This is a genomic window from Micromonospora sp. NPDC007230 (assembly GCF_042869115.1).
Lineage (GTDB): Bacteria > Actinomycetota > Actinomycetes > Mycobacteriales > Micromonosporaceae > Micromonospora.
In genome coordinates this window covers 1-55,931 of sequence record NZ_JBIAFE010000005.1, presented here as the reverse complement: position 1 = coordinate 55,931, position 55,931 = coordinate 1, and the positions used below count along the sequence as shown (strand labels likewise).

At 74.3% G+C, this 55,931-nt stretch carries 51 protein-coding genes, 1 pseudogene and 1 riboswitch (1 of these 53 running past the window's edge); of the genes and pseudogenes, 33 read left to right on the top strand and 19 right to left on the bottom strand.

Annotated elements, in window-relative coordinates:
- A riboswitch (ZMP/ZTP riboswitch) is annotated at nt 1–59 on the bottom strand; it reaches 30 nt to the left of the window's first position.
- Nucleotides 60–265: 206 nt separating this feature from the next.
- The gene (locus ACFYML_RS09045) at nt 266–766 is read right to left on the bottom strand and encodes a hemerythrin domain-containing protein (protein WP_387420061.1); all 501 of its coding nucleotides are present in this window, start codon (nt 764–766) and stop codon (nt 266–268) included.
- 117 nt (nt 767–883) lie between these two features.
- Complete coding sequence (locus ACFYML_RS09040; RefSeq protein WP_387420060.1) at nt 884–2,410, bottom strand: S8 family serine peptidase; 1,527 nt, start codon at nt 2,408–2,410, stop codon at nt 884–886.
- Nucleotides 2,411–2,745: 335 nt separating this feature from the next.
- Between ACFYML_RS09040 and ACFYML_RS09035 the strand changes: the two are divergent.
- Nucleotides 2,746–3,456: pseudogene (locus tag ACFYML_RS09035) on the top strand (BTAD domain-containing putative transcriptional regulator); the annotation flags it as partial.
- Nucleotides 3,457–3,671: 215 nt separating this feature from the next.
- Here the strand turns inward: ACFYML_RS09035 and ACFYML_RS09030 are convergent.
- Together ACFYML_RS09030 and ACFYML_RS09025 are read right to left on the bottom strand one after the other, a co-directional pair.
- Nucleotides 3,672–5,324 carry a vanadium-dependent haloperoxidase gene (locus tag ACFYML_RS09030; protein WP_387420059.1) on the bottom strand — a complete coding sequence of 551 codons (1,653 nt, stop codon included), beginning with the start codon at nt 5,322–5,324 and terminating at the stop codon, nt 3,672–3,674.
- A 212-nt stretch (nt 5,325–5,536) separates the two neighbouring features.
- Entirely contained in the window at nt 5,537–6,292 is a 756-nt protein-coding gene (locus ACFYML_RS09025; protein ID WP_387420058.1) for a histidine phosphatase family protein, read from the bottom strand.
- 135 nt (nt 6,293–6,427) lie between these two features.
- Here ACFYML_RS09025 and ACFYML_RS09020 point away from each other — a divergent pair, with 135 nt between their 5' ends.
- The 3 genes from ACFYML_RS09020 to ACFYML_RS09010 all read left to right on the top strand — a co-directional run bounded on the left by ACFYML_RS09020 (nt 6,428) and on the right by ACFYML_RS09010 (nt 8,195).
- Entirely contained in the window at nt 6,428–6,670 is a 243-nt protein-coding gene (locus ACFYML_RS09020) for a hypothetical protein (RefSeq protein WP_241825085.1), read from the top strand.
- Between the two features lie 166 nt (nt 6,671–6,836).
- Entirely contained in the window at nt 6,837–7,163 is a 327-nt protein-coding gene (locus ACFYML_RS09015; RefSeq protein ID WP_387420057.1) for a hypothetical protein, read from the top strand.
- 57 nt (nt 7,164–7,220) lie between these two features.
- Complete coding sequence (locus ACFYML_RS09010) at nt 7,221–8,195, top strand: DNA primase small subunit domain-containing protein (protein WP_357435810.1); 975 nt, start codon at nt 7,221–7,223, stop codon at nt 8,193–8,195.
- Between the two features lie 3 nt (nt 8,196–8,198).
- On the opposite strand, the gene ACFYML_RS09005 is transcribed toward ACFYML_RS09010, so the two are convergent.
- The gene (locus ACFYML_RS09005; RefSeq protein ID WP_387420056.1) at nt 8,199–8,705 is read right to left on the bottom strand and encodes an Lrp/AsnC family transcriptional regulator; all 507 of its coding nucleotides are present in this window, start codon (nt 8,703–8,705) and stop codon (nt 8,199–8,201) included.
- 72 nt (nt 8,706–8,777) lie between these two features.
- Between ACFYML_RS09005 and pdhA the strand changes: the two genes are divergently transcribed.
- The 5 genes from pdhA (at nt 8,778) to ACFYML_RS08980 (ending at nt 15,608) form a co-directional block, all read left to right on the top strand.
- Nucleotides 8,778–9,980, top strand: a complete 1,203-nt coding sequence (pdhA, locus tag ACFYML_RS09000) for a pyruvate dehydrogenase (acetyl-transferring) E1 component subunit alpha (RefSeq protein WP_387420310.1) — start codon at nt 8,778–8,780, stop codon at nt 9,978–9,980.
- Nucleotides 9,980–10,984: an alpha-ketoacid dehydrogenase subunit beta gene (locus ACFYML_RS08995; protein WP_387420055.1), complete on the top strand. Its 1,005-nt coding sequence runs from the start codon at nt 9,980–9,982 to the stop codon at nt 10,982–10,984. The genes pdhA and ACFYML_RS08995 overlap by 1 nt, the downstream gene beginning before the upstream one ends.
- 73 nt (nt 10,985–11,057) lie before the next feature.
- The gene (locus tag ACFYML_RS08990) at nt 11,058–12,419 is read left to right on the top strand and encodes a dihydrolipoamide acetyltransferase family protein (RefSeq protein WP_387420054.1); all 1,362 of its coding nucleotides are present in this window, start codon (nt 11,058–11,060) and stop codon (nt 12,417–12,419) included.
- Between the two features lie 108 nt (nt 12,420–12,527).
- Entirely contained in the window at nt 12,528–14,207 is a 1,680-nt protein-coding gene (locus ACFYML_RS08985; protein ID WP_387420053.1) for a right-handed parallel beta-helix repeat-containing protein, read from the top strand.
- A gap of 138 nt (nt 14,208–14,345) precedes the next feature.
- The gene (locus ACFYML_RS08980) at nt 14,346–15,608 is read left to right on the top strand and encodes an Ig-like domain-containing protein (protein ID WP_387420052.1); all 1,263 of its coding nucleotides are present in this window, start codon (nt 14,346–14,348) and stop codon (nt 15,606–15,608) included.
- Nucleotides 15,609–15,714: 106 nt separating this feature from the next.
- Here the strand turns inward: ACFYML_RS08980 and ACFYML_RS08975 are convergent, their stop codons facing one another.
- Complete coding sequence (locus ACFYML_RS08975) at nt 15,715–16,731, bottom strand: SMP-30/gluconolactonase/LRE family protein (protein WP_387420051.1); 1,017 nt, start codon at nt 16,729–16,731, stop codon at nt 15,715–15,717.
- A gap of 231 nt (nt 16,732–16,962) precedes the next feature.
- On the opposite strand from ACFYML_RS08975, the gene ACFYML_RS08970 reads away from it, so the two are divergent.
- A complete protein-coding gene (locus tag ACFYML_RS08970) occupies nt 16,963–17,313 on the top strand; it encodes an STAS domain-containing protein (protein WP_357435799.1) in 351 nt (116 codons plus the stop codon).
- An 84-nt stretch (nt 17,314–17,397) separates the two neighbouring features.
- Here ACFYML_RS08970 and ACFYML_RS08965 read toward each other — a convergent pair whose 3' ends face one another.
- From ACFYML_RS08965 to ACFYML_RS08940, 6 genes are all read right to left on the bottom strand, one after another.
- Complete coding sequence (locus tag ACFYML_RS08965; RefSeq protein ID WP_387420049.1) at nt 17,398–17,766, bottom strand: FKBP-type peptidyl-prolyl cis-trans isomerase; 369 nt, start codon at nt 17,764–17,766, stop codon at nt 17,398–17,400.
- Nucleotides 17,767–17,913: 147 nt separating this feature from the next.
- The gene (locus tag ACFYML_RS08960; RefSeq protein WP_387420048.1) at nt 17,914–18,630 is read right to left on the bottom strand and encodes a helical backbone metal receptor; all 717 of its coding nucleotides are present in this window, start codon (nt 18,628–18,630) and stop codon (nt 17,914–17,916) included.
- Between the two features lie 161 nt (nt 18,631–18,791).
- Entirely contained in the window at nt 18,792–19,343 is a 552-nt protein-coding gene (locus tag ACFYML_RS08955) for a hypothetical protein (RefSeq protein WP_387420047.1), read from the bottom strand.
- Nucleotides 19,340–19,858, bottom strand: a complete 519-nt coding sequence (locus tag ACFYML_RS08950; protein WP_387420046.1) for a DUF6286 domain-containing protein — start codon at nt 19,856–19,858, stop codon at nt 19,340–19,342. Before ACFYML_RS08950 ends, ACFYML_RS08955 begins: the two co-directional genes overlap by 4 nt.
- A gap of 1 nt (nt 19,859) precedes the next feature.
- Nucleotides 19,860–20,243, bottom strand: a complete 384-nt coding sequence (locus ACFYML_RS08945) for an Asp23/Gls24 family envelope stress response protein (RefSeq protein WP_387420045.1) — start codon at nt 20,241–20,243, stop codon at nt 19,860–19,862.
- A 13-nt stretch (nt 20,244–20,256) separates the two neighbouring features.
- A complete protein-coding gene (locus ACFYML_RS08940; RefSeq protein ID WP_073833396.1) occupies nt 20,257–20,445 on the bottom strand; it encodes a hypothetical protein in 189 nt (62 codons plus the stop codon).
- 210 nt (nt 20,446–20,655) lie between these two features.
- Here ACFYML_RS08940 and ACFYML_RS08935 point away from each other — a divergent pair, with 210 nt between their 5' ends.
- Nucleotides 20,656–21,525, top strand: a complete 870-nt coding sequence (locus ACFYML_RS08935) for a hypothetical protein (RefSeq protein WP_387420044.1) — start codon at nt 20,656–20,658, stop codon at nt 21,523–21,525.
- Between the two features lie 283 nt (nt 21,526–21,808).
- Here the strand turns inward: ACFYML_RS08935 and ACFYML_RS08930 are convergent, their stop codons facing one another.
- Both ACFYML_RS08930 and ACFYML_RS08925 read right to left on the bottom strand, forming a co-directional pair.
- Nucleotides 21,809–23,056 (bottom strand): MDR family MFS transporter, encoded by a 1,248-nt coding sequence (locus tag ACFYML_RS08930; protein WP_387420043.1) that lies wholly within the window; start codon nt 23,054–23,056, stop codon nt 21,809–21,811.
- Between the two features lie 240 nt (nt 23,057–23,296).
- On the bottom strand, nt 23,297–23,644 hold the full coding sequence (locus ACFYML_RS08925; RefSeq protein WP_357435780.1) for an Lsr2 family protein: 348 nt from the start codon (nt 23,642–23,644) through the stop codon (nt 23,297–23,299).
- 246 nt (nt 23,645–23,890) lie between these two features.
- Between ACFYML_RS08925 and lon the strand changes: the two genes are divergently transcribed.
- A complete protein-coding gene (gene lon, locus ACFYML_RS08920; protein ID WP_387420042.1) occupies nt 23,891–26,227 on the top strand; it encodes an endopeptidase La in 2,337 nt (778 codons plus the stop codon).
- 57 nt (nt 26,228–26,284) lie between these two features.
- Here the strand turns inward: lon and ACFYML_RS08915 are convergent, their stop codons facing one another.
- Both ACFYML_RS08915 and ACFYML_RS08910 read right to left on the bottom strand, forming a co-directional pair.
- A complete protein-coding gene (locus tag ACFYML_RS08915) occupies nt 26,285–28,087 on the bottom strand; it encodes a DEAD/DEAH box helicase (protein ID WP_387420041.1) in 1,803 nt (600 codons plus the stop codon).
- A gap of 60 nt (nt 28,088–28,147) precedes the next feature.
- Nucleotides 28,148–28,981, bottom strand: a complete 834-nt coding sequence (locus ACFYML_RS08910) for a hypothetical protein (RefSeq protein ID WP_387420040.1) — start codon at nt 28,979–28,981, stop codon at nt 28,148–28,150.
- A gap of 133 nt (nt 28,982–29,114) precedes the next feature.
- Between ACFYML_RS08910 and ACFYML_RS08905 the strand changes: the two genes are divergently transcribed.
- Entirely contained in the window at nt 29,115–30,257 is a 1,143-nt protein-coding gene (locus ACFYML_RS08905; RefSeq protein WP_387420039.1) for a sensor histidine kinase, read from the top strand.
- Nucleotides 30,254–30,859, top strand: a complete 606-nt coding sequence (locus tag ACFYML_RS08900) for a DNA-binding response regulator (RefSeq protein ID WP_387420038.1) — start codon at nt 30,254–30,256, stop codon at nt 30,857–30,859. The genes ACFYML_RS08905 and ACFYML_RS08900 overlap by 4 nt, the downstream gene beginning before the upstream one ends.
- A 5-nt stretch (nt 30,860–30,864) precedes the next feature.
- Here the strand turns inward: ACFYML_RS08900 and ACFYML_RS08895 are convergent, their stop codons facing one another.
- Nucleotides 30,865–31,293: a nucleoside deaminase gene (locus ACFYML_RS08895; RefSeq protein ID WP_387420037.1), complete on the bottom strand. Its 429-nt coding sequence runs from the start codon at nt 31,291–31,293 to the stop codon at nt 30,865–30,867.
- A gap of 57 nt (nt 31,294–31,350) precedes the next feature.
- On the opposite strand from ACFYML_RS08895, the gene ACFYML_RS08890 reads away from it, so the two are divergent.
- The gene (locus ACFYML_RS08890; protein ID WP_387420036.1) at nt 31,351–31,884 is read left to right on the top strand and encodes a 2'-5' RNA ligase family protein; all 534 of its coding nucleotides are present in this window, start codon (nt 31,351–31,353) and stop codon (nt 31,882–31,884) included.
- A 45-nt stretch (nt 31,885–31,929) separates the two neighbouring features.
- Here ACFYML_RS08890 and ACFYML_RS08885 read toward each other — a convergent pair whose 3' ends face one another.
- Nucleotides 31,930–34,137: a family 43 glycosylhydrolase gene (locus ACFYML_RS08885; protein WP_387420035.1), complete on the bottom strand. Its 2,208-nt coding sequence runs from the start codon at nt 34,135–34,137 to the stop codon at nt 31,930–31,932.
- 128 nt (nt 34,138–34,265) lie between these two features.
- On the opposite strand from ACFYML_RS08885, the gene ACFYML_RS08880 reads away from it, so the two are divergent.
- From ACFYML_RS08880 to ACFYML_RS08830, 11 genes are all read left to right on the top strand, one after another.
- The gene (locus ACFYML_RS08880) at nt 34,266–35,012 is read left to right on the top strand and encodes a helix-turn-helix domain-containing protein (protein WP_357435761.1); all 747 of its coding nucleotides are present in this window, start codon (nt 34,266–34,268) and stop codon (nt 35,010–35,012) included.
- A 113-nt stretch (nt 35,013–35,125) separates the two neighbouring features.
- Nucleotides 35,126–35,911: an isocitrate lyase/phosphoenolpyruvate mutase family protein gene (locus ACFYML_RS08875; RefSeq protein WP_387420034.1), complete on the top strand. Its 786-nt coding sequence runs from the start codon at nt 35,126–35,128 to the stop codon at nt 35,909–35,911.
- A 129-nt stretch (nt 35,912–36,040) separates the two neighbouring features.
- A complete protein-coding gene (locus ACFYML_RS08870) occupies nt 36,041–37,087 on the top strand; it encodes a hypothetical protein (protein WP_387420033.1) in 1,047 nt (348 codons plus the stop codon).
- Between the two features lie 7 nt (nt 37,088–37,094).
- Nucleotides 37,095–38,708 carry an asparagine synthetase B family protein gene (locus tag ACFYML_RS08865; RefSeq protein WP_387420032.1) on the top strand — a complete coding sequence of 538 codons (1,614 nt, stop codon included), beginning with the start codon at nt 37,095–37,097 and terminating at the stop codon, nt 38,706–38,708.
- Nucleotides 38,709–38,807: 99 nt separating this feature from the next.
- Nucleotides 38,808–39,278, top strand: coding sequence for a DUF1203 domain-containing protein (locus ACFYML_RS08860; RefSeq protein WP_387420031.1), 471 nt, complete (start codon nt 38,808–38,810; stop codon nt 39,276–39,278).
- 40 nt (nt 39,279–39,318) lie between these two features.
- Entirely contained in the window at nt 39,319–40,251 is a 933-nt protein-coding gene (locus ACFYML_RS08855; RefSeq protein ID WP_387420030.1) for a PfkB family carbohydrate kinase, read from the top strand.
- 40 nt (nt 40,252–40,291) lie between these two features.
- Nucleotides 40,292–41,287, top strand: coding sequence for a carcinine hydrolase/isopenicillin-N N-acyltransferase family protein (locus tag ACFYML_RS08850; RefSeq protein ID WP_387420029.1), 996 nt, complete (start codon nt 40,292–40,294; stop codon nt 41,285–41,287).
- 118 nt (nt 41,288–41,405) lie between these two features.
- Complete coding sequence (locus ACFYML_RS08845) at nt 41,406–42,647, top strand: sensor histidine kinase (protein ID WP_387420028.1); 1,242 nt, start codon at nt 41,406–41,408, stop codon at nt 42,645–42,647.
- Complete coding sequence (locus ACFYML_RS08840) at nt 42,644–43,309, top strand: response regulator transcription factor (RefSeq protein ID WP_357435748.1); 666 nt, start codon at nt 42,644–42,646, stop codon at nt 43,307–43,309. Before ACFYML_RS08845 ends, ACFYML_RS08840 begins: the two co-directional genes overlap by 4 nt.
- Nucleotides 43,310–43,458: 149 nt before the next feature.
- Entirely contained in the window at nt 43,459–44,235 is a 777-nt protein-coding gene (locus ACFYML_RS08835; RefSeq protein ID WP_387420027.1) for an ABC transporter ATP-binding protein, read from the top strand.
- A gap of 5 nt (nt 44,236–44,240) precedes the next feature.
- Complete coding sequence (locus ACFYML_RS08830; RefSeq protein ID WP_387420025.1) at nt 44,241–46,724, top strand: ABC transporter permease; 2,484 nt, start codon at nt 44,241–44,243, stop codon at nt 46,722–46,724.
- A 94-nt stretch (nt 46,725–46,818) separates the two neighbouring features.
- Here ACFYML_RS08830 and ACFYML_RS08825 read toward each other — a convergent pair whose 3' ends face one another.
- On the bottom strand, nt 46,819–48,195 hold the full coding sequence (locus tag ACFYML_RS08825; protein WP_387420024.1) for a protein kinase: 1,377 nt from the start codon (nt 48,193–48,195) through the stop codon (nt 46,819–46,821).
- Nucleotides 48,196–48,746: 551 nt separating this feature from the next.
- On the opposite strand from ACFYML_RS08825, the gene ACFYML_RS08820 reads away from it, so the two are divergent.
- The 7 genes from ACFYML_RS08820 (at nt 48,747) to ACFYML_RS08790 (ending at nt 55,712) form a co-directional block, all read left to right on the top strand.
- Nucleotides 48,747–49,388 carry an RNA polymerase sigma factor gene (locus tag ACFYML_RS08820; RefSeq protein ID WP_387420023.1) on the top strand — a complete coding sequence of 214 codons (642 nt, stop codon included), beginning with the start codon at nt 48,747–48,749 and terminating at the stop codon, nt 49,386–49,388.
- Between the two features lie 16 nt (nt 49,389–49,404).
- Entirely contained in the window at nt 49,405–50,343 is a 939-nt protein-coding gene (locus ACFYML_RS08815) for a hypothetical protein (RefSeq protein WP_387420022.1), read from the top strand.
- A gap of 172 nt (nt 50,344–50,515) precedes the next feature.
- The gene (egtA, locus tag ACFYML_RS08810; protein ID WP_387420021.1) at nt 50,516–51,751 is read left to right on the top strand and encodes an ergothioneine biosynthesis glutamate--cysteine ligase EgtA; all 1,236 of its coding nucleotides are present in this window, start codon (nt 50,516–50,518) and stop codon (nt 51,749–51,751) included.
- Entirely contained in the window at nt 51,748–53,082 is a 1,335-nt protein-coding gene (egtB, locus tag ACFYML_RS08805) for an ergothioneine biosynthesis protein EgtB (protein WP_387420020.1), read from the top strand. Before egtA ends, egtB begins: the two co-directional genes overlap by 4 nt.
- A 39-nt stretch (nt 53,083–53,121) precedes the next feature.
- Complete coding sequence (gene egtC, locus ACFYML_RS08800; RefSeq protein WP_387420019.1) at nt 53,122–53,868, top strand: ergothioneine biosynthesis protein EgtC; 747 nt, start codon at nt 53,122–53,124, stop codon at nt 53,866–53,868.
- Between the two features lie 53 nt (nt 53,869–53,921).
- On the top strand, nt 53,922–54,887 hold the full coding sequence (egtD, locus tag ACFYML_RS08795) for an L-histidine N(alpha)-methyltransferase (RefSeq protein WP_387420018.1): 966 nt from the start codon (nt 53,922–53,924) through the stop codon (nt 54,885–54,887).
- Between the two features lie 237 nt (nt 54,888–55,124).
- Complete coding sequence (locus tag ACFYML_RS08790) at nt 55,125–55,712, top strand: TMEM165/GDT1 family protein (RefSeq protein ID WP_387420017.1); 588 nt, start codon at nt 55,125–55,127, stop codon at nt 55,710–55,712.
- The last annotated feature ends 219 nt before the right edge of the window (nt 55,713–55,931 follow it).

Here is a 55,931-nt window from a genome sequence, read left to right as displayed (position 1 = left end):
TCGTGACGGGACCGCTCCCCGATGGTGCTCCATCCCACGCGCCAGTCACGGCCCGCGCCGATCCTACCGGGTCCGCCCGGGCCGGCCCGGTCCACCTCCAGCCGCTCGGGCAGTTCGCGCCGGCCAGCACCGGCCGCCAGCCGAGACCGGCGTTCACGGTGGCGGGCCGGGGTGGGGCCGGACGATGCCCTTCGCCACGGGCGGGGCGATCATGACGCGGGACCCGGCTCTACCGGGGCGGGTCCCGCGCCGCGTCGGGGGCCGCTCAGGCTGTGACCGTGTCCAGTGACTTCTTGAGCGCCTTCGGGGCGGTGGGGGTCTTCGGCGCCTTCGGGCGCAGTTCGATCATGCGCGCGCCGATCTCCTGCAGCTGGTTCCGCCCGAGCGCCGCGCGCACCTTCGGGAACCACTTCTCCTCTTCCTCCTGGACGTGGTGCAGGACGTTCTCGATCAGCACCGTCGTCTTGGCGGTGTACCGCTCGTCCTCGGCATCCATGGAGAAGAGCTCGAAGCAGAGCACGTCCGCCACGTGGTGCTCCTCGTACGACTCGAGGATGTCGTCCTCGACATCGGGCACCAGCTTGCGGACCTCCGGGTACATCACCTCGTTCTCCAGGTAGGTGTGCACGGTCAGCGCCTCGATGATCTGCCGGACCAACTGCTGCCGCTCGCTCGCCGGTCCCTCCTCGGCATCCTGGAACGCCTTGAACAGGCGGCGCATCTCCTTGTGGTCCTCTTTCAGCAGGACGATGGCATCGGTGGACACCGGGTGACCTCCTCGAGTCGGCGGATGCCGCCCCCGGTACCCCCGCCCAGAACAGCGCAAACAGCAGGACGGGGCCCGACGTCGGAACGCCGGACCCCGTCGCTGGTGGTGCGGGTGTTACTTGACCACGTTGAACGCGTCGACCATGCCGGCGCCGTAGAACCCGTTCCGCGCACCGCCGGAGCAGTACGACGGGCCGATGTTGTGCGGCCACGTGGCCGGCGGAACCGGCACCGGCCAGTTCGGCACCGGGTCGTAGATGCCCGCCGGGCAGGACTGCGCCACCGCCGTACGCTCCAGGAACGCCGACAGCTGGCCCGGGGTCATGCCCGGGTGCGCCGACAACGCCAGCGCCGCGACACCGGTGGCGTGCGGGCCGGACATCGAGGTGCCCTGCTTGTAACCCCACCCGTTGACCATGTTGCCCTGGGCGTCCAGCCGTCCGATGGTCGACAGAATGGTATCGGTGGAGGTGGAGCGGGCACCCTGGGTACGGAACCGGCTGTCACCACCCGGGGCCGTCACATCGACCACGCCCTGGCCGTACGACGAGTAGTAGCTCTTCTGCCCGGTCGGGCCCACCGCCGAGACGGTGACCACGCCCGGCGCCTCGGCCGGCAGGTCGAGGCAGGCGCTGTTGAGATCCACGCGAGGCGTGGGATCCTGGCCCTCCGGCAGGTTGTTCGGGCTGTCGTAGTCGGTGTTCTTGTGGGCCAGGTCGTAGTTCGAGTTGCCCGCGGACGCCACGTTCAGCACGCCCTTGGACTGCGAGTAACGGATGGCCCGCTGCACCGCCTGCCACACCGGGCGCTGGCGGGCGTCGTTGCGGCAGTTCAGCTCCCACGGGTCAATGAAGTAGCTGTTGTTGGTCAGCTGCATCCCGTGGTCGGCGGCCCACAGGAACCCGCAGACCGCAGCCTCCGGGTAGATGTAGCCGTCGTTGTTGACGACCTTGACCGCCGCCACCTTCACCCCCGGCGCGATGCCGGTCACGCCGACGCCGTTGACGGCGGCGGCGATGGTGCCGGCCACGTGGGTGCCGTGGTCGGAGCTGGTCGGGTTCCAGGCCGCCTCGGTGGTGTCGGTGACGCCGCCGATGCAGGACACGCTCTTGTCCTTGGCGATCTGGGTGGCCAGGTCGGGGTGGCTGCTGGAGATGCCGCTGTCCAGCACACCGACCACGACGTTGGAGCTGCCGCTGTTGACGGCGTGGGCCTGCGGGACGTGGATCATGTTCATGTCCCACTGCTGGCCGTACATGGGCTCCTTGGTCGGGTCGCCGGTGGCGTTGGCGACCGCTTCCGCGGAGACCTCGACGGTCTCGCCCTCGTCGAGGGCGGTGCCCAGGCCGGCGGTGGACGCGACCGACTCGACGCCCGCGCCCGCCACCTGGGTGGCGAAGTCAGGGTTGGTCGAGCGGACGACGAGCACGCCGATCTGGTCGTAGCTGGCCACCACGGTGCCCTTGGCAGCCGCCACGCGGGCGGCGGCCTTGTCGGTCTTGCCGCCCTGCGGGGCGAGGACCAGGAACGTGGTGTCCGGTCCGACTGCGGCCGCCGGCGCCAGCCCGCCGGTGACGGCGAGGCCGACGCCGAGCGCCACGACGGACGCTGCGGCCAGTGTCTTGCGACGAAGGTTCTTCACACAGTCTCCCAGAGGGCCGATCCAGCCGAGCCCCACTGCCTGGCGGACAGGGGGTCGGCGGAAAACGAGCAGGCTGCTCGCTTTGAGGCACCAGCGTAGAGAGTTGCTGTGCTGTTACACACAGCCGAACGGACGAACAACGACCGTCAGACGGCGGCCCACGGGTGGGACTCGACCGCCGCGTCAACCCTGGTGAGCTGCGCCCTTGCCCACGCATCCAAGAACTCCTACAGTTACGGCCGCGAATTGTTGATGTTGCTAAGCGTGACGGGGGACGCCATGCTCGAGCTGCACGCGCACCTGCCAACTCACCTTCCTGCCCGATTCCGCCGCTCATGAGGTTCCGGCTCCTGGGACCGCTCACCGTAGGCTCGGAGGGCAGCCCGCTCGACATCCGCGGCAACCGGTTGCGCGCGGTGCTTGCGCTGCTGCTGATCAACAGCGGCACGGTGGTTCCGATGGACGACATCATCAAGGCGGTCTGGGGCGAGGCTCCGCCACGGACCGTGCGGACCCAGGTGCAGGCGCAAATCTCGGCGCTGCGTGCCCTGTTCCAGAGCATCGAGGGCGTCTGGATAAGCACCCATCCGGCCGGCTACTCGCTGCACGCGCCGCCAGGCGAGATCGACGTACTGGTCTTCGACCAGCTCGTGCAGCGCGGTCGGGCATTGAGCGCGGGCCGTCAGCTCGACTCAGCCGCGGCACTGTTCCGCGAAGCGCTCGAGCTGTACCACGGGCCGCCGTTGTGCAACGTCGATGCGCCGATCGCCCGGCTCGCCGGGGTTCGCCTGCAGGAGCGGCGGCTGGACGCGCTCGGTGAGTTGTTCGGACTGGAGCTGCGCCTCGGGCGGCACCAGGAAATCGTTCCGACGTTGACTGAGCTGGTCGCCGAGCATCCGTTGCGGGAGACGTTCTGGCGGCATCTGGTGGTGGCGCTGCACGGTGCGGGCCGCCGGGGCGAGGCGATCGCCGCCTACCACCAGGTTCGCCGGCTTCTTCGCGAGGAGCTTGGCTTGGACCCGGGCCGGGAACTGGTGGCGGCGTACCGCGACTTGCTGGAGGAAGAGCCGACCGCGCCGTCAACGGTCGACCGGGAGGTGCTGGGGGCGACATTGGACTACCTGCGGGTGACCGAACAGTTGCTGCGGGACGTACGCCGCCAGCTTGAGGCGTTGAGCCTCTCACTGGCCGGACCGGCTGATGGCTGGCGTGGACCCGGGAGCCAGGCCCACGCCACCATGACCGCAGTGACCGATGAAGGTCAGACGACGTCGCAGTCGACAGTGATCGAGTGGGTCGAGCCGTCCCGGAACAGGACCGAGAAGAGCTGCGGCCCGGAACAGTTCCGGTTGGCCAGGGTGCTGACCTCGATTCGCCCGGTGGTCGGGTTGTAGGTCGGCGCCGAAGTCACGGCGCCCCCGGGGTGGCCGTTCCATGAGGTGCCGGTGACGGCGCCGGAGTCGGTCACGGGGTTTCCGGCGGAGTCCTTGACGGCGAATCCGAAGGTGAAGCTCCTCGGCGGTGCGGCGTCGATGTAGTCGCCGATCTTGCTGCCGTTGAGGTAGAACCCGTCGAAGGTGTACGACGTGGTCGGGCGAAGGAAATTCGCGGTGACGTAGTTCGCCATCGCGGTGCCCGACGACATCCCCGCGTCGGCGTCCCACTGGTAGTGCACGCCGAGGTAGACCCGACTACGGGCATTTTCCGTGGCAGCGGAGCTGAAGGTGCCGAAGGTTCGGGTGACCCCGACCGCGTGTGGATCCTGGGTGGTGGCGGTGAACCTGAACGCGTCAGTGTTGAAGAAGCCCTTCATCGCGCTCGCCCACGCTGCGGCGAACGTGGCGTGCCCGGAGGTGTAGGCCGGGAACGGCGGGGAGAAATTCACCCCCTTGTCGTCGGCCGAGAGAGGCTTCCAGTTGGCGTCGGACTTGGTCGCGGGGTTGCCGTCGGTGTCCGCGAGCTGGACCGCGCTCTCCGGCCGCCACAGGGCGATCGGGGTCTGGTACTTCGCGTCCCACGCCACGATCCCCGCGTCGGCCAGCGCGATCGCCACCAGGGCGAAGAGCCGAGCGCTCCCGGCCTGGGTCAGCTTCGCTGACTTCGCCACGATCTGGGTGTGGGCGAAGAGCTGGCCTGGCGGCTTGTACGTGAGCTTGTCGAGGTCATTGGCCCAGAACCAGGCGGCCTGCGTCTGGTCGTCGGTCCGGGACGTGCTGTTGTACCGGCCGAGGTCCTTCACCTCGTTGACCTGCGCCGCGTACTCGGGGCTGGCGAGCAGTTTGGCCATGTCCGAGTAGCCCGCTGGCAAGCCCGGCCGGAACTGGGCGCCGGAGGTCATCGCGAACGGCTTGACCAGGCCCCAACTGGGCGTGGCGGCCGCGCCGGAGCCGGTCGGCCGCCACACTCCCGGCGTGTCGCTGAACGGGAACGTCGAGTTGTCCGGCGCCCCGTCGTTGGTCCGGAAACTGATCATCGCCTGTGCGCTCGCCGAGCCGATCCGCTGACCGTCGGTCCGGGCCGGCGAACTGGTCGTCCCCTCCTGCGCGGTGGACAGGTCGGCGTCGAAGTTGACGCCCGGGTACACGCTGCGCAGCGTGTCGTAAGCGGCGTAGTCGATGGCGGTGGCGAGGTCCGGCACGATGCCGGGCGTGGGCGAGACCTTGACCCGGTACGGCTGACCGATGCACTGGGCGTCGCCGGCCGCGCAGAGAGCCGAGTTGGCCGCGTCGTAGATGGCGCCGTGCAGCATGGCGCCGGCGCGGGCCAGCGGCCCCGGCGCTCCGCCGAGCTGGCGGTACGTGCGCACCAGGACATCGTTCCAGTAGAGGACGTGATCATTGGGTGCCGCGGCGTGCGCCGCAGTGGTCGGGAGCACGACGGCGCCGGTGCTGAGGGCTGCGGTGGTCAGCGCCACGGCACCCCACCGTCTCGTTGAGCTGAGCCTGCCCATGGAACTCCTTGGCGAGAGACCCGGAACGGGCGGCGGGATGTCCGCGCCCATCGCGAGCCTGGGCCAGCTCGCTATCGCCCGGCTACGGTCCCGCTACGGACCGGCCACGTAGGACGATCTCGGTACGGAGCCCGGCCGCGGCCGGCAGTTGCGGTCCACCGGACAGAGGGGAGCCGTCAACCCCGCCCGCTGTTAGGCCCGTCGCTGATCCTTGGGTCGGCAGACCCACGTTCCGGCTGTCTGGCCCGCCGGTGCAGGTGGGTGACGTCGTTGAACATCTCCGGTGCGAGCCGCCCCGCGGCGTCGACGGACCAGCCGGTGACCGAGCAGTTGGCGATCGAGTAGTCCCGGGTCAGCCCCCTCAGCTCGTCCTCGGTGAGCCCCTCCAGCAGGTAGCGGAGCACGAAGACCAGGGCGTCGTGGCCGAAGAGCAGCACCCGCCGGCCCTCGTGGTCGCGGCGCAGGTCACCGAGGAGAGCGCGCAGCCGCAGCGCCACGTCGGGCCAGGACTCGCCGCCGGGGGGCCGGTAGTAGAACGTGCCGAGGCGGGCCCGGCGTTCCGCCTCCGCCGGATACCGCTGCCGCACCCCGTGTTCGGTCAGGCCGTCGAGGATGCCCTGTTCCCGGTCGCGCAGCCGCTCGTCCCGGCTGACCGGGATGCCGGTGCCGGCCAGCGCCAGGTCGGCCGTCTGCACCGCCCGCAGGTATGGCGACACCACCGCCACGTCGGGCCGGTGCGTCCCCGGCAGCTTGGCGAGCCAGCGGCCGGTGGTCCGGGCCTGCTCCTGCCCGGTCGGCGACAGCGGTACGTCCGCGTCGCGGTGCTGGGTGAGGCCGGTCAGTTCGGCGCCGGTCGCCTCCGCCCGGCTCGCCGCGACGTTCGCCGTGCTCTCGCCGTGCCGGACGATCCACAGCGTCGCCAGTTCCGCCATGGGGCCACCGGTACCCGGGTCCGGCGGGCGTAACCGTGCGGGCCGTCGGGCGGTCCTCGGCCGGGCGGGGCGTGAACCGGCCGCAGGCGGGTAAGCGCTGGCGCCACCGGAAGCCGAGACATGGGGAGGTGTGTCGTGGCCACGACCATGACCAAGGAACAGATGAGCCCGGTACGGGACAAGAACTACGACCTGATCCACACGGTGCAGATGTCGTTGGAGAACATCTACCGGATGGACACGTACATCGCCGACGCGGACAAGCGCGGCGACACGGAGCTCGCCAACTGGTTCCGCAAGATCCAGGAGAACAACCGCAAGGCCGGTGACCAGGGCAAGCAGATGCTCATGACGCGTATGCAGCAGGAAGGGCGCTGAGCGCCGGCGTGGCCGGGGCCGGACGGACGCCGCCCGGTCCCGGCTGCCGCGACTCCGGCGCTTCCCGGATGATGCCGCTCGACTGACCGCTGTCGCGAACGGGGCAGCGGGCAGACCCATCGGTGGAGCAGAATGTCCCGTCCGACACGACGGGATGGAGCCATCGATGACGGTCCTCAAGGGTCTGCGGGAAGCCCTGGTGCTGCTGGTGATCGCGCTGGTGGTGGTCGCGGTCGCCGCCGGCGTCTGGGTGGCGGTGTCCGGTGGCGAGTTCGTCTCCCGGTTCGGTATCGCCCTGGTCGTCGTCGGGGCGCTGCTCGGTGTCACCGGCGACCTCACCCTCAGCCGGGTCGGGATGCTCGGCGCCCGGGCCGCCTTCGGGCTCGCACCGGAGCAGGAGACCGCGGGCGGTGGCCGGGTCCTCACCGGTGTCGGGATCTTCCTGTTCGTCGGGCTGCCGCTCGTCGTCGTGGGCATCACGCTGATCTCCTGACCGGCCCGCTGCGCGGCGGGGGGCCGCGGCGGCCCGTCGCCCGCTACCGTGTGAGGCGTGGCGACCACGGCGGCCGAGGAGATCCGGGTAGGCGAACGGGTGGTCCGCGTCTCCAGCCCCGACAAGCCGTACTTCCCGGAGCGCGGGCTGACCAAGCTCGACGTGGTCCGCTACTTCCTCGCCGTCGGCGACGGCATCCTGCGCGCCCTGCGCGACCGGCCCACCATGCTGGAGCGGTGGCCGCGCGGCGTGTTCGAGGGCGCGAAGATCGCCACCCGGCAGGACAATCGCGGCGACGCGTTCTACCAGAAGCGGCTGCCCGCCGGGGCGCCCGACTGGGTGCGCACCGCCCACATCACCTTCCCCAGCGGCCGGACCGCCGACGAGGTGGCCCCGAGCGAGCTGGCCGTGGTGATCTGGGCGGTCAACCTGGGCACCCTGCGCTTCCACCCGTGGCCGGTGTCCGCCGGCGACGTTGAGCACCCCGACCAGCTCCGCATCGACCTCGACCCGATGCCCGGGGTGGACTTCGCCCAGGTGGTCCCGGTCGCCCACGAGGTGCGGGCGTTCCTCGACGAGCTGGGGCTGGTCGGCTACCCGAAGACCACCGGCGGTCGGGGCATCCACGTCTACCTGTCCATCGAGCCGCGGTGGAGCTTCGGCGAATGCCGGCGGGCGGTGCTGGCGCTGGGCCGGGAGATGCAGCGCCGGCTGCCCGACCTGGTGACCACCACCTGGTGGCGGGAGCAGCGGGACCGGCCGGTTTTCGTGGACTACAACCAGATGGCCCGCGATCACACCGTCACGTCGGCGTACTCGATCCGGCCCACCCCGCGGGCGCTGGTCTCCGCCCCGCTGGACTGGTCGGAGCTGGACGATGCGCGGCCGGAGGACTTCGACGTGGTGAGCCTGCCGGCCCGGTTCGCCGAGCGCGGCGACCCGCACGCCGGCCTGGACGACCGCCGGTTCTCCCTGGAGCCGCTGCTGGAGCTGGCCGACCGGGAGGGCCTGGAGGCGCCGCCGGAACGCTGACGCCTACGGCCAGAGGCGCTGCGTCCCGTCGAACTCCTCGAAGACCAGCCAGCTGCGCGTCGACAGCACCCCGGCGATGCTCTGCACCCGCTCCAGCACCACGTCCCGCAGGGTGGCGTTGTCCGGCGCCCGGACCAGGGCCAGCACGTCGTGCTCGCCGCTGAGCAGCGCCACGTGCTCGACGTAGCGCACCCGGGCCAGTTCCTCGGACACCTCCCGCCAGGTGTTCTGCTCGATGGTCAGCGCGATGTACGCCGACGTGCCCAGCCCGGCGGGTTCCGGCGCCACCCGGGCCTGGAAACCGGTGATCACCCCGTCCCGGATCAGGCGCTCCACCCGGGCGTACGCGTTGGTGCGCGAGACGTGCACCCGGTCGGCCAGCGTGCGCATGGAGAGCCGGCCGTCGTCGACCAGTTCGCGCAGGATCCGCCGGTCCACCTCGTCGAGCGGCCCGGCCGAACGTCCCGTTCCGCCCGCCGCGCCCGGTGCCGGGCTGGTCTCCTGGCTCATGAACCACTCCCAGTCATGCCATTCGTCCCGCGTTCAGCGGGCAACTTGAGTCAATCATCCGACGGCGTGAGCATAGGTCCACCACACGTCCAGGAGGTCCCCGCCGTGACGACCACACCCCAGGCGGTCCGCAGGGCATCCCCCCGCACCCGCCGGAAGGCCACCCCCGCCGCCGACCCGTCGGCCGGGCTGCTGCCGCGTACCGAGCCGGTCCGGCTGCTGAACCCGGACGGCACCCCGCTGCCGGCCCGGGACGACTACCCCGAGCCGCCGCTCGACGCGCTCCGCGAGATGTACCGGCGGATGGTTGTCGGCCGCCGCTTCGACGTGCAGGCCACCGCGCTGACCAAGCAGGGTCGCCTCGCCGTCTACCCGTCCTCGCGCGGCCAGGAGGCCTGCCAGGTCGGCGGGGTCCTCGCGCTGCACGACACCGACTGGGTCTTTCCGACCTACCGCGAGTCGATGGCGCTGACCGCCCGGGGCATCGACCCGGTCGAGGTGCTCACCCTGCTGCGCGGTGACTGGCACTGCGGGTACGACCCGGCGGCCCGGCACACCGCGCCGCAGTGCACCCCGCTGGCCACCCAGTGCGTGCACGCCGCGGGCCTGGCCTACGGCGAGTCGTACCAGGGGCGGGACACCGTGGCGCTGGCCTTCATCGGCGACGGCGCGACCAGCGAGGGCGACTTCCACGAGGGCGTCAACTTCGCCGCCGTGTTCAAGGCCCCGGTCGTCTTCTTCGTGCAGAACAACAAGTACGCGATCAGCGTCCCGCTGTCCCGGCAGACCGCCGCGCCGAGCCTGGCGTACAAGGGCGTCGGCTACGGCGTACCCAGCGAGCAGGTCGACGGCAACGACCCGATGGCCGTGCTCGCGGTGCTCACCCGTGCGGCGGAGCACGCCCGGTCGGGCCAGGGGCCGTTCCTGGTCGAGGCGCACACCTACCGGATGGAACCGCACACCAACGCGGACGACCAGACCCGCTACCGGGACGCCGAGGAGGTCGAGGCGTGGCGGGACCGGGACCCGATCGCCCGGCTGGAGACCTACCTGCGGGCCCGGGACGTGCTGGACGACGCGGCGGTCGCCGCCATCGCCGACGAGGCCGAGGCGTACGCGGCCGCGCTGCGCGACCGGATGAACGCCCAGCCGGCGGTGGACCCGCTCAGCCTCTTCGACCACGTGTACGCGGAGCCGACCCCGCAGCTGGTCGAGCAGCGTGAGCAGGTCCGCGCCGAACTGGCCGCCGCCCGCGACGAGGAGGGGGACGCCTGATGGCCACCATGACCATGGCGAAGGCGCTCAACGCCGCGCTCGCCGACGCGATGCTGGACGACGAGCGGGTGGTCGTCTTCGGCGAGGACGTCGGGCAGTTGGGCGGCGTCTTCCGGATCACCGACGGCCTGCAGGCCCGGTTCGGCGACAAGCGCTGCTTCGACACCCCACTCGCCGAGGCCGGCATCGTCGGCTTCGCCGTCGGCCTGGCCATGTCCGGGCTGCGGCCGGTGGTCGAGATGCAGTTCGACGCGTTCGCGTACCCGGCGTTCGAGCAGATCGCCTCGCACGTGGCGAAGCTGCGCAACCGCACCCGGGGCGCGCTCAGCGTGCCGATCGTCATCCGGGTCCCGTACGCCGGCGGCATCGGCGGCGTGGAGCACCACTGCGACTCCTCCGAGGCGTACTACGCGCACACCCCGGGCCTGAAGGTGGTCACCCCGGCCACCGTCGAGGACGCGTACTCGCTGCTGCGCGAGGCGATCGACGACCCGGACCCGGTCGTGTTCATGGAGCCGAAGAAGCTCTACTTCTCCAGCGCCGAGGCCGAGCTGCCGGCGCGTACCGCGCCGTTCGGCAGGGCCGTCGTGCGCCGGGCGGGCGCCGACGCCACCCTGGTCGCGTACGGGCCGGCGGTGCCGGTCGCGCTGGAGGCGGCCGAGGCCGCCCGCGAGGAGGGCTGGGACCTGGAGGTCGTCGACGTACGCACGATCGTGCCGTTCGACGACGCCACGGTCACCGCGTCGGTGCGGAAGACCGGCCGGTGCGTGGTGATCCAGGAGGCGCAGGGCTTCGCCGGGGTCGGCGCGGAGATCGCCGCCCGGGTGCAGGAGCGCTGCTTCCACGCCCTGCACGCCCCGGTGCTGCGGGTGTCCGGCCTGGACATCCCGTACCCGGCGCCGATGCTGGAGCACACCCACCTGCCCTCGGTGGATCGGGTGCTGGACACGGTGGCCCGCCTCCAGTGGGACGACCAGCCCGACACCCGGTGGGTGGCGGCATGAGCGAGCGCAGCGAGCGAATCATTCGGCTCCGCCCCGCACGTCATGACGACGCCGACCGCAGGAAGGTGGCGGCATGACCACCATGACGGGGACCCGCGACTTCCTCCTGCCGGACCTTGGCGAGGGGCTCAGCGAGGCGGAGATCGTCGAGTGGCGGGTCGCCGTCGGCGACGTGGTCACCGTGGACCAGACCGTGGTCGAGGTGGAGACCGCCAAGGCGGTCGTCGACGTGCCCTGCCCGTACGCCGGCCGGGTCGTGGCCCTGCACGGCGCGGCGGGTGAGGTCCGCCCGGTCGGCCAGCCGCTGATCACCATCGCCCCGCTCGACGGTGCGGAAGGGGACGACCCGCACGCCACCTACCGCGAGGAGGAGCGCGCCGGCTCCGGCAACGTGCTGATCGGGTACGGCACCGGGCACGGCGGCTCCGGCCGCCGGCGCCGCCGCCCGCGGCTCGCGCTGGCCCCGGAGCCCCCGGCCGCCGCGCCGGTCGGTGCCGTCGCCGGCCCGACTCCGACCGCCACCGCCCCGGCCGCTGCTGAGGCCACGCGGACGAGCGCCCTGGTCATCTCGCCGATCGTGCGGCGGCTGGCGAAGGAGCGCGGGATCGACCTGGCGTCGGTACGCGGCACCGGCCCCGGCGGGGTGATCCGCCGCGCTGACGTGGAGGCCGCCTCGGCCGCCCGGGCCACCCGGCTGGCCGCGGTGCCGGACCCGCATGTCGGGCTCGCCCCCGACGGGGACGGTGACGTGGTCATCCCACTGACCGGCATCCGCAAGGCCATCGCCGACAAGCTCTCCCGCAGCCGGCGGGAGATCCCCGAGGTGACCATCTGGGTCGACGTGGACGCCACCGGGCTGCTGGCTACCCGGGCCGCGATCAACGCCGCCACCCCGGACGCGCCGGTCAGCATCCTGGCCCTGCTCGCCCGGATCTGCCTCAGCGGCCTGCGGAAGTACCCGCAGCTCAACGCGCACGTGGACACCGAGGGGCAGCGGATCATCCAGTCGGCCGGGGTGCACCTGGGCATCGCCGCGCAGACCGAGCGGGGCCTGGTCGTCCCGGTGCTCCGCGACGCCCAGCGGCTGACCACCCGCGAGCTGGCCGCCGCCCTCGCCGAGACCACCGCCGCGGCCCGGGCCGGCACCCTGCCCCCGGCGCGGCTGACCGGCGGCACCTTCACCCTGAACAACTACGGGGTGTTCGGTGTGGACGGCTCCACCCCGATCATCAACCACCCGGAGGCGGCGCTGCTCGGCGTCGGCCGCATCGTGGACAAGCCCTGGGTGGTCGACGGGCAGCTCGCGGTCCGCAAGGTGACGCAGCTCAGCCTCACCTTCGACCACCGGGTCTGCGACGGCGGCGTGGCCGGCGGTTTCCTGCGGCACGTGGCGGACTGCGTCGAGCAGCCCGCCCTGCTGGTGGCGAACGTCTGACCCACCGACCCGGCCCCGGCCCCGTCCACGCCCGGGGCCGGGGCCGTCCGCCGTTTCTCCGCTGCGGGACCGGGAATGCGAGCCCGGTCGCCGAGGGGAGGAACGGGGATGGAGCACTCGCACGTGCCCTCCGCCGGTGGCGTACGCCCGCACCCGGTCGCCGGCGCGCCGCTGATGTGCGACGCCCGGGAGCACGGGCTGACCGGGGACGGGACGACCAACGACCAGCCCGCGTTCGCCGCGCTGGTGGACCGGCTGGGGGACGCGTACGCCGCCGACCGGCGGGCCCGGGTGATCTACTGCCCGCCCGGGGTGTATTCGATCCGGGACGCCGGCACGGTCTGGCGCAGCGGGGTGTCGCTGCTCGGCGCCGGTCCGGGCGCGACCCGGTTCGTGCTGAGCAACTCGGGCAACCGGGCTGATCCCACCCCGCTGGCCTTCCACACGGCGAAGCTGCACGGCGCGGATCGGGAGCGTCACCTGGCGGACTGCACCTTCGCCGACTTCGAGATCGACGGCTCCGGGGTGGCGTCGGCCGAGTACAACCCGCTGGCCAAGGGGCTGGGCCTCCAGTACGTCGTGCGGGGCGTGTTCCGCAACCTCTACATCCACCACACCGCGGCCACCGGCCTGGGCTGCGACTTCCTCCAGGACTGCCTGATCGACGGCGTGCTGGTGGCCGGTTGCGGGAGGCTGGACAACGGCACCGAGATGGGCGGGGCCGGCATCGGCATCGGGGTCGGCGGGTGGGGGAGCATCGAGCGGGTCAACATCGTCAACTGCTCGGCGGTCGGCAACGCCACCAGCGGGATCTTCCTGGAGTTGCAGCAGCCCGGGGCGTTGCGGCCGCGGGGGATCCGGCTCGTCGGCTGCCACGCGCAGGGCAACCGCTTCGGCATCTCCGACTGGGGCGCCAACGGCCTGATCGTCTCCGCCTGCACGCTGACCGGGAACCTGGAGGCGGGCTTCCACGTCTCGGCCAAGGGCACCACGGGCACCGCCGGTCGCGGCGGCATCCTCAGCGACTGCGTGATCGACGGCAACGTGCGCGACGGGGTCAGCATCGGCAACACCCCCGGCCCGTACACGATCCGGGGCAACCGGATCACCGGAAACGGCCGGTACGGGTACCACCAGCGCAGCCTGGGCGGCGAGGAGCAGGAGTGCGCCCGGGAGGTCGTCATCGAGGGCAACGACTTCTACGGCAACAGCCTGGACGCGATCCGGATCGACCGGCCGATCGTCGACGCGATCATCACCGGCAACCGGATCCGGAGCAACGGGCGGCAGTGCGGCCCGGTCGTCCGGGGCGGTGGCGAGTCGGTGCGGTACAGCGAGAAGCTGGTGGTCGACCGGCGGGCCGAGTGGCAGGAGGACGAGCACCGGGGCAAGGTGGTCCGGGTCGACGGCCGGATGGCGCTGGTGGCCGCGAACAACGCCACCGAGCTCACCCTGGCGCCGGTCCGCCCCGACGCGGTCACCGCGTGGAGCGCCGACGTCCCGGTGCCCGGCACCGGGTACGAGTTGTCGGCGGCGCCCGAGACCCGGGCGGGCATCACCGTGCACGCCGCGCTCGACTCGGCCAGCATCCGGGGCAACCGGATCTGGGACAGTCTGCGCCCGGCCACCCAGACCCATGGCTTCTGGATCACAGAACGGGGCAGTTGCGTGGACTGCCGGGTCGAGGACAACGACCTGGCCGGGAACGCCGAGGGCCCCACCCGGCTGGACACCCCGCCCATCGGTGGCCGGTGGGAACGCAACCACGGCGACGACGAATGGGACTGACCGGGCGAAGAAATGCCATTCCGTGCGCGGCCGACAAAACTTAAGTCGCCCCGGTCAAGCAATTGTTCGGAACGGCCTACAGCTTCTCCGGTGACCGACAGAATGGGAACGAAGGGGACTGGAAATGGGGGTGGGGAAATGGACTTGAGGCGGCGAATGACGCTGTTTGTGGTGACCATCGCAGCCACGCCACTGGCGGTCGGTGCGTGCACCGCCGGACCGAAGTCGGTGGGCGGCAAGGGGGCCGCACCCCCGTCGATCACGGTCACGCCGGCGGACAAGACGAAGGACGTGCCGGTCAGCGCCGAGGTGGGGGCCACCGTCAAGGACGGGAAGATCACCGGTGTGCGGTTGACCGACGACAAGGGCGCGCAGGTGCCGGCCGAGCCGCGCGAGGACGGGTCGGGCTGGGTGCCGACCCGGCCGTTGCAGAATTCACGGACGTACACGGCGGAGGTGACCGCCACCGGCGACAAGGGGCGGACGACCACGCAGAAGACGACGTTCACGACGATGGGGAAATCGACCAAACAGGCGATCAAGAGCACTTTGTATTTCAGCGGGGAGCAGACCTACGGGACGGCGATGCCATTGGTGGTCGCTTTCGAGCCGGGCATTCCGCAGGAGGCCCGGGCGGACGTGCAGCGCCGGTTGTTCGTGAAGACGGACCCGCCGCAGCCGGGCACCTGGTCGTGGGTGGGGGACGGCACGCAGGTCTACTACCGGGCGCCCGACTTCTGGAAGCCGGGCACGAAGATCAGCGTGCGGGCCGGGCTGGAGGGGTTGCCGATCGGCAAGGACCGGATCGGGGACGCGGACCGGTCGGCGAGTTCGAAGATCGGCCGGCAGGTCTCGCTGGACATCGACAACGCCACCAAGCAGATGGCGGTCTACCAGGACGGCAAGCTGCTCAAGAAGATCCCGGTCAGCCTCGGCAAGCCGGACACGCCCAGTTCCAGCGGCAACATGGTGATCATGGAGAAGTTCGACCGGACCACCTTCGACACCCGGGGTGAGGCGAACGGCGGCTACGTGGTCGACGTGGACGACGCCCAGCGCCTCACCTGGGGCGGCGAGTTCATCCACGCCGCGCCGTGGTCGGAAGGGGACCAGGGCTACACCAACGTCTCGCACGGCTGCGCCAACGTCTCCAACGCGGCGGCGGACTGGCTGATGGGCATCACCCAGGTCGGTGACCTGGTGACGGTCAAGGGCACTGAGGTACAGCTGCAGGCCGGCAACGGGTGGACCGCCTGGAACGTCGGCTGGGACGAGTTCGCCAAGGGCAGCGCGCTGCCCGTACCGGCCGGGCTCAAGCCCACGGTCAGTGCCACGCCGCACCCGGGCGCGGTGGCCGGCGGGTCGGCGCCCGCTCCCGCGCCCTCCAGCAGCGGCGGCTGACCACCGGGGAGGAACGACCGAGGCCGGCCCGCCTAACGGCGGGCTGGCCCCTTCCGGCCGGCCCGGCGGTGCCCCTGCGGGAGCCACGGCGGGCCGGCTCTGTCCGTCAGCTCAGGTCCACCCGGGCCACGCCCGCGGCGGTCAGACTGCCCAGCCAGAGCCGCTGCCCGTGCTGCCGCACCCCGGTGATCATCGGGTACGCCCCGCTCGGCCCGTGCAGCGTCCGCAGCACCCGCCCGGCGCCGTCCACCAGCGCGACCAGCCCGTAGCGGCGGGGCTGCGGCTGCACCGCGCCGGGCAGCAGCGCGACGAGTTGGCGCACCCGGGGATGCGGCAGGAGCTTCTCCATGCTCGGTAGCCGGGGGCTGGGCAGCGCGATCCAGTAGGTGCCGTCGCCCACCGCCGACACGTTGTCCGGGTAGGCCGGCAGATCGGCCAGCACGGTGGCCCGCCCCTCCGGCAGGTCCACCCGGAGCAGCCGGTGCGTGGCCGTCTCCACCAGCATCAGCGCCGACTCGTCCGGGGTCAACGCCACCCCGTTGGGGAAGTACAGGCCGCTCGTCACCACCTCGGTGCGCCCGGTCCGCCGGTCGTACGCGAGCACCCGCCCGTTGGGACGGTGTTCCAGCAGGTCCCGCTTCCAGTGGGACAGCGGGAACCGGTCGGAGCTGTCGGTGAAGAAGACCGTGCCGTCCCGGGCCACCGTGGCGTTGTCGGCGAGATGCACCTCCCCGCTGCCGGTCAACTCGCGCACCGCCCCGGCCGGTGTGACCCGCAGCAGCCCTCGGTACGCGTCGCAGACCAGCAGCCCGCCGTCGACCGGGTCCACCTCGATGCCGAGCGGCCGGCCGCCGGTCTCGGCGAGCAGGGTGGGCCGGGTGCCGGCCGGGGCGTCCGCCGGCCACCACCAGAGCCGGCCCTGCTCGTCGCCGCTGACCGCCCTGCCCTCCGGGTCGATCAGCACGTCCTCCGGACCGTGCCCCCCGTCAGGCAGCGGCAGCAGGTCGGCCCGGTCGAGGCGGTCGTCGGTGGGGGCCCACGGCCCGTCCAACGGCGGGGGCACGGTGGCCGGCTCACGGACCGGCCGGATCAGCAGCGGCGGGCGCCGGCGGGGGACGGCCATCGGGTCATTGTTCCCCGCCGATGCCCGGTCGGGCAGCTGCCGGCGGCGTGTCGCGCGACATCGGGCAGCGCGCCGGAGACCAGCGCGGCACCGACCACCACCGCGTCCGCGGTGGCCGGCGTGCGGGTCCGGGGGGATCCCCTGATGCTCTCGGGGTTCGACCCGGGACGTACCCGGATCCCGGGTTCCGGCAGGCCGGAAGTGTCGGTCCCCCGGGATAGATTTCTCGGCATGGGGCAGCACAGCGACCGGTTCCACGTCGAGATCAGCGTGGGCGACCACGAGGTGGACATCCGGGCGATCGGCGAGATCGACATCGCCACCGTGGGATCGTTCCGGGCCGCGCTCTGGGCGGCCCCGGCGCGGCCCGTGCTGCGGGTGGACCTCTCCGGGGTGCGGCTGCTCTCTGCGGCCGGGGTGCGCACGCTGGTCGCCGCGCACCTGCGGGTCCGGGCCCGCGGCGGCGAGCTGGTCCTGGTCGATCCCGGCCCAGTGGTCGCCCGGGTGCTGCGGGCCACCGGTCTGCACCGGGTGATGCCGGTCCGGGAGTCGGCCGTCGCGGGGGAGCTGGTCGCGGCCTGACGCCCGCCGTCGGGGCGGCGCGACCGTCCCGGCGGGACGGACCAGGGCCGCCGGCGTGGGTGCCGACGGCCCTGGTCGGCCGGGTCAGCGGACGCCGAGCAGGTCCACCACGAAGACGAGCGTCTCGTTCGGCTTGATGGCGCCACCGGCGCCCCGGGCGCCGTAGCCCAGGTGCGGCGGGATGGTCAGCCGGCGCCGGCCGCCGACCTTCATGCCGACCACGCCCCGGTCCCAGCCGGCGATGACCTGGCCCCCGCCGAGCGGGAACTCGAACGGCTCACCCCGGTTCCACGAGGCGTCGAACTCGCGGCCGGTCGAGTGGGCCACGCCGACGTAGTGCACGGTGGCGAGCTGGCCGGGGCGGGCCTCCGGACCCTCGCCGACCGTGATGTCGTCGATGACGAGATCGGCGGGCGGCGCGCCCTCGATCGGGCCAACCTCGGGCTTCTGCATGAGCGGGTCTCCTCGGTGTTCCGGGTGTGGTCCCCGTCGATCCTGCCGGATCGCGACCGGCCGATACCCGCGGGTCCCGGGAAAGGGTCCGGTCGGGGTACGCCAGGGCGGGCGCCACCTTCGCTGACGCCCGCCGAGGCGCCGGGCTCAGACCGGGCGGGCGAGCTGGGCGGCGAGCAGCGCGGGCGCCTCGGCGAGGGAGGGCCCGTACCAGGTCAGGTGGCGGCCCGAGACCAGCGTGGCCGGTAAGCCGGGGAACGCCTCCGGCCCGTCGCCGGCCGTGAACCGGTACGGCTCGTCCGGCAGCACCACCAGGTCGGGCCGTCGTCCGCGCAGCTCGTCCAGGCTCGGGCGGGGATACCGCTCCGCGTGGCCGGCCCACTGGTTCGCCACGCCCAGCCGGTGCAGCACGTCACCGGCGAAGGTGTCCCGGCCGAGCACCACCCACGGCCGCCGCCACACCGGCACCACCGCGGCCCGGCGGCTGGTCGGCGTGGGCAGGTCGGCCCAGGCCCGCCGGGCGGCCCGCAACCAGTCCGGCTCGTCCGTCACGTCGAGCGCGGCGACCAGCTCGCCGAGCTGGGTCAGCGCCTCCGGCACCGTACGGGGAAAGGTGACCCGGACCGGTACGCCGGCCGCGCGCAGGGCGTCCGCGTCGGCAAGCCGGTTCTCCTCCTCGTTGAGCAGCACGAGGTCGGGCCGGAGCGCGAGCACCCGGTCCAGGTCCGGGTACTTGCTCCCGCCGACCCGGGCGACGTCCAGCCCGGCCGGATGGGTGCACCAGTCGGTCGCCCCGACCAGCACCTCGGGCCGGGTCAACGCCACCGCCTCGGTCAACGACGGCACCAGCGACACCACCCGCACGTCGGGCCTCCTTCGGTCCCGTACATGCTGCCCCAGCCGGTCGACCAGCCGGGGAGCGGCGGCGGTTCCAGGTCGCGTCGCGGGGCCGGACGCGTCGGGCTGGCGTTGCCGGCGGTGGCTCCAGCTCGCGCCGCGTCCGACGCCGGGCCGGCGTTGCCGATTCAGGGCCGGGGTTCGTCCACCAGGGCGGTCACGTCCAGGTGCGCCGGCTGGCAGCCGACCGTCGCCGCGAACCGGCGGATCGCGGCGTCGACGTGCGCGCGGGCCGCGCCGAGACCGGCGCACGGGTCGACGCGCAGCTCCACCCAGACGTCCGGCCCACTGACCGGCCCGGTGAGCACCACCCGGGCCCGGCGTACCCCGGGAGCCCGGCACAGGTCCCGCTCCAGCGCGGCGGTCAGCACCTCGCTCGCCACCCGGGTACGCCCGCCCCCGTCACCGGGATGCGCCAGCGTGCCGGCGAGCCGGCCCGGCACGCGCAGCCCGGCGACCAGCAACCGCTGCCCGAGCAGGGCCACCAGCACCCCGCCGACCGCCACCGCGAGACCGCTCCACGGCGTACCGGCCCGCCACCAGTTGGCCGGGCCGGCCCCCAGCAACGGGGCGCCACCGCCCGGCAGCCAGCCCAGCCCGACCGCCAGCGCGGTCCCGCCGGCGGCCACGAGCACCAGGGCGAGCACCGTCCACAGCAGCCGGTGCGCGGCGTTGCTCACGTGGCCCGCCGGGCCGGTAGGAGCCGGACCTCGATCCGGCCCCGGCGCGGCGCGGCCAGCTGGTCGAGTTCCCGGCGCAGGGCGAACTCGACGTCGGCGCGGGCCGCCGGGTCGGCGGTGGCGGTCACCCGGGGTCGCCAGGCGTCCCCTCGCCGGCGCAGGCGTACCCGGGCCCGCCGGACGCTGGGCACGGCGTAGACCGCCCGGGCCAGCCGTCGTTCCATCGACCGGCGGTGCAGGTGCCAGCGGTCGTCCTCGGCGAGCCGCAGCCGGGCCGGGCGCCACCGGCGCAGTTCGGCGACGAGCACCACCAGCCCGAGCAGGGTCACGCCGCCGGCGACCGCCCGGGCCGGGGCGTCCTGCCAGCGGGTGGTGGTCAGCGTCGCGTACCAGCGGTGGACCAGCGGACCGGGACCGCCCAACGCGGCGAGCAGCCCCTCGGCGACGGCGAGCGCCCCACCGGCGAGCAGGGCGACGGCGAGCAGCAGGGTGGCGACCCGGTTGACCGTCCGCATCTCAACCTCCGGCCGCCGGGATCCCGTCGCCCCGGGCGCGGTCGCCTCCGGCTGTCGACAGGTCGGCCGGCAGGGGCATGTCCACCACCGTGACGGTGACCGACTCCACGGTCAGGCCGGTGTGCGCCTCGATCCGGGCGGTGACCCGGCGGCGGACCGCGGCCGCGACGGTGGGCAGGTGCGCGCCGTAGCTGACGGCGAGGTCGAGGTCGATCCGGGCGGCCTGCCCGGCCACCCGGACGGCCGCCGTCGGGCCGGACACGGCCGGGATCAGCCGCGCCGCGTCCGCGGCGAGCCGGGCGAGCCACTCCTCGGCCCAGGGCCGGGCCGGCGCGACCGGGCGATCCTGGGTGGACGTGCCGCGCCGCGGCAGGGTGCCGGTCATCGGACGCCTCCGTTCAGCGGTGCCGGTCGGCGGGGGCTCGATCGGCGAGCCCGGGCAGGGTGACGTCCCCGTCGAGGACCCGGACCAGGAGCCAGCCCACCAGCCCGGCCAGCGTGGCGCCCGCCGCGGCGCCGGCCCCGCCGAGCGCCCAGACCGCGACCAGGAGGAACCCGGCGAGGAACCCGAACTGATGGCGCGTCATGCTCACCTCCGCTGCGCGGTGACCGACCGGACGGGCGGGGCGTACCCGTTTCCCCGCCGCGCACTCATGGCGGACGAGGACCGCGGCACCGGGGGTCCGGCGAAGGTGACGAACGGGTATGACCCGCTCGATCGCGCACCGGCGACACGACGAACATGATCGAACGCATACACTCGGGCGTCGATCGACCGACGGATGGATCTGGCGAAGATGACGAGCACCGGCAGCGTGGCGGCTTCCTGGCTGCGTCCGATCACCGGCGGGGCGGCGCCGCTGCTCAGCCGGGCCGGCCAGGTCGGGTACGCCGCGCGGCGGCTGAGCGAGCTGGTGCAGGGGCGCCCGCCGGGGATCACCGGGCACCAGTGGAGCACCGCCAGCAAGGAGGGCTTCGACCTGGTGGTGTGCGCGGCCGACACCGGCTGGCCGCTGTTCGCCCTGCAGATCGCCGCGCCCGCGCCCGCCGGTTCCGCCCAGCGCGCCGAGCGGATGACGAGTGCGGTCTGCGCGGCCGTCGGTCTGCCGGTGCTGCGGGTGGAGTCGCCGACGCTGCGCGGCTCCGAGCACGGCCGCCGCCTCGTCGAGTACGTCATCGATGCGCGCAGCTACGCGGCCGGCACGCAATCCGGCCCGGAGGGCGGGGACATGGTCGGGTTCCGGGACATTCTCGGCCGGCTTCCCGACGGCCGCCGCGGGCCGGTCAACGACCTCGGGGCGCTGACCCGGGCCGCCGCTGTCGAGGCGTTCGTCGAGCGGCGCTTGGCCGACCCGATCGTCCGCGGGCTGCATGTGCAATGGGCGGACGGCCCTGCCGAGGGGTGGAGCTGGGTCGAGGTGCGGCCCGGCCGGTGCCTGGTCGAGCGGGTGCAACTCTTCGCGCAGCGCTTCTCCTGTGGGGTGGACCCGGGCCGGCTCGCCGAGGACCTGGCCGTGGTGGCGGTCGGGGAGCGGTTGCGCGACCTCGAGGTCGGCGAGCCGCCGCTGGTGGACCGGGACGAGTTGCGGCAGCAGATCCGGCGGCTCGCCGCCCGGCGGGACGAGTTCGCCGGCGGCTTCGCCTTCGACCATCTCTGGGTCGACTGATCGACCACCTCGGCGGTTCCGCCGGTTGCGGCGGAACGGTGCCGTGAATTCTCCCGATCCACCGTTGCACCGTCACCGCGGTAGCTCGCTAGCCGAGCGGGAATGACGCGGATCTTCCGAGCCGTGCCGAGACGGTGCGGAAAGGGCATCGTCGGTCATCGACGTGCCCGGACCGTCGCAGTTGATGGAGTGGGCCAACCAGACGCCCGTCTTCGATGTGGTGCGGAGCCAGGTCGGGTGGGCCGACCGAACCGTGGAAAGCCCGCGGCACGAGCGTTCGCGGTCAGACCGGCGCGGGTTCCGGTCGGGCCGGCGCCGGGGCGGGTACGCGCAGCGCCGCGATCCGCCGGGTCCGGGCCGGCCCGGCGAGCAGGTTGCCCAGCGCCACCAGCAGCGCCAGGCCGGCCAGCCCCAGCCAGAGCGCGGTGTCGCCGAACCGGCCGGTGACCAGGCCGCCCACGGTTGGCCCGGCGAAGCTGGCGAAGGCGTAGCCGAGCGAGTAGACGCCCTGGTAGCGACCGCGCTGCGCGGTGGGGGAGAGATCGGCGGTGAGCGCCGAATTGGCGGGCGTCATGAGCATCTCGCCGAGTGTCCAGACCATGACGGTGCCGGCGTAGAACCAGACGGTGTCGGCCAGCGCGGTGAGGGCGAACCCGGCGCCGATCACCACCGCTGCCAGTGCGATGGTGCGGGAGCGGTCGAAGCGGGCGATCAGCCGCGGCACGAAGAGTTGCCCTACCACGATCATCAGTCCGTTCACCGCGATGACCGGCCCGTACGCCGACGCCGGCAGCCCGTCGGCCTGCAACGCCACCGGCAGCATCACGTCCGCCTCGATGCACAGCCAGATGAGCCCGGTCAGCGCCGTGAAGGTGAGGAAGACCCGGTCGCGCAGCACCGTGCCGAGGCCGCCCCGGTCAGCCGGGGCGCGCGGTCCGACGACCTCCGGGGCCGGGCGGGACTCGGGCACCTTGACCGCGATCAGGGCGGCGGTGCCCAGCAGCACGGCCGCGTTGACCACGAACAGCAGCACCGGGTCGGCCCGGATCAGCACGCCGGCCAGGGTGGCGGCCACCGAGAAGCCGATGTTGATGGCCCAGTAGTTGAGGGTGAGTGCGCGCAGCCGGTCGCGGTCGCCGACCACGTCGATGATGGTGGCGGTGAAGGCCGGCCGGGCCACGCCGAGGAAGAGCCCGAGCGACAGGGTGAGCGCCGCGATCGCGACCGGGTGGCCGGTGAGACCCAGGGCGGCCGCGGCGAATGCGGCGCTGAGGTTGCCGGCCAGCATCGCCGGTCGCCGCCCCCACCGGTCCGCGATGATGCCGCCGAGCAGCGTGCCGAGGGCGCTGCCGGCCCCGTGCAACCCGATCACCACGCCGGCGTACGAGGGGTCGAAGTGCCGTACGGAGACCAGGTAGACGCCGAGGTAGATGGCGACGAACCCGCCCAACCGGTTGATCAGGGTGGCGGTCCAGAGATACCAGAAGGTGCGGGGCAACCCGCCCCCGGTCTGCCTCCACCAGGTCGCCATGCGTCCACCCCCGCGCGTCGTACTCGTAATGACCTCAGGCGTCGTCGGTCATTACAGTCGAGGGGCGCGACAGGATGCCGGTCCGGTGCCGGCCATGGTGGTGTCGGTCACGACGTGGGGGTGGAGTTCGCTACCGGCTCTCCTCCCGGGGATGAAAATTGTTAACGCGGGGAAAAGTCGACCGGGGTCATGCCGATTTCTCAGCGTGACCCCGGTGTGCCCGACGGTGAACCGGGAGGTTCAGCGGTTCTTGTAGGCCTCCACCACCGAGACGGGGATGCGGCCCCGCTCGGAAATCTCGTAGCCGTTCTTCGCGGCCCATTCCCGGATGGCGCGGTTCTGCTCGCGGTCCATTCCCGAGGTGGCCGGACGGGCGGCCCGACGTGCCGCGCGACCCGCCTCGACCGGCCCGCGCCCGATCCGCCGGCCAGCGGTGATGAACGGGTCGAGGGCCTTACGCAGGACCCCCGCGTTCTCGTCGGAGACGTCGATCGTGTACGCCACGCCGTCCAGGCTGAACTCGACGGTCCGATCGGCCTTTCCGCCGTCAAGGTCGTCGGTCAGAACGGTGATTACTTTCCTTGCCATCGCCATTGCTCCCTGTGTCGGGCGGGGTGTGGCTAAGAGTTTGACCTATGGCGCGGCAATTTCGCAACAATAACCGACCTTCGCCATTCGGCGGGTCGGCTAATCCACCGGCGGAATGGCTCTGTCGGGCCCTGTGTACGGCAGTGGGCGGATGCGAATGAGTGGCGTGGGTCACATCCCGGAACAAGGGGCACGGTTTGTAACTTGAGTCAGACACGCTCAACTCAACGCGATAGCAGGTGTTCGATGGCAACTCTTCCGGTACTTCCCCTCACCGACGCCGTCCTGCTGCCGGGCATGGTCATCCCGGTGACCCTCGACCCGACCACCCAGGCCGCGGTCGACGCGGCCCGCGCCAGCGGCGACAAGAAGCTGCTCGCCGTGCCCCGCATCGACGGCGAGTACGGCTCCGTCGGCGTGATCGCCACCATCGAGAAGGTGGGCCGGCTGCCCAGCGGCGAGCCCGCCGCCGTGGTCCGTGGCCTCGCCCGGGCCCGGATCGGCTCCGGCGTGCCCGGACCGGGCGCCGCCCTCTGGGTCGAGGCGACCGAACTCGACGAACCCGCACCGGCCGGCCGCGCCCGGGAACTCGCCCGCGAGTACCGCGCGCTGATGACCTCGGTCCTCCAGCAGCGTGGCGCCTGGCAGGTCATCGACGCCATGGAGCGGATGACGGACCTCTCCGAGCTGGCCGACGCGGCCGGCTACGCGCCCTGGCTCAGCCTGGCGCAGAAGACCGAGCTGCTCGCCGCCCCGGACGTCACCGCCCGGCTCGAGCTGCTGGTCGGCTGGGTGCGGGACCACCTGGCCGAGCAGGAGGTCACCGAGCAGATCAACAGCGACGTCCGGGAGGGCCTGGAGAAGTCCCAGCGGGAGTTCCTGCTCCGCCAGCAGCTCGCCGCGATCCGCAAGGAACTCGGTGAGGACGAGCCGGACGGCTCCGCCGACTACCGCTCCCGGGTCGAGTCCGCCGACCTGCCCGACAAGGTACGCGAGGCGGCCCTGCGTGAGGTCGGCAAGCTGGAGCGGGCCAGCGACGCCTCGCCGGAGGCCGGCTGGATCCGTACCTGGCTCGACACGGTGCTGGAGATGCCGTGGAGCACGCGTACCGAGGACAACACCGACCTCGGCGCGGCCCGCGCGGTGCTCGACGCCGACCACGCCGGCCTGGCCGACGTGAAGGATCGCATCCTGGAATACCTGGCCGTGCGCAACCGGCGCGCCGAGCGCAACCTCGGCGTGGTCGGCGGGCGCGGCTCCGGCGCGGTGCTCGCCCTGGCCGGCCCGCCCGGCGTCGGCAAGACCAGCCTCGGCGAGTCGATCGCCCGGGCGCTCGGGCGCAACTTCGTCCGGGTCTCCCTCGGTGGCGTCCGGGACGAGGCGGAGATCCGCGGGCACCGGCGCACCTACGTCGGCGCGCTGCCCGGCCGGATCGTCCGTGCCCTGCGCGAGGCCGGCTCGATGAACCCGGTCGTGCTCCTCGACGAGGTCGACAAGCTGGCCGTCGGCTACGCCGGCGACCCGGCGGCGGCCCTGCTGGAGGTGCTCGACCCGGCGCAGAACCACACCTTCCGGGACCACTACCTCGAGGTCGACCTCGACCTGTCCGACGTGCTCTTCCTGGCCACCGCCAACGTGGTGGAGACCATCCCCGGCCCGCTGCTGGACCGGATGGAGCTGGTCACGCTGGACGGCTACACCGAGGACGAGAAGGTGGCCATCGCCCGGGACCACCTGCTGCCCCGGCAGCGGGAGCGGGCCGGGCTGACCGCCGACGAGGTGACCATCGCCGACCAGGCCCTGGCCCTCATCGCCGGCGAGCACACCCGGGAGGCCGGCGTCCGGCAGCTCGAACGCGCCCTGGCCAAGATCCTGCGCAAGGTGGCGGTCGCGCTGGCCGCCGACCCGACCCCGGTCCGGGTGGACACCGACAACCTGGCCCGCTACCTGGGCCGGCCGAAGTTCACCCCGGAGTCGGCGGAGCGGACGGCGGTGCCCGGCGTGGCAACCGGACTGGCGGTCACCGGTGCCGGCGGCGACGTGCTGTTCATCGAGGCGACCAGCATGGAGGGCGAGCCGGGGCTGACCCTGACCGGCCAGCTCGGCGACGTGATGAAGGAATCCGCGCACATCGCGTGGTCGTACCTGCGGTCGAACGGGCGGCGGTTCGGGCTGGACCCGAATGCCCTCGCCGGGCGGCGGATCCACCTGCACGTCCCGGCGGGCGCAGTGCCCAAGGACGGCCCGAGTGCCGGCATCACCATGGTGACGGCGCTGGCCTCCCTGGTCACGGGCCGGCCGGTTCGCCCCGAGTTCGGGATGACCGGTGAGGTGACCCTCTCCGGCCGGGTGCTGCCCATCGGCGGCGTGAAGCAGAAGCTGCTCGCCGCCCACCGGGCCGGCCTGACCGAGGTGATCATCCCGAAGCGCAACGAGCCGGACCTCGACGACCTCCCCACCGAGGTACGCGACGCGCTGACCATCCACACCCTCGCCGACGTCGCCGACGTGCTCGCCCTGGCGCTGCGCCCGGCCGACGTCGACGCGGAGACCCTGGGCAACCAGCCGCTCGCCGCGGCCTGACCCGTTCGCCCGGCACAACGAGGCCCCCGGTCGAACGACCGGGGGCCTCCACCGTGCTCACCAGCGGTCCCGGCGCTCCCGCCGCGCACCGCCGTCGAGATCCGGGCCGCGCCGCTCCCGCCGCTCGCCGTCGAAGTGGCGCTCACCGCCGTCGGTGTCCCGGTCCCGGCGTACGGTGGCCTTGCGGCCCTTGATGGTGCTGCCGCGCAGCCCCCGGATCACCTCGTCGGCGACCGCGTACGGGACCTCCACCAGGGAGAACCGGTCGGCGATCTCGATCGAGCCGATGTCCCGGCCACTGACCCGGGTCTCCCCGGTGATCGCCCCGACCAGGTCCTGCGGCCGGACCCCGGCACGCCGGCCGAGCCCGATGAAGACCTGCGTCGTACCACCGGCACTCGGCCGGCCGCCGCCGCGCCGCTCCCGGCCCTCGTACCCCGGTCGGCCCTCTCGGGACGGCCGGACCGCGACCTGCGGGATCTCCTCCTCCTCGTCGGTAGTGCCCGGCAGGGTGGCCTCGTGGGCCAGCTTCACCGCGGCGAGCGCCACCTCCATCAGGTCGAACTCGTCGGTCAGCGACTCGACGATCGCCCGGAACGGCTCCAGGTCGTCCTCCAGCAGCGACTCCCGCAGCGCCGCCTGGGTCAGCTCCAGCCGCCGGGTACGCAGGTCCGCCACCGTGGGGATCTTGTCGACGGCGATCCGCTGGCCGGTGACCCGCTCGATGGTCTTGAGCATCCGGTGCTCGCGCGGCTCGGCGAGGGTGATCGCCACGCCCTCCCGGCCGGCCCGGCCCACCCGGCCGATCCGGTGCACGTACGACTCGGGCGCCGACGGCACGTCGTAGTTCACCACGTGGGTGAGCTGCTCGACGTCCAGGCCGCGGGCCGCCACGTCGGTGGCCACCAGCAGGTCGGCGGTGCCCGCCCGCAGCCGGCCCATCACCCGGTCCCGCTGCTCCTGGCTCATCCCGCCGTGCAGCGCCTCGGCCCGGTAGCCTCGGCCGTTCATCGTCTCGGTGAGCCGGTCCACCTCCTCCCGGCTGCGGCAGAACACGATCGCCGCGGTGGGCGACTCCACGTCCAGCACCCGGCCCAGCGCCGCCGGCTTGTGCGCCCGCGCCACCAGGTACGCGCTCTGCCGCACCCGGGGCGCCTCGCCGGCCACCGGCCGCTCCCGCTCGATCTGGATGCGGACCGGGTCGGTCAGGTGCTGGCGGGCCAGCCCGTCGATGCGCGCGGGCATGGTCGCCGAGAACAGCACCGTCTGCCGGTCGGCCGGGGCGTGCTCCAGGATCGCCTCGATGTCCTCGGCGAAGCCCATGTCGAGCATCTCGTCCGCCTCGTCCAGCACCACCGTGGTCAGCGAATCCAGCCGCAGGGTGCCCCGGGCGATGTGGTCCAGCGCCCGGCCCGGCGTCGCCACCACCACGTCCACGCCCAGGTCGAGCGCCCGCAGCTGCCGGCCGATCGGCTGGCCGCCGTAGATCGGCAGGACCCGGGTGCCCAGGTCCTTGCCGTACCGGTGGAACGCCTCGGAGACCTGCACGGCCAGTTCCCGGGTGGGCACCAGCACCAGCGACACCGGCTCGCCGCCGGGCCGCTCGTCCGGCATCCGCTGCAACAGCGGCAGGGCGAACGCTGCCGTCTTGCCCGTACCGGTCGCCGCCTGGCCCAGCAGGTCCCGGCCGGCGAGCAACGGCGGGATCGCCTCCCGCTGGATCGGGGTCGGTTCCTCGTAGCCGAGCGCGGCCAGCGCGTTCAGCAGCTCGGTGCGCAGCCCGAGGTCTGCGAAGGTGGTCGCCGGGTCGTCGGCGTCGGCAGGGGTGGTGGGGTTGGTCGGCGTTGGTGCGGAACTCATGCGGCAAGCCTTTCATCACCGCCGACCGGGCCGCGCGGCGACCGGCACACCAAGTCGCGCTCATCCGCCCACCAGGGCCAGCGCCATGGTGATCCCCACCGCCGCGTCCAGCACCGCGCACCACTCGGCGTACGCCCGCGGGACCACCCGGCCGCTGCGATGGTGCGCCAGGTCCCAGGCGGCGTGCGCCAGCCAGCCGGCGGCCACCAGCGCACCGCCGACGCCGTCCGGCACGGCGAGGGCGACCGCGGCCAGCCCGGCCCAGCCGGCCAGCCCGGCGAGTTGGAGCGCGAGGGCCCGTCGGTCGCGCCACTGCCGGCGCCCGGTGCCGAGCAGCAGGTAGCCGGCCGGCAGCACGAGCAGCGTCCACGGGGCGAGCACGGCCGGCGCGATCCAGAGGTCCAGGGTCATCAGCAGGGCGAGCGCGGTGGGCCACCGGCGCGTCAGCGCCGCGGCGGCCGGATGCCGGCGGGGCGGTGCCGCGGGTGCGTGGCGGTGCCGCAGCGCCACCAGCACCATCGCCGGCAGCATCAGCAGGTGGCCGCCGAGGGTCAGCCCGTGGTCCCCGACCAGCCCGGCCCACCAGGGCGGGAGGAGCAGCAGGAACGGGACGTACATGGCGGCCACCATCTCGACGACGGCGACCCGTCGGTGACCGCGGTGCCACATCCAGGCGGCCATCCCGAGCGCCATGTCCGTCGCCATCACCAGCGCCGCCACGTCCGTCCGGGCGAGGACGTCCGCGCCGCCCAGCACCGCCGCACCCGCCCGCCACACCGGGTCGAGCAGCAGCATGCCCGCCAGCATCGCGGCGACCATCTCGGCGAGGTGCCGCGCCAGCCGGCGGCGGTCGTGGGCCGATTTCCGGGGTACGCGTGCCGTCGTCTCCGTCATGCCCCGACCCTGCCCCGACCGGCCGCCCGGCCGACCCGCGCACAACTCACCGGGATCCGTGCGGGACGCACGGTGCGGCGATGACATTCCGCAGGGGTGAACCGGACGGACAACTTACCTAGGATCGGCGGGCATGACGGTCGAGGCGGCGGACCGCCGGCTGCGCCGGGCCCGGCACCTGACCCTGGCGTCGCTGGCCACCAACCTCGGTGCCACCCTGCTGCTGCCGGGCGTCGGGTTGGCCCGCGAGCCGGACCCGGTCCGCGTGGGCCTCGGCGCGGTCGGGCTCCTCGCGTTCGTCGCCGCCCAGGCGGGTGTGGTCCACGCGGCGGTCACCCCCTGGCTCGCCGGCGACCGGCGGCGCCGACGGCACGCCGCGCTGGCCGTGGCCACCCTGCTGAGCGTGCCGCTCGTCGGGCCGGTCGCCGCCGGCACCTGGCCGACCTGGGCCTGGTTGGGCGCGTCGCTGGTCGGCATGCTGCCGCTGCTGTTCCGGCCGGCGACCGCCACCGTCGCGATGGCCGCGATGCTCGTGGTCTCCGTCGTGGTGGCCGGGTGGGCCGGCGTGCCGGTACGCCACGCGCTGCTCGTCACCGGCGGCGTCGGCCTCGGGGTCGCCGCGATCACCTGGGTGCAGGTGTGGTTCTGGGACCTGCTCGTCGAGGCGCGGCAGGGCCAGGCCGCCCGCGCCCGGCTGGCCGCCACCGAGGAGCGGCTGCGTTTCGCCCGGGACGTGCACGACCTGCTCGGCCACGACCTGACGGTGATCGCGCTGAAGGCCGAGCTGGCCGCCCGCCTCGCGCCCGTCGACGCCGGCCGCGCCGGCCGGGAGGCCGCCGAGGTGCAGCGCCTCGCCGGGTCCGCCCTGCACCGGGTCCGCGCGGCCGTGCACGGCTACCGGACCGTCGACCTCGCCGAGCAGGTGGCCGCGGTGGGTGAGGTGCTGCGTACCAGCGGGGTGCGCTGCACGGTCGTGCCGCCCGACGGTGACCTGCCGGCCGCGGTCGCCGCCGACCTGGCTGCGGTGCTGCGGGAGGCCGGGACGAACGTGCTGCGGCACAGCCGGGCCGACTGGTGCCGGATCGAGATCACCCGGGAGGACGGCCTGGTGACGATGACCGTACGCAACGACGGCGCCCGCGGCGACGGACCGGACGAGCGCAGCGGCGGCCTGCGCGGGCTGGCCGACCGGCTCGCCCCGGCCGGCGGCACCGTGCGCACCCGCACCGAGGACGGGGTGTTCAGCCTCGTGGCCACCCTGCCGGTGCCGTCGTGATCCGGGTGCTGCTCGCCGACGACGAGGAGCTGATCCGGCTCGCCCTCGCGGCCCTGCTGGACCTGGAGCCGGACATCGAGGTGGTGGCGCACGCCGCCGACGGCCGGGCCGCCGTGACGGCCGCGCTGGCGCACCGCCCGGACGTGGCCGTGCTGGACCTGGAGATGCCGCCGCCCGGCGGGATCCAGGCCGCCGCCGAACTGGCCCGCGTGCTGCCCGCCTGCGCCGTGGTGATCCTGACCGGCCACGGTCGCCCCGCTCATCTGCGCCCCGCGCTGGCCGCCGGTGCCCGGGGGTTCCTGCCCAAGGGCGCGCCCGGTGGAGCGCTCGCCGACGTGATCCGCCGGGTCCACTCCGGGGCCCGGTACGTCGACCCGGCGCTCGCCGCCGACGCGCTGACCCTGCCCGACTGCCCGTTGACCGCCCGGGAGCTGGAGACCCTGCGCCTGGCCGAATACGGCACACCGGTCGCCGTGATCGCCCGGCGTACCCACCTGGCGGCCGGGACGGTACGCAACCACCTCGCCGCCTGCGTGCAGAAGCTCGGCGCCGCCGACCGGGCCGAGGCGGTCCGGATCGCCCGCGAGGCCGGCTGGCTCTGACCGGCTCAGCCCGTCTCGAACGGCACCCGCGCCTCGGCGAGCAGCGCCGGGCCGGCGTACGCCGCCGGGGCGGGCGGCGGCGCCGGGAGCAGCTGGGCCAACTGCTCGGCGCTGAGCGCGTACACGACCCGGCCCAGGCCCGAGCGTTCGATGGCGGTGGCGCACATGCCGCAGGGCTGGCAACTCGTGTACATCGTCGCGACGGCCGCCGCGTCGGCGGCCAGGTGCCGGGCCGCCCAGCGGGCCAGCTTCAGCTCCGGATGCGCGGTGATGTCGTCGTCGGTGCGCTCGGTGTTCACCTCCTCGGCCAGCACCCGCCCGTCGGTGTCGACCAGCAACGAGCCGAACGGGCCGTCGCCGGCGTCCCGGGCGGCGGCGGCCAGCGCGATGGCCCGGCGCAGGTGGCGTTCGTCGGTTTCGGTCAGCACGCTCATCCGGTGAGCATTCCCCACGGGGCGTCCGGACACACCGTTGGCGACTAGCCTGACGGCGTGCGTACGGTCGAACTGCTCTGCTCGCCGGAGCTGGAGGAGGCGGTACGGGCGTCCTGGCGACGGCTGGCCGAGGCCGGTCTGCCCAGCCTGGCGCGCAACATCCACCCCACCAACCGCCCGCACCTGACCCTCGCCTCGGTCGACGAGTTCCCACCCGGGGCCGAGCAGCGCCTCGCCGACCTCTGCGACGCGGCGCTGCCGCTGCCCGCCCGCCTCGACCGGGTGGCGGTGCTCGACGGGAGCGCCCCGCTGGTCTGGCTGGTCCGGCCCGCGCCGCAGTTGCTCGCCCTGCACGGTGCCGTCTGGGACGTGCTCGCCGGGGCGCCCGGCCCGCGCCCGTGGCACCTGCCAGGACGCTGGATCCCGCACCTGAGCCTGGCGCTGCGGTTCCGGGACGCCGACCGCCGCCGGGCCCGAGCGTTGGCCGGCCTCGACCGCCCCGCCGGGGAGTTCGTCGCCGCGCGCAGCTACGACAGCGACACCCGTACCGTCAGCGAGCTGGTCTCCGTGCATCCGCGCCCGGCCTGCTGAGCCGTCCGGGGCCGCCCGGCTGCGGACGGCCCCGGACTCCCGGGCTCAGCGGTAGAACCGCAGGTAGTCAAACTCGGCGGTGACCGCCGGCTGGGCGCCGCCCTGCGCGACCAGTCCGATCCGGGGCGTGGTGTCGGCCGGGAAGGTCCACACCGCGCCCCAGGTCCAGTGCTGCCCGTCCCGGCTGGAGCCGGCCCGGAACTCGTGTTCGCCGGTGGCCGGGTCGACATGGTGGGTCAGCCGCAGCCAGGTGGTGGTGGCCGGGGTGCCGACGATGGAGCCGCCGTACACCGGCCGGCCGGCGAAGGGCAGCTCGTAGCCGTACTCGACCTGGCGGGTGTTCCAGATGGCCACCTGGGCCAGCCGGGCGAACCGGTCGTCGTCCACGTACGCGATCATGCCGGCCTGCTGGTAGTTGCGGACGGTGTCCGTACCGAGGTCGAGGGTCACCTTCGTCTCCGCCACGTAGTCCCCGGTCGGCGCGTCGCGGAGCAGCACGCCGGCCGTGTTGCCGGTGCCGACCAGGTCGGTCGACTCCACCGGCCAGCGCAGGGCACCGTCGGTGACGCTGGCCGTCGGGTTGCGCCGGATCCAGCGCCAGCCGGGATCGAGGCCGTCGGTGAACTCGTCCGAGTACCCCGGCAGCAGTGGGCCGACCGCCGGCGGGGCGACGGTGTGTCGCACCGGCCGGTACAGCCGGGCCAGGCTGACGTTGTCGAAACCGGCGGCCCCGGCGGCGAGCAGCGCGAGCGGGCCGGCCGCCGGTCGGGTCAGCTCCAGCGTCACCACAGCGAGCTGGTCACCCAGCCGGGCCGGGCTCAGCTGGGCGACGAGTTGCCGGCCGCGTACCTCGACGGCCAGGTTGTGCCGGTCGGCGAGGTCGAGCCCGGCGGGCAGGGGTGCCTCGGCCGCCGTCTCGCCGGCCTCCCGGGCCGTCAAGCGGCCGCCGCCGACCCGTACCTCCACCTCGCCGAGCCGCAGCCCGGCCGACTCCCCGCCGGTCAACCGCACGTCGGCCTCGGCCCGCACGTCGCCGCCCAGGGCGGTCCGGCTGGTCAGCGCGCCGGTGCCGGTGACCTGCCCGTCGGCCACCCGCCAGGCGCCGTCGGCCCGCCAACCCGTGAGGTCCGCCGAGTCGAACCGGGCGTCGAGGCGGCCGGTGGTGACCGGCGCGGGCCGGGGACCGTCGGAGGGGCCGGCGCCCGCGTTCACCGTCGGCCAGCCGGCCACCCAGTCGAGGCGGTCCAGCAGCATCGGCCGCTCGTTGATGCCGAACGGCTCGTCCAGGTACGGGTCGGCCCGGTCGATCGCGTGGTAGACGATCCAGTCCTGTCCGGACAGGTCGGTGAGGACGCCGTTGTGCCCGGTGCCGATCCAGCGGTTGCCGTTCTGGGTGAGCACCGGGGTGCCCCCGGCCCGGGAGGCGTCCAGCCGCTGCCCGTCCTGGTCCACGAACGGGCCGCGTGGGCTGCGGGCGCGCCCGACCTGGACGGAGTAGCCGGTGGCCGGCCCGGCGCAGCAGTTCGCCGTGGAGGCGAAGAGGTAGTACCAGCCGTCGCGGCGCAGCACGTAGCTGCCCTCGAACTTGTTGTCGATGGCGACCAGGGTCGGCGTGCCCACGGCGGTCAGCCCGTCCGGGGAGAGCTCGGTGACCGAGAGCCCGCCGTAGTAGCTGCCGTAGTACAGGTAGTTCCGGCCGTCGACGTCGGTGAACTGGCTGGGGTCGATGGTCCAGAGGTAGTCGCCCCCGCCGCCGGGGCGCGGCGCGACCACCGGTGCGTCGGCGAACGTCCATGGGCCGGCCGGGGTGGGCGCGGTGGCCGCTCCGATGGCGGTGTCGAAGGTGTCGCCGGAGACCGTGGTGTCGGTGACGGTCACGTACATGACCCAGCGGCCGGCGACCCGACGGACGTCGGGGGCCCAGAACATCGCGCCGGGGGCGGCCCAGGAGGGCCGCTGGTCGGGGGCGAGGGCGTCGCCGACGTACGTCCAGTCGACGAGGTCGGCGGAGCGGGCGATGGGCACCCGGTGTGCCCGCCGCTCGCCCTCGCGCAGCGGGTCGGAGGTGCCGAAGCCGTACCAGAGGCCGTCGTCACCGCGGACCACGACCGGGTCGGCGAAGGTGTCGGCGTAGCCGGCGGAGATCGGGTTGCGGTAGTGGTCGGGTGCGGCGGCGGCCGGCGCGGGGGCCGCCGTGGTCAGCACCAGTGCGAGTACGGCGGCGAGCGCGCCGCCCCGGTGGAGGTGTCCCATCAGGCCTGCCTCGAGAGTTGACGGAGGTCACTGCGGTGCACCCGTTTCTACAACGTTGGATACAACGTTGTAAAGAGCGGCCGGACGGGTCGGCCGGCGCCGAACCGTGCCCGTGTCAGCATGGTTGGATGACCACCACCAGCACCGACGGCCGCTCGCTGGCCGGGCTCGCCGCGCTGCTCGCCGACCGCACTCGGGCCAGCTTCTGCCTGGCCCTGCTCGACGGGCGTGCCTGGACGGCAGGGGAGTTGGCCCGCGCCGCCGGGGTGGCCCCCTCCACGGCGAGCGATCACCTCACCCGGTTGGTGCACGGCGGGCTCCTCGTGGAGGAGCGGCAGGGCAGGCACCGGTACGTCCGCCTCGCCGGGCCGTCGGTGGCTCAGCTCATCGAGGACCTCGCCGGGCACGTGCCCGCCCCGCCGGTCCCGGCCCGTACGCTGCGCGCCGCGTCGGCCGGCGCCGCCCTGGCGTACGCCCGGACCTGCTACGACCACCTGGCCGGCCGGCTCGGCGTGCTGGTGCACGACGCGCTGCTGGACCGTGGGGTGCTGGACCGGACGGGCGGGTTGGCGCTCACCCCGGCCGGCGTGGCCTGGCTGGCCGGGATCGGCGTGCCGGTCGAGCCGCTGCGGACCGGCCGCCGCCCCCTGGTCCGCGACTGCCTGGACTGGACCGAACGCCGCCCGCACCTGGCCGGCGCGCTCGGCGCGGCGCTGTGCGCCCGCTTCCTCGACCTCGGCTGGACGGTACGCGGCACCGGCCGCGCGATCCGCCTCACCCCGGCTGGCGGCCCCGCCCTGGCCGCCGCCCTCGGCCTCGCCCCGGCCGCCCTCGCCCCACCCCCCTCCCGCGACACCGGCCCCGCCCGCGCCTGACCACCCACCCCGCTTCCGATGATCATGAGGTTGGCGGCGATGTGGATCTCCGCGGCCGCCGCCAACCTCATGATCACCCCCGGGGGCGCCGCTGATGATTGAGGTGATTGTTGATGAGTGAGCGGGATGCCGCCTTTCGAGCGCTGCATCGGCCGGGGCGGCCGGTGCTGCTGCCCAACGCGTGGGACCATGCCTCCGCCGCCGCCCTGGCCGCCGCAGGGCATCCGGCGATCGGCACCACCAGCCTCGGGGTCGCCGCGGCGGGCGGCAAGCCGGACGGGGCCGGCGCCACCGGGGGCGAGAACCTCGACCTCGCCCGGCGGCTGCGCGACCTGCCGGTGCTGCTCACCGTCGACGTCGAGGGCGGCTTCAGCGACGACCCGGCGGCGGTGGCCGACTACGTCGCCGAGCTGGCGGCGCTCGGAGTGGTCGGGGTGAACCTGGAGGACGGCCGCCCCGACGGCACGCTCGCGCCGCCGGAGTTGACCGCTGCCAAGGTCGCCGCGGTGAAGACCGCCGTGCCGGGGCTCTTCGTCAACGCCCGCACCGACGCCTGGTGGCTCGGGGTGCCCGAGCCGCTGGACGAGGCCCTGCATCGGGCGCGGGCGTACCGGGAGGCGGGCGCCGACGGGTTCTTCGTCCCCGCCGCGCCGGACGACACCGTCGGGCTGCTGGCGGCGGAGGTCGGCCGGCCGTTGAACGTGCTGCACCGGCCCGGTGGGCCGGGCCTGGCCGCGCTGGGTCGGCTCGGGGTGGCCCGGGTCAGCACCGGCTCCCTGCTGTTCCGGGCCGCGCTGGGCGCGGCGCTGCACCTCGCCGACGCCGTCCGCGCCGGCCGGGACGCCGACCTGCCCGCCGCGCCCTCGTACGGGTGGGTGCAGGGGTTGACCGGCAGTTAGGGCCGGGTCGCCCCGAAATGAGGGCTATTAGGGGGAGATAGGAGGATTGTTCGGAAGCTTCCCGATCCTGGTGCTTACGGTGGATCCAGGTGCAATCACGCCGTGTCCGCCCGGAGAGGGGACCCGATCATGCGAGTGCCCAGCCGAAGCCCCGGCCAGCAGCCCGGGCAAGCCGTCGCGCACACCGCCCCCGCGGTCGCGCCCACCGCCCCCGCGCCCACCGCCTCCGCGCCCACCGCCCCTGCGCCCACCGCCTCCGCGCCCACCGCCGCCGCCCGTCGGGCGCCCACCGCCGTCGGCCGATGCCCCGTGCCCGGGCAGCCGGACCTCACCGCGTACCGGGCGGCGGTGGCGGAACTGCTGGTCGAGGTCGCCGCCCTGGCCGACGCCTCCTCGACCAACGCCCGCCAGGTGCTGCTGGATCAGCGGCTGCGGGAGCCGGCCATCGCCGCGGTCCTCAACGCCACCCCACAGGGATTCGTCGGCGCCCGCGAGACCCTGCTGCTGGAGATGACCCGCTACCAGCCGAACGTCCGCAGTTCGGCGCACGACCTCACCGCGCTGGTCCGGATCTACCTGCTCTCCCGCGTCGACGTCATGTGGTGGCGGGACACCCCGGCCTTCCTCACCGACAGCCAGGTCGACACGACCACCGACCTCGTCGACCTGGAGTGGCTGCGCCGGCGCGGACTGCTCGCCTTCCGCTACCAGGAACAGCCCGCCACCGTCCTCGGCCGCGGGCTGCGGGCGGTACGCCGCCGGCTGCTGCCCGACTCCACCCCGTACACCGCGGGGCTGATGTTCCGCCGGGCCCGCCGCGAGGTGATCGCCCTGCTCAACGACGTCGCCCGGGAGTTCGCCGCGGCCAGCCCGCCGGCCACCCCGCCGCTCTGGGTCACCAGCCTCGCCCGCAGCGCCGAGCACCAGTACCGGCTGCGCCGTCTCGGATACGCCGCCATGGTGCCCAGCGGGCACTGCCTCGGCTGGGCGGCCGACGTGGAGATGGCCTGGTTCGCCCGGTTCGGCGTCCGGGACGCGCTGGCCGACCTGCTGCTGGCCCGCCAGGAGGCCGGCGAGATCAATGTGGTCGACGAGGGCCAGGCCTGGCACCTCTGTCTCGCGCCCACCGCCCGGCTGCGGTTCCGCCGGGCGTACGAGGCCGAGATGGGCGGGTGAGCGGAGGATGTGCGGGATCGCGTTGAGCATCGGCCCGGAGGCCGATCCGGCGACCTTCCGGCGGATGCTCGCCGCCCTCGCCCCACGCGGCGAGGTCACCGAGACCCGGCAGGAGGCCGGCCTGCTGGCCGGCGTACGCCGGCTGCGGATCGTGGACCGCGAGCGGGCGGTGCAGCCCTGGGTCACGCTCGACAAGCGCCACCTGCTCTGCTACAACGGCGAGGTCTTCAACCACCATGAGCTGCGCGCCGAGTTGACCCGGCTCGGGTACGCCTTCGACGGCGTCAGCGACACCGAGGTGGTGCTCGCCGCGTTCCGGCAGTGGGGCGAGGAGGCGGTGCACCGGCTGCGCGGCGAGTACGCCTTCGTGGTGGTCGAGCGGGCCAGCGGCCGGGCCTACCTGGCCCGTGACCCCCTCGGCGTGAAATCCCTGTACTGGTCCCGCAGCCCGGGCTGCCTGCACCTCGCGTCCGAGGTGAAGGCGCTGGTCGGGCACGGCGCCCCGATCAGCGAGGTCCCGCCCGGGCACCACGGCTGGGCCGAGCCCGACGGGGCGGTCCGGCTGCGCCCGTACGTGGACCTGCGCAGCCTCGGCGCCGGGCGGCCGGTGATCGACGACCCGGACGAGGCCGCCCTGCTCGTCCGGGTCGCGCTCACCGACAGCATCCGGGTGCGGCTCGACACCGACCTCACCGTCGGGGTGGTCCTCTCCGGCGGTCTGGACAGCTCGCTCGCGCTGCTGCACACCCGGCAGCTGCACCCGGACTGCCTCGCGATCACCATCGGCGTGCCGGGCAGCCCGGACGTGGCGTACGCGCGGCGACTCGCCGCCGACCTCGGCGTGCCGCACGAGGTGATCGAGTTGCGCCCGCGCGACATCCGGCTGGCCGACATCCGGGAGGCGATCCGGATCTCCGAGCTGACCGAGTACGGCGACATCATCAACGCGGTCGTCTCGGTGCCGATCTTCCGCCGGCTGCACGAGCTGGGGATCAAGGTGGTGCTCACCGGCGACGGGTCGGACGAACTCTTCGGCGGCTACCCGATGTATCACCAGGTCGGCCCGGAACGGTCCCGCCGGCTCTTCCTCCACAAGATCCGCAACCTCGGCCGGACCGAGTTGCAGCGGGTGGACCGGGCCAGCATGGGCCACGGCGTGGAGGCCCGGGTGCCCTTCCTCGACCTGAAACTGGTGGATCTGGCGATGCGGCTGCCGCTCGAGCTCAAGCTGCGCGACGGTCAGGAGAAGTGGATCCTCCGGCGGGCCTTCGCCGACCTGCTGCCCGACTACGTCCGGCGGCGGCCGAAGCACCCGATGTCGTACTCGTCCGGACTGCACGAGCGGGCCCGGCTCTACAAGCCGTTCTTCGCCCGCCTGCACCGCTCCTACGGCTACCACCTGCTCGACCCGGTCCGTCGCGACTTCGACAGCGTGCTCAGCCGGTGCGGCAACGACCTGGACCGGGCGATCGCCGACGGGCTGGCCCGGCCCGACTACACGGTGTTCGAGCACGTCCGGGACCTGGTGGGCGCGGCGCGGTGGAACACCGCGCCGGTGGTCCGCCGGATGGTCAACCCGCGCCGCGCCCGGGGTGGGGACGAGGCGTCGCTGCCCGGGTGAGCCGCCGGCCGCCCGGGCGGGACCGGGCGGCTCGCGGCCCGGAAACGCGAGGTCCGATCGCCGCCAGCACCGACCGCCGGACCGCGCCAGGCTGGGCGCATGACGACGTCCACCGGGTACCTGATCCAGCCGATGCCGGGCGAGGTGCTGGCCGAGGTGCGGCGCACCGACCGGGACGCGTCCGGCCAGCCGCCGCAGCGCCGCACCGCCGAGGGCGGCGAACCGCTGCGTTGCTGCCTGCGCGACGCCGGCGCGGGCGAGCCGCTGCTGCTGTTCGGGTACGCCCCAGCGCTGCCGGCCGGCCCGTACCGCGAGGTCGGGCCGGTCTTCGCGCACGACGGCGACTGCCCCGGACCCGACCACGGGCCGGGTTACCCGCCCGGCTGGCGGGGCCGGCCCCAGGTGCTGCGGGCCTACGACCGCCGGGGCCGGATCGTGGGCGGCCGGCTCCACGACGGCGACGAGCCCGAGGCCGTCATCACCGACCTGCTCGCCGACCCGGCGGTGGACCGGCTGCACAGCCGCAATGTGGTGTACGGCTGCTTCATGTTCGCCGTCACGCGCCGGTAGCCCGGGGGCGTGACCGGCGGCGGCCGGGGTATCTCCGGGCATGGCCGGACTGGACGCGCTGGTGGTGGGGCAGGTGTGCCGGGACCTCGTCCTCGTGGTGGACGAGGTGCCCGGCCCGTCCCGGACGGCCCCGGTGCGCCGCCGCCGGGAACTGCTCGGCGGCAAGGGGGCCAACCAGGCCGTCGGGCTGGCCCAGCTCGGCGTCCGGCCCGGGCTGCTCGGCGTGGTCGGCGAGGACGAGGTCGGCGACCGGCTGCTGGGCCAGGCCCGCAGCGACGGCATCGACGTGGCCCCCGTGCTGCGCCGGGCGGGCACCCCCAGCGCGCTGATCGTCGACGTGGTGGACGCCGACGCCCACTGGCGCTACCTGGAGGACATCCCCGAGGCGACCCTGCTGACCGAGGCCGACGTGACCGGCGCGGCCGAGGTGCTCTCGGCGGCCCGCGCCGTGCTCGTGCAACTCCAGCAGCCGCTGCCGGCGGCGCTCGCGGCGGCCCGGTGCGCCCGCGCGGCCGACCGGCTGGTGGTGCTGGACGGCGCGCCGGCGGACCCGGCCGGCGCGACGGAGTTGCTCGCCCTGGCCGACGTGCTGCGGGCCGACGCGCGGGAGGTCGAGCTGATCGTGGGCGACCCGCCGAAGGACGCCGGGACGGGGCTGCGGGCGGGCCGGGAGCTGCTCGCCCGGGGGCCGTCGCTGGTTGCGGTCGAGGTGGCGGGGGAGGGGAACGCCTTCGTCTGGCCGGACGGGGAACGCTTCGTGCCGATCAGCGACACGCCCACGGTGGACACCACCGGCGCCGGGGACGCCTTCGTCGCGGCGCTCACCGTCAGCCTGCTCCGCGGCGAGCCGTACGAGCAGGTCGCCCGGCACGCGGTCGCCGCGGCCGGCGCGACGGTGGGCCACCCCGGCGGTCGCCCCGCCCTCACCCCCGAGGCGATCGACGAGCAACTGGCCCGGATCCCCGCCCCCTGACCGATGGACAACTGTCGCTGCCTTCTCTAGCGTCGCTGGCATGCGGAGGACGTTGCTCGCCACCGGTCTCGCCCTGCTGCTCGCCGGCACCGGCTGCGCCGCCAGCCAACGGACCCCGGCGGCGTCCCCGGCCGGCACCCCGACCGCCTCCCGGCAGGACGCCGGCCAGGTCGAGCGGACCCTGGCCAGTCTCCGCCGGGTGGACGACCTGCCGCTGTACGAGATGACCTACGTCGGGGACTACGACCCGACGGTCGGCATCTCCGGCACCCCCGAGGCGAGCCCGTTCGGCTGCTCGCTGTTCGCGGCGCTCGGCGACCGGACCCGGCCGCTGTTCGCCCGCAACTTCGACTGGGACCCGAACCCGGCCCTGGTGCTGCGGACCGACCCGCCGGACGGGTACGCCTCGATCTCCGTGGTGGACATCTCGTACCTCGGCGTCGGCGCCGACCCGGCGGGGGACCGGCGGCTGCTCAACGCGCCGCTGCTGCCCTTCGACGGGATGAACGAGCGCGGCCTGGCCGTGGGGCTGGCCGCCGACGACGGCGCGACCGCGCGCCCGGTGCCGGGCCGGCCGACCGTGGGCTCCGTACGCATCCTGCGGCTGGTGCTCGACGGGGCCGCCACGGTGGACGAGGCGATCGCCGTGTTCGGCCGCTACAACCTGGACTTCGACGGCGGCCCGCCGCTGCACTACCTGCTCGCCGACGCCAGCGGGGCGTCCGCCGTGGTCGAGTTCGTCGACGGTGAGCTGCGGGCTGAGAAGGGCCGGGGCGCGTGGCAGGCGCTGACCAACGTGCCGGCCGTCGGGGTGGCCGACCGGGACCTGCGGCGCGATCATCGGTACGGCGTGCTGGCCGAGGCGCTGGACCGGGCCGGCGGGACCGTGGACGCCCCGAGCGCGCTCCGGCTGCTCGGCTCGGTCCGGCAGGCACACACCCGCTGGTCCGTGGTGTACGGCCTGAAGTCGGGCGAGGTGCGGCTGGTCACCGCCGCGGGTGGCGGCGAGCGCAGCTACCGGCTGCCGATGAGCTGACGGCCGGGCCCGAACGGCGTGGGGCCGGGCGCGCGTTGAACCCGGGGCGGGCGCCACGTGGCGAGCGTCGCCGCGCAGTAGCGGTGAGCATCGATGGTCGAGCTACCCCGTACGCTGGGTGACCGTGGACCGCATCATCTTCGGGCGCCCGCTACGCAGCGTCGCCTTCGACGCCGCCGTCTCCGGGCTGGTGGCGCTCTTCGCCGTCGCCGGAGGCGTCGCCCAGCCGGGTGGCTGGAAGGCCACCTTCGTCGGGATCGTGATGGCGCTGGTCCTGCTGTTCCGGCGTACCCACCCGACGGCGGTGGCCGCGGTGGTGGCCGCGCTCGCGCTCACCCAGGTGATCGTCGGCTGGGGGCCGCTGGGCTACGACGTCGGCGTGTTGATCGCCCTCTACAGCGTGGTCAAGTACGCCGACCGGCTCCGTGACGGGGTGCTCGCCGGGGTGGTGGCCGCGGCCGGCGTGGTGCTGGCCGCGCTCCAGGTGCGCGGGCCGGCCGCCTGGTGGGCCAGCGCGATCTACTTCGGGCTGGTCACCGGTGCGGTGTGGCTGATGGGGCTGAATGTGCGGACCCGGCGGCTCTACGTGCTGAGCCTGGAGGAGCGGGCCACCACCCTGGAACGGGAGCGGGAGGCCGAGGCCCGGGCGGCGGTGGCCGAGGAGCGCACCCGGATCGCCCGGGAGCTGCACGACGTGGTGGCGCACAGCATGGCGGTGATGATCGTGCAGGCGGACGGGGTGCGGTTCACCATCGACCGGGATCCGGCGACGGCCCGGGAGGCGGCCAAGGTGGTGGCGGACACCGGTCGGCAGGCGCTGGAGGAGATGCGCCGGCTGGTGGGCGTACTGCGGGAGCCGAGCCGGCCGGAGCCGGCGGCCGTGCCGGACGCGGCGGCCGCGCCCGGCGGCGAGTTGTCCGCCGAGCCGGCGCACCGCCGGCCGGCGCTGATCGAACTGCCCCACCTGCTGGACCGCTTCCGCGCCGCCGGCCTGCGGGTGAGTTGCGCCGCCACCGGCGCGGCGGTGCCCCTGCCGCCAGGCCTGGAGTTGACCGTCTACCGGGTGGTGCAGGAGTCGCTGACCAACGCGCTCAAGCATGCCGGGGTGGGTGCGTCCGTCGAGCTGAGCATGGACTGGTCCGCGGACGCCGTGGTGGTCCGGGCGGTCGACGACGGGCGCGGCCGGCCGGTGGTCCGGCCGGCGCCGTCCGGCGGGCACGGCCTGGTCGGCATGCGCGAGCGGGTCGGGGTGTACGACGGCAGCCTCACCGCCGGTCCCGCGCTGGCCGGGGGATGGCGGATCGAGGCGCGGCTGCCGCTACCGTCGACACCCGGTGCGGAGGAAGGGAAGGCGGCATGACCGTCCGGGTGGTGATCGTCGACGACCAGGCGCTGGTGCGCGCGGGGTTCCGGATGGTGCTGGACTCCCAGCCCGACCTGGCGGTGGTCGGCGAGGCGATCGACGGCGCGGACGCGCTGCGCGTGCTGGACCGGGTCGAGGCCGACGTGGTCGTCATGGACCTGCGGATGCCGACCATGGACGGGGTGGAGGCGACCCGGCGGATCTGCGCCCGGCCGCCCGCCGGGCGGCCCCGGGTGCTGGTGCTCACCACCTTCGACACCGAGGCCGACGCGTTCGCCGCGCTCCAGGCGGGGGCCAGCGGGTTCCTGCTCAAGAACGTCCCGCCGGAGGACCTGCTCGCCGCGATCCGGGTGGTCGCCGAGGGTGACTCGGTGGTCGCCCCGTCGATCACCCGGCGGCTGCTCGACCGGTTCGCCGGCCAGCTCGGCCCGGCCCCCACCGAGGACCCGCGGCTCGCCCAGCTCACCGAACGGGAGCGGGAGATCCTGCTGCTGGTGGCGCAGGGGCTGTCCAACGCCGAGATCGCCGGCCGGGTGCACGTCGCGGAGGCGACGGTCAAGACCCACGTCGGCCGGATCCTGGCGAAGCTCCAGCTCCGCGACCGGGTGCAGGCGGTGGTGCTGGCGTACGAGAGTGGGCTGGTCACACCGGGCGGCTGACCCGGCGTACGACCTGGGTCGTACGGGTCCACCCGGTCCGGGGCGACCGCCGGCGTACCAGGATCGAGCGCGCTGGTGGAGATCGACAGGGCGGTGTCGCGCATAGCGTCGGAGGCGTCAGATGAACGTCTCCACCCGGGGAGCAACACGTGTCCGTCGCACCCACGACCACCGGCGTCGCCGTCACCGCCCGAGGCCTGCGCAAGGAGTACGGCTCCGCGCAGTCCCGCGTCGTCGCCCTCGACGGCGTCGACCTCGACCTCGCCGCCGGCCGCTTCACCGCCGTGATGGGCCCCTCCGGCTCCGGCAAGTCCACCCTCATGCACTGCCTCGCCGGCCTCGACCGGCCCTCCGCCGGCACGGTACGGATCGGCGATGCCGACCTGGCCCGGCTCGACGATCGCCGGCTGACCCTGCTGCGCCGGGAGCGGATCGGCTTCGTCTTCCAGAAGTTCAACCTGCTGCCGACCCTCACCGCCGAGGAGAACATCGTGCTGCCGCTGGCCATCGCCGGCCGCCGGCCCGATTCGGCCTGGCTGCGGCAGGTGGTGGCCGCGGTCGGCCTGACCGACCGTCTCGGGCACCGGCCGGCCGAGCTCTCCGGCGGCCAGCAGCAGCGGGTGGCGGTGGCCCGCGCGCTGATCACCCGCCCCTGGGTGCTGTTCGCCGACGAGCCCACCGGCAACCTCGACTCCTGCTCCGGTGCGGAGGTGCTGCGCCTGCTCCGCGAGGCGGTCGACACCCTCGGCCAGACCGTGGTCATGGTGACCCACGATCCGGTGGCCGCCGGCTACGCCGACCGGGTGGTCTTCCTCGCCGACGGCCGGATGGTGGACGAGCTGGTCCGGCCCACCGTCGGGCAGGTGCGCGAGGCGCTCACCCGCCTCGATCCGGCCGGCTCCCTCGCGCCGTCGGTGGGGCGGTGACCGGGATGCTGCGCCTGACCCTGCGCCAGGTCCGCGCCGACTGGCTGCGCCTGCTGCTCTCCTCGCTGGCGATCGTCCTCGGGGTCGCCTTCGTGGCCGGCACCCTGATCTTCACCGACGGCATCCGCGCCGGGGCGTACGCCCGCGCCGGCACCTTCGACCGGCACACCGATCTCGGCGTGTACGGCCAGGACGACAAGCCGCTGCCACCCGCCCTGGTGGACCGGGTGCGGGCCGTCGACGGGGTGGCCGCCGCCGATGGCGAACTGCTCGGCTCGGGCGGGGTCGTCGGCGCCGACGGCCGCCCGGTGCTCGGCTACGCCGTCCTCGCCGCCGTCCCCACCGACCCGGCCGTGCAGTCGTACGACGTGGTCGCCGGCCGGCTGCCGCAGCGCCCGGGCGAGCTGGTCCTCGACGCGCCGACCGTCGCCGAGCAGGGCTTCCGGCTCGGCTCGCCGGTCCGCGTGGGCGGCGCCACCGGGGCGGCCCGGCCGTACACCCTGGTCGGCACCGTCGACGTGGACGGCACCTCCCGGGACGTCGGCGGGCCGTACATCGGGCTGGCCGGCGTCGACGCTCTCGCCGTCAGTGGACAGCGCGGGTACGACCGGATCGTCGTCGCCGCCCGGCCCGGTGTGGACCGCGCCACACTCGTCGAGCGGGTCCGCGCGGCGGCCGGCCCCGGGGTGGTGGTCAAGGACCGGCAGCGGATCCTCGACGAGGCCGTGGAGGACGGCGTACGGAACCTGCGGCAGTTCAGCGCCTTCCTGCTCACCTTCGCCGCGGTGGCTGTGGTGGTGTCCGGCTTCGTCATCGCCAACACCTTCGCCATCGTGCTGGCCCAGCGCACCCGGCGTACCGCGCTGCTCCGGCTGGTCGGGGCCACCCGTGGCCAGGTGTTCCGGGCCACACTGCTGGAGGCGGCGGTGACCGGGCTGGTCGCTTCGGCCGCCGGGGTGCTGGCCGGGGTCGGTCTGGCCGTCGGGCTGGACGCGCTGATGTCCGCCCAGGGCGCGCTGGCAGGCGGCCCGCTCACGATGAGCCCCGCGACCGTGCTGCTCTGCCTCGTCCTCGGCACCCTGATCACCGTCGGTGCCGCCGCGGTGCCGAGCTGGCAGGGCACCCGGATCGCCCCGGTGGCGGCGCTGACCGACGCGGCCGTGCAGCCGGCCCGGCGGGCGGGCCGGATCCGGCTCGCGGCCGGTGCGCTGGTGCTCGCCGGCGGCGTGGCCGCCCTGCTCGGCGCCGGCGCTTCCGGCCAGGTGGCGCTGGTCGCGCTCGGCGGGGTGCTGGCCTTCTTCGGCATCGTGCTGTTCGGGCCGGTGCTGGTGCCGGCGTTGGTCCGCCTGCTCGGCCGGCCGGTGCGCCCGCTGCTCGGCGCGACCGCCGGGCTGGCCGTCGCCAACGCCGTCCGCAACCCACGCCGGATCGCCGCCACCGCGACCGCGCTGGTGATCGGGATCGGGCTGGTCACCGCCTTCGTGGTCGGCGCGGCCAGCGCCAAGCGGGGCATCGAGGACGGGGTCGACGCCGAGGTCGGGGTGGACTTCGTGGTGACCGGCATCGGCGGCGACCTGCCCGCCCCGCTGGCCGGCGCGCTGGCCGCCCGCCCCGAGCTGGGCGTGGTGCACGAGCAGCGCAGCCAGGTGGCCGACGGGGTGCAGCTGCGCGCGGCGCACCCGGCGCTGGTGCGCCGGACGCTGACCGGCGTCGACGCCGGCGACGTGGGCGGGCTCGGGCCCGGCGCGGTGCTGGTGCACCGGGAGTTGGCCACGGCACGCGGCTGGACGGTCGGGGAGAACGTCACCCTCGCCGGCCGGCAGTTCCGGATCGCCGCGGTGGTGCACGCCGACGACGCCCCGCTGGCCGGCAGCCCGGTCCCGGCCGGGTACGTGGTCGAGGTGGTGGACTCGGACTTCACCCGGCTCTTCCCAGCGCAGCGCGGCTACCTCGCCGAGGTGGACCCGGCGCCGGGGGTCGCCCCGGCGACCGCCAAGGCGGCGCTCACCCAGGTGCTGGCCGACTACCCGACGGTCAACCTGATGGACCAGGCGGCGTACAAGAAGATGCTCACCGGCACGGTGGACATGGTGCTGGGCTTCGTCACCGCGTTGCTCGGCCTGGCGGTGGTCATCGCCCTGGTCGGGGTGGCCAACACGCTCACCCTGTCCGTGGTGGAACGCACCCGGGAGAACGCGGTGCTGCGGGCGGTGGGGCTGACCCGGCGCGGCATGCGGGCCGCGCTGGCCGTCGAGGCGGTGCTCATCGCGCTGGTCGGCGCGGTGCTCGGCGTCGCCCTCGGCACCGCGGTCGCCGCCGGCGCGATGGCCGTGGTGGCCCGGGTGGGCGGCAGCTTCATCCTGGTGCTGCCGCCGGCGCGGATCGCCCTGATCCTCGGCGTGGCGGTGCTGGCCGCGCTGGCCGCCTCCGTCCTCCCGGCCCGGCGCGCGCTGTCCCGGCCGGTGGTGGAGGCGCTGGGCGCGGAGTGACCGGGAACGTACCCGGAACGCCGAGCCGGTCCCGCAGCGGATGCGGGGCCGGCCCGGCCGGGTTGCCCCGGTGCGCTCGTCTGCTCTCGGCGGATCAGCCGCCCGCGCGGGGCTGTTGATCCGCTTTCACGTTGGCCTGCGTGCTGGCGCTGTCGCCCGGCGACGGCTGGCCGCCCGACGGCGAGCCTTCCGGGCTGGGCTCCGTCGACGGCGGTGTCGAGGCGCTCGGCGGCGCTTCGGACGCCGACGGCTCCACCGACACGGTCAAGGACGGGGTGGGGGTCGGGCTCGCCGTGGCCGAGGGGCTGTTGTCCGGCCGGGCCGGCCGGCGCGGCCGGGTGCCCTCGTCGGGGCTGGTCTCGGTCGCCGCCGGCGACTCCGCGGCGTCGCTGGGCGCGACGGCCGGCGGGGTGCTCTCGATGGTGATCCCCGGCTCGCCCGTGTTCCGCGCCGCGCCGAGCGCCGCGCCCAGGGCGGCCAGCGCGACCAGCACCACGGCCAGCGCGCCGACCAGGGGCCCGCGCCGGGCCCGGCGGCCGGCGGGCGCCACCGTGGCCAGGGGCGCCGCGACGGTCAGGTCGTCGCGGCCGGCGGCCGACCCGACCGCCCCGCGCAGCGTCACCGGCACCGTCGCGGTCGGTGCCCCGGCCATGGCCGCCCGGGCCGCCGCGGCCATCGCCGCGCCGTCCGGGAAACGGCCGGCCGGGTCCTTGGCGAGAGCCCGGGCGACCAGGTCGCGGACCGGCTGCGGGATGTCCGCCGGCAGCTCCGGCGGCTCGTCGTCCAGGTGCCGGACCGCCACCTGCAGCGGGTTGTCGCCGGTGAACGGCGGGCTGCCGGTGAGGCAGCAGTGGGCGACGGCGCCGAGCGCGTAGATGTCGGTGGCGCCGGAGACCGGCCGGCCGGCCGCCTGCTCGGGTGCCATGTAGAGCGCGGTGCCGGGCACGGCGTTGGTGCTGGTGATGCTGGTGACGTTGGTCGACCGGGCCACGCCGAAATCGACCAGCACGACCGTGCCGTCCTGCTGCACCAGCAGGTTGCTCGGCTTCACGTCCCGGTGGACGATGCCCCGGGCGTGCGCCCCGTGCAGGGCCTGGGCCACCTGCGCCACGATGGACATCGTCTCGGCGACCTCGAGCTGGCCGGCCTCCTGGATCCGCCGGGAGAGCGGCTCGCCGTCGACGAACTCCATGACCAGGTAGTCGGCCCGGCCGCCGTCGGGCAGCTCGTCCTCGCCGCAGTCGAAGACCTGGACGACGCCCGGGTGACGCAGGGACGCCATGATCCGCGCCTCGGCGCGGAAGCGGGCGATGAAATCGGGGTCGGAAACCAGCGCGGGAAGCAGAACCTTCACCGCGACCCGACGGCCCAGCACCAGGTCGGTGGCACGCCAGACGTCACCCATGCCGCCGGTGGCGACACGGTCATCCAGGCGGTACCGACCGCTGAGCACGACCTCCGAGGACAACACCTCCATACCGTACCCAGTGGTGCCCGGAAGTATTTCCCGCGATCTCTCCCGTCGGGGCGCGTGGGCGCTCCGAGCGTTCTGCGCCGAACGGCCAGCGGCCCCGGGTGTCGATTGGCGGACCGTGACGGCTCGGGTACGATCGGCCAGGAATCGCCGCTCCACGCTTGGTTTGTCCGCGTTGACCGGCCTGACTCGCGCACCGGACGGCCTGCAGCGTTCTGGCGGCGCTCTTCGTTACATCGACCCGCCGTGGCCGCCCGTAGAGAATTCTCACTCTTTCCCGGTCGAGTGGCGGCTTGTCCACCGGTGCCCCCGCTCCTAGCGTTAGCCCGGCTCTGGGCCGCCCCATGACCCGGGTACGGTATGTCCGCCGACGGACCGTACTTCGCGGCACGTGTGTCCATGCGCGCGCCCGCACGTTTCCGCGCGGAGCGCCGATCAGGTCAGCGGGGGGCTGATGGCGCGGGTGGGGTCCGGTCACCGGGGCCGGAACGGGCATCGGGCACGCCGCACCGGCACGCGTCGGTCCCGAGAACGGAAATGGCGAATCCATGACCGGTGAGCTGAGCGAGGCGGTTGCCGCAGCGCAGGCGGGCGACGAGGAGGCCTTCCGCTTCCTCTACCACAGCCTGCAGCCCGGGCTGCTGCGCTACCTCACCGCCCTGGTCGGCACGGACGCCGAGGACGTCGCCTCCGAGGCCTGGCTGCAGATCTCCCGCGACCTGCCCGGCTTCGCCGGTGGGGAGTTCCGCGCCTGGACGGTCACCATCGCCCGCAACCGCGCCATGGACCACCTCCGCCGGCAGCGCCGGCGGCCGTCCCTGCCGGTGCCGGTGCAGGCGCTCAGCGAGCTGGCCGGGGACGCCGACACCGCCGAGCGCGCCGGGGAGACCATCGGCACCGAGAGCGCGCTCGCGCTGATCGCCACCCTGCCGCAGCGGGAGGCGGAGGCGGTGCTGCTGCGCGCCGTGATCGGGCTCGACGCGGAGACCGCCGGGCGGGTGCTGGGCCGGCGGGCGGGCGCCGTCCGTACCGCCGCGCACCGGGGGCTCCGGCGCCTCGCCGCGCTCCTGGAACGCTCCGACGTGCACCAGCCGTCCAACCGGACCGAGCAGCCCACCCCACCCCGCCCCCGTACCGGCCGGGGACGAGCGGCGCCGAACGCGCCCAAGGCCGAGCCGGCAGACGGATGACGTGAGGGGAATCTGGATGAGGTTTCACCGATCCGGCGGACCCGCCGACCGGGCGGAGTCCGACCGTCTTCTCGACGCGGCCCGTGCCGGCCGGGCCGCCGATCCGCTCGCCCACCTGCTCGTCGCGGCGGCAGCGCCCGCCGAGCCGGGCGAGCTGTCCGGCGAGGAACAGGCGCTCGCCGCGTTCCGGGCGGCCCGCGCGGCACCCGTACCGGCGCCGGCGCTCGCGCCCCGTCGGCCGGGACGCCTCCGCGTCGGCGCGGCGGCCTGGCTGGCCGGGCTCGCCACCACCGCCACCGCCGGGGTCGCGTTCGCCGCGGTGAGCCTCGACCGGCCCGACCAACCGGCGCCGCCACCGGCCCCGGGCACGTCGGGCAGCACCGGCGGGGAGAGCGCGGCGGCGCCGACGGGGTCCCAGGGCGGGAGCCCGACCGGCACCGGAATTCCCGGCCAAGCCCCGACCACCGGCGCCGCCCCGACCCCGTCCGACGGGCCCGGCCAGCCGGCCGGCGCCGGCAAGCTGGCCGGCCACTGCAAGGCCTACCTGGCCAAGTCGCCACCGCAGCGGGCCAAGGCGCTGGAGTCGCCGGGCTTCGCCGACCTGGTCGCCGCGGCGGGCGGCGCGGACCAGGTGGAGGACTTCTGCCTCCGGCTCGTCCCGGAACGGGCCTCGAAGCCGTCCCCAGCTGCCTCCGCCCCGTCCTCCGGCGCCCCCGCCAAGTCGTCCGGTGCGCCCGCCAAGTCGTCCGGTGCGCCTGCCAAGTTCGGGTCCGCCGGCGCGTCGTCCGGGGCCGACGGCGCGACCACGTCCGCCGGCGGCCCGGACGAGTCGAACAGCGGCAAGTCGAACAGCGGCAAGTCGAACAGCGGCAAGTCGAACAGCGCCAAATCGAACAGCGGCAAATCCGGTGTGGGCAACCCGGCCGCGGTGCAGGGGCCAGGCATCGGCGGCTGACCCCACCGGCATCGGCCGCAACCCGATTCCGGACAAAAATTCATCTCCCTCGGCGGGCGGGATCCGTCTGCTAGACAGAAGATGGGTGGGACCGCGGACGCCCGACCCGCGACGGTGGGGGCGCCCGTCGACACCGTGGTCGCCCACCCCGCACGGGGAGAGGAGCCTTCTCTTGGTGATGTCACCGGAGCTGGACCGGGCGACCGTCCTGCCGGACGAGGCCGCCGCCGCCCGGCACATCGCCAGGATCTGCTTCAAGACCGGTCCGCCCACGCTCACCGGCGTCGAGCTGGAATGGACGGTGCACGACGCCGCGGACCCGGCCCGCCCGGTCGACCGCGCGCGGTTGCACCGGGCGCTGGGGCGGCACAGCCCCGTCACCATCGATCCCACCAGCCCGGCCGAGCGGCTCCGGCACGGCGGCGCCGTGACCGTGGAGCCGGGCGGGCAGGTGGAAATCTCCTCCGCGCCGCGACCGTCGATCGCCGCGCTCATCCTGGCCACCGAGGCCGACGTCGCCGAGCTGACCGCCGCGCTGGACGCCGCCGGCCTCGCCCTCGGCCGCGCCGGCCTGGATCCCTGGCGGATGCCGCGCTCCGTCGTGGAAACGCCCCGCTACCAGGCGATGCGCTGCGTCTTCGACCGGCACGGCCCGGCCGGTCGGGTCATGATGTACAGCACGGCCAGCCTGCAGGTCTGCCTTGACGCGGGCGAGCCGGAGCAGGTGGCGCAGCGGTGGGCCACGGCCCACGCCGTCGGTCCGCCGCTGCTGGCCGCGTTCGCCACCGCGGACCGGTACGCCGGCCGGCGTACCGGCTGGGCCTCGGCCCGGATGGCCGCCTGGCTGGCCATCGACCCGGCCCGGACCCGACCGGTCTGGTCGCCCGTTTCGCCCGACCGTGACCCGCTCACCGCGTGGACCGAGTACGCGCTCGCCGCGCCGCTGCTGTGCATCCGCGGTGACGGGCCGGACTGGACCCCGCCGCCGGGGGTCACCTTCGCCGACTGGCTGGCCGGGGCGCTGCCCCGCCCGCCGACCACCGACGACCTGGAGTATCACGTCAGCACGCTCTTCCCGCCGGTACGCCCGCGCGGCTACCTGGAGGTGCGCTACCTGGACGCCCAGCCGCGGCGGGAGTGGACGGTGCCGCTGGCCGTGCTGGCCGCGCTGTTCGCCGAGCCGGCCACCACCCGGGACGCGCTGGCCGTCGCCACCCCGGTCGCCGACCGCTGGCAGGCCGCGGCCCGGCACGGGCTCGACGACGGCCCGCTGGCTGCCGCCGCGACGGCCCTGTTCGACCTGGCCCTGGCGGCCCTGCCCGAGCTGGGCCTGCCGGCCGGGATCCACGAGGAGACGAGCCGAGGAATCGTGCGGCGCCGCGCCGCCGCGGAGAGGGGACACCGGTGACCACGACCGAGCGGCCGGATACGGACAGCGAGCAGCTGCGCAGCCGGATCGCGGCGGAGCTGGACCGCACCCGGGGCCGCACCGCGCTGCTGACCGACGCGGTGGACGACGACGAGCTGATCCGGCAGCACTCCACCCTGATGTCCCCGCTGGTCTGGGACCTGGCCCACGTCGGCAACCAGGAGGAGCTCTGGCTGGTGCGCGACGTCGGCGGCCGCGATCCGGTACGCCGCGACATCGACGACCTGTACGACGCGTTCAAGCAGCCCCGCAAGGACCGCCCCGCGCTGCCCCTGCTGCCCCCGGCCGAGGCCCGCGCCTACGTGCGCACCGTCCGGGACAAGGTGTACGACCTGCTCGACGGGATCCGGTTCACCGATCGGAAGCTGGTGGCGGACGGCTTCGCGTTCGGGATGATCGTGCAGCACGAGCAGCAGCACGACGAGACCATGCTGGCCACCCACCAGCTGCGCGCCGGGGCGCCGGTGCTGGACGCGCCACCACCGCCCGAGCCGCGAAGCCGGGTCGGCGGCGAGGTGCTGGTGCCGGCCGGGCCGTTCACCATGGGCACCTCGACCGACCCGTGGGCGCTGGACAACGAGCGCCCCGCGCACACCGTGGACCTGCCCGCGTACGTCATCGACGCCGCGCCGGTCACCAACGGTCAGTACCGCGCCTTCATCGCCGACGGCGGGTACGACGAGCCGCGCTGGTGGAGTGTGGCGGGCTGGCGACACCGCGTCGAAGCGGAGCTGAGCGCGCCGATGCACTGGCGGCGGGACGGCGACGGCTGGGCGTACCGCCGGTTCGGCCGCTGGTCGCCGGTGCGCGACGACGAGCCGGTGGTGCACGTCTGCTGGTACGAGGCGGAGGCGTACGCGGCCTGGGCCGGCAAGCGCCTACCCACCGAGGCGGAGTGGGAGAAGGCGGCCCGCTGGGATCCCGCGGCCGGGCGCTCCCGTCGCTACCCGTGGGGTGATGAGGACCCGACGGTCGGGCACGCGAACCTGGGGCAGCGGCACCTGTGGCCGGCGCCGGTGGGCGCGTACCCGGCGGGCGCCTCGCCGCTCGGCGTGCACCAGCTCATCGGGGACGTCTGGGAGTGGACCTCGTCCACCTTCCGGGGGCATCCCGGCTTCGTCGCGTTCCCGTACCGCGAGTACTCCGAGGTCTTCTTCGGCGACGACTACCGGGTGCTGCGTGGCGGCTCGTTCGGCACCGACCGGGCGGCCTGCCGGGGCACCTTCCGCAACTGGGACTACCCGATCCGGCGGCAGATCTTCAGCGGTTTCCGCTGCGCCCGGGACGCCTGGCCGGAGGAGGCGGCGTGAGCGACCGGAGCGGGCCGGCGTGAGCGGCGGTTCCGCCTGATGTGCCGCCACCTGGCGTACCTCGGTCCGCCGGTCAGCCTGCGTAGCCTGCTGTACGACCCGCCGTACGGGCTGCTGCGGCAGTCCTGGGCGCCGCGCGACATGCGCGGCGGCGGCACGATCAACGCCGACGGCTTCGGCGTCGGGTGGTACCCGGGCACCGGTGACCCGGTCCGTTACCGGCGGGCGCAGCCGTTGTGGAGCGACACCACCCTGCCCGGGCTCGCGGCGGTCACGGTCGCCGGTGCGGTGCTGGCCGCCGTGCGGTCCGCGACGGTCGGCATGCCGGTGCAGGAGACGGCCGCCGCCCCGTTCGCCGAGGGGCGCTGGCTGTTCAGCCACAACGGCGTGGTCCGGGGCTGGCCGGACACGGTGGTGCCGCTCGCCGCCGAGCTGCCGGTCCGCGACCTGCTGACGCTGGACGCGCCGACCGACGCCGCGCTGCTGTGGGCGCTGGTCCGGCACCGGCTGCGGGCCGGGCAGGATCCGGCGCGGGCGGTGGCCGACACCGTCGCGGCCGTCGCGGCGGTCGCGCCCGGGTCGCGGGTGAACCTGCTGCTCACCGACGGTACGACGGCGGTGGCCAGCGTGGCCGGCCACGCGTTGTCGGTGCGCCGTACCCCCGACTCGGTGCTGTTGGCCTCGGAACCTCTCGACGACGACCCCGGCTGGCAGGCGGTGCCGGACGGGCGGCTGGTGGTGGCGACCGCGACCGGGGTGCGAACCCGGGACCTGGTGGCCGCCTGAACCAACGTTTCCACGGGTAGGGCAGGACGTTCGGGCAACGGAAGGGGCACCTCATGAGCGCGGAGCCACTGGAGATCTACCTGGCGGAGCAGGACCTCGACCGCAGCCTGCGGGAGGACGTACGGGTCGGGCTGACCGCGCAGCCGAAGTGGCTGCCACCGAAATGGTTCTACGACGCCCGGGGCAGTGAACTCTTCGGCGAGATCACCCGGCTGCCGGAGTACTACCCGACCCGGGCCGAACGGACGGTGTTGACCGAGCACGCCGACGAGATCGCCGAGGTGACCGGGGCGAAGACGCTGATCGAGCTGGGGTCCGGCTCGTCGGAGAAGACCCGGCTGCTGCTCGACGCGTTCACCCGCCACGGAGGCCTGGGCACCTTCGCCCCGCTGGACGTGTCGGTCAGCGCGCTGCGGGAGTCCACCGAGCGGATCGCCGCCGAATACCCCGGGCTGCGGGTACGCGGCATCGTCGGCGACTTCACCCGGCAGCTCGACCGGCTGCCCACCGGCGGCCGGCGGCTGGTGGTGTTCCTCGGCGGCACCGTCGGCAACCTGCTGCCGGTGGAGCGGGCCGAGTTCCTCACCGCCATGCGCGCCGCGCTGGAGGCCGGCGACTGGCTGCTGATCGGCACCGACCTGGTCAAGGACCCGAAGGCGATCGTGCCCGCCTACGACGACGCGGCCGGGGTGACCGCCGACTTCAACCGCAACGTGCTCCGCGTGATCAACCGGGAGCTGGGGGCGGACTTCGACCCGGAGGCGTTCACCCACGTGGCGGTCTGGGATCCCGAGCACGAGTGGATCGAGATGCGGCTGCGCGCCGAACGCCCGATGCGGGTGCACGTGCTGGACCTGGACGTCGGGTTCGCCGCCGGTGAGGAGCTGCGGACGGAGATCTCGGCGAAGTTCCACCCGGAGGGGATCACGGCCGAGCTGACCGACGCCGGCTTCGCCACGCAGGCGTTCTGGACCGACCCGGACGGACTGTTCGGCGTCACCCTCGCCCGGGCCGACTGAGCCTCCGGGGCCGCCGCGGTGAGCCTGTTCACCCGCGGCGTCCCCGCCGGCCGGGCTGGGCTAGGCTGGGCGGCGCGAAGGGGAGTAGCCCCCAATGTCGTGGTCGACATACTGGTGCGTTCCGCATCCGGCCACGCGGCCCCGGTCCCCGGGGCGGGCGAGACCTTCGACTCAGGCTGTCGCAGCCGGGTCGAGGGCGCCCCCGTACCTCCTCCCGGCTTGATCGGGAAGGTTCACATGGACGGTTTCCTCGTCGCGCTGGTGATCAGCTTCGGCGTCATCTTCGTCGCCGAGCTGGGCGACAAGTCCCAGCTCATGGCCCTCACGTTCGCCACGCGGTTCAAGCCCGTGCCGGTGCTCATCGGCATCACCGTCGCCACCGCCATCGTGCACCTGGCCTCGGTGGCGATCGGGTACGGGCTGCACGCGGCGCTGCCCACCACCTGGATCTCGCTCATCGCCGGTGTGGCGTTCCTGGGTTTCGGTGCGTGGACCCTGCGCGGCGACAAGCTCACCGAGGAGGAGAAGCGCAAGGCCGAGAAGAGCAGCAAGTCCGCGGTCATCACCGTCGGCGTCGCCTTCTTCCTGGCCGAGCTGGGTGACAAGACCATGCTGGCCACCATCACCCTGGCCACCAAGTACGGCTGGTTCGGCACCTGGCTCGGTTCCACCATCGGCATGGTGGCCGCCGACGCCCTGGCGATCATGGTCGGCCGGCTGCTCGGCAAGCACCTGCCGGAGAAGACCATCCGGTACGGCGCGGCGATCCTCTTCGCCATCTCCGGCCTGTGGCTGATCCTGGAGGCGGTCCACGAGCTGACCTGAGCCGCCCGCGGGGTGGGGGGGGCGCGGGGCCGGGGGGGGGGGGGCGCCCCCCCCCCCGGGGGGGGGGGGGGGGGCCGCGGGGGCCGCCCCCCCCGGCCCCCGGGGGGCGGGGCGCGGGCGTCCCCGCCGCGGCGGGCCCGGCGCAGCCGGCCGCCCGCGACCAGGCTGCCCAGCATCCGCTCCGCCCGACCGTCGGTCCAGCCGAGCAGCCGGTCCATC

Bases quoted from the DNA above. Each gene is read 5' to 3' on its own strand.
- lon (WP_387420042.1), top strand. From the start codon at position 23,891: ATGGCAACTCTTCCGGTACTTCCCCTCACCGACGCCGTCCTGCTGCCG.
- ACFYML_RS08965 (WP_387420049.1), bottom strand. From the start codon at position 17,766: ATGCAGAAGCCCGAGGTTGGCCCGATCGAGGGCGCGCCGCCCGCCGAT.
- ACFYML_RS08790 (WP_387420017.1), top strand. From the start codon at position 55,125: ATGGACGGTTTCCTCGTCGCGCTGGTGATCAGCTTCGGCGTCATCTTC.
- ACFYML_RS08885 (WP_387420035.1), bottom strand. From the start codon at position 34,137: ATGGGACACCTCCACCGGGGCGGCGCGCTCGCCGCCGTACTCGCACTG.
- ACFYML_RS08895 (WP_387420037.1), bottom strand. From the start codon at position 31,293: ATGAGCGTGCTGACCGAAACCGACGAACGCCACCTGCGCCGGGCCATC.
- ACFYML_RS08820 (WP_387420023.1), top strand. From the start codon at position 48,747: ATGACCGGTGAGCTGAGCGAGGCGGTTGCCGCAGCGCAGGCGGGCGAC.
- ACFYML_RS09015 (WP_387420057.1), top strand. From the start codon at position 6,837: ATGACGGTCCTCAAGGGTCTGCGGGAAGCCCTGGTGCTGCTGGTGATC.
- ACFYML_RS09005 (WP_387420056.1), bottom strand. From the start codon at position 8,705: ATGAGCCAGGAGACCAGCCCGGCACCGGGCGCGGCGGGCGGAACGGGA.
- ACFYML_RS08950 (WP_387420046.1), bottom strand. From the start codon at position 19,858: ATGCGGACGGTCAACCGGGTCGCCACCCTGCTGCTCGCCGTCGCCCTG.
- ACFYML_RS08905 (WP_387420039.1), top strand. From the start codon at position 29,115: ATGACGGTCGAGGCGGCGGACCGCCGGCTGCGCCGGGCCCGGCACCTG.
- ACFYML_RS09025 (WP_387420058.1), bottom strand. From the start codon at position 6,292: ATGGCGGAACTGGCGACGCTGTGGATCGTCCGGCACGGCGAGAGCACG.
- ACFYML_RS08925 (WP_357435780.1), bottom strand. From the start codon at position 23,644: ATGGCAAGGAAAGTAATCACCGTTCTGACCGACGACCTTGACGGCGGA.
- ACFYML_RS08945 (WP_387420045.1), bottom strand. From the start codon at position 20,243: ATGACCGGCACCCTGCCGCGGCGCGGCACGTCCACCCAGGATCGCCCG.
- ACFYML_RS08865 (WP_387420032.1), top strand. From the start codon at position 37,095: ATGTGCGGGATCGCGTTGAGCATCGGCCCGGAGGCCGATCCGGCGACC.
- ACFYML_RS08985 (WP_387420053.1), top strand. From the start codon at position 12,528: ATGGAGCACTCGCACGTGCCCTCCGCCGGTGGCGTACGCCCGCACCCG.
- ACFYML_RS08855 (WP_387420030.1), top strand. From the start codon at position 39,319: ATGGCCGGACTGGACGCGCTGGTGGTGGGGCAGGTGTGCCGGGACCTC.
- ACFYML_RS08935 (WP_387420044.1), top strand. From the start codon at position 20,656: ATGACGAGCACCGGCAGCGTGGCGGCTTCCTGGCTGCGTCCGATCACC.
- ACFYML_RS08830 (WP_387420025.1), top strand. From the start codon at position 44,241: ATGCTGCGCCTGACCCTGCGCCAGGTCCGCGCCGACTGGCTGCGCCTG.
- ACFYML_RS08815 (WP_387420022.1), top strand. From the start codon at position 49,405: ATGAGGTTTCACCGATCCGGCGGACCCGCCGACCGGGCGGAGTCCGAC.
- ACFYML_RS08940 (WP_073833396.1), bottom strand. From the start codon at position 20,445: ATGACGCGCCATCAGTTCGGGTTCCTCGCCGGGTTCCTCCTGGTCGCG.
- ACFYML_RS08880 (WP_357435761.1), top strand. From the start codon at position 34,266: ATGACCACCACCAGCACCGACGGCCGCTCGCTGGCCGGGCTCGCCGCG.
- ACFYML_RS08990 (WP_387420054.1), top strand. From the start codon at position 11,058: ATGACCACCATGACGGGGACCCGCGACTTCCTCCTGCCGGACCTTGGC.
- ACFYML_RS08840 (WP_357435748.1), top strand. From the start codon at position 42,644: ATGACCGTCCGGGTGGTGATCGTCGACGACCAGGCGCTGGTGCGCGCG.
- ACFYML_RS08980 (WP_387420052.1), top strand. From the start codon at position 14,346: ATGGACTTGAGGCGGCGAATGACGCTGTTTGTGGTGACCATCGCAGCC.
- ACFYML_RS08930 (WP_387420043.1), bottom strand. From the start codon at position 23,056: ATGGCGACCTGGTGGAGGCAGACCGGGGGCGGGTTGCCCCGCACCTTC.
- ACFYML_RS08995 (WP_387420055.1), top strand. From the start codon at position 9,980: ATGGCCACCATGACCATGGCGAAGGCGCTCAACGCCGCGCTCGCCGAC.
- ACFYML_RS08910 (WP_387420040.1), bottom strand. From the start codon at position 28,981: ATGACGGAGACGACGGCACGCGTACCCCGGAAATCGGCCCACGACCGC.
- ACFYML_RS08875 (WP_387420034.1), top strand. From the start codon at position 35,126: ATGAGTGAGCGGGATGCCGCCTTTCGAGCGCTGCATCGGCCGGGGCGG.
- ACFYML_RS08860 (WP_387420031.1), top strand. From the start codon at position 38,808: ATGACGACGTCCACCGGGTACCTGATCCAGCCGATGCCGGGCGAGGTG.
- egtD (WP_387420018.1), top strand. From the start codon at position 53,922: ATGAGCGCGGAGCCACTGGAGATCTACCTGGCGGAGCAGGACCTCGAC.
- ACFYML_RS08915 (WP_387420041.1), bottom strand. From the start codon at position 28,087: ATGAGTTCCGCACCAACGCCGACCAACCCCACCACCCCTGCCGACGCC.
- egtC (WP_387420019.1), top strand. From the start codon at position 53,122: ATGTGCCGCCACCTGGCGTACCTCGGTCCGCCGGTCAGCCTGCGTAGC.
- ACFYML_RS08870 (WP_387420033.1), top strand. From the start codon at position 36,041: ATGCGAGTGCCCAGCCGAAGCCCCGGCCAGCAGCCCGGGCAAGCCGTC.
- ACFYML_RS08970 (WP_357435799.1), top strand. From the start codon at position 16,963: ATGGGGCAGCACAGCGACCGGTTCCACGTCGAGATCAGCGTGGGCGAC.
- ACFYML_RS08975 (WP_387420051.1), bottom strand. From the start codon at position 16,731: ATGGCCGTCCCCCGCCGGCGCCCGCCGCTGCTGATCCGGCCGGTCCGT.
- ACFYML_RS08850 (WP_387420029.1), top strand. From the start codon at position 40,292: ATGCGGAGGACGTTGCTCGCCACCGGTCTCGCCCTGCTGCTCGCCGGC.